Origin of the sequence: Rhodococcus sp. WS1 (assembly GCF_003797745.1) — a bacterium.
GTDB lineage: Bacteria > Actinomycetota > Actinomycetes > Mycobacteriales > Mycobacteriaceae > Rhodococcus_F > Rhodococcus_F erythropolis.
This window is the reverse complement of record NZ_RKLZ01000001.1, coordinates 2,530,920-2,586,935: the sequence shown is the minus strand read 5'-3', so window position 1 is coordinate 2,586,935 and position 56,016 is coordinate 2,530,920. Positions and strand designations below refer to the sequence as shown.

The following is a 56,016-nucleotide window of genomic DNA, read 5'->3' as shown; positions in this document are numbered from 1 at the left end:
AACATGGTCCGTTCGGACTCGCGCCCGTAGAAATGCGGTGCAGCGGACGAAGGCAGTGGACGAAAGCAACGGAAGTGGAGGGTCAGGTGCCCGGACAGACACGCGTCTCCGTGAGCGGCAGTGGCTCTGCACCACGAACGCGTCCGAAGAATCGGAAGGCCCAAATCGCGGCCGCTGCCGCGGAGGCATTCAGTGAACGTGGCTACCACGCGGTCGGCATCGACGAGATCGCCGCGAAGGTCGGAATCTCCGGGCCGGCCCTTTACCGCCATTTCCCCACGAAATACGCGCTGTTCGTCTACACCGTGAACAACCTGACCCAGGCGTTGCTGGATGCCAGCGATCCCGCGGTACACGGAAACGACGATCCACGCGAGCAGTTGAACTCCACCATGGTGGGGGTCATCCGCGCGACGATCGAGAATCGGCGTAGGGGAGGGCTCTACCGTTGGGAGGGCCGGTACCTGGTCGACGAGGATCGTGAGCAATTGCGGGCGGGAATGCGCACGCTCAATCTTCGGATTGCCGAGCCGTTGGCCGCAGTGCGCCCGGAACTGGACCCGGCCGATGTCGAGCTGATCGCACCGGCTGTGCTCAGCGTGATCGCCAGTATCACCGGTCATCGATCGGCGTTGTCCGCCAAGCAGATCGAATCGTTGATTCTCACAGCTTGTTGGTCGGTCATCGGCGTCGAGTTGCCCGTTGGTGCGAAGGGCGGCGGCAAGAAACAGGCGCCCGAACGCAAACCCGGCCTTGCCCGGACGTCGAAACGTGAAGTGCTGCTTCAGGAAGCCGTATTGCTGTTCTATCAGCGCGGCTATCACGACGTGAGTATCGAGGAGATCGGCGCCGCAGCGGGTATCAACGCGTCGAGCGTGTACCGGCACTTCGCGAGCAAGGCCGATCTACTCGCCGCGGCTTTCCACCGGGCGTCCGATCGCCTGACGATGACGTTGGGTTCGGCGTTGGCGGAGTCGGAGACACCACTCGCGGCCGTAGAGACATTGGCCAAGATGTACGTCGAGGTGTCGTTCGGCAGAAGCGAACTGTTGGCAGTCTATTTCGCCGAGATCGGCAGCTTGCCGGACCGGTCGCGGACCGAGTTGCGGAACATCCAGCGGCTCAACGTGGAGGAGTGGGCGCACTTGTGCGTCGAGGCGCGGCCGGAGTTGACGATCGTCCAAGCGCGGTTCCTCGTCCACGCGGCGCTTGGTCTGGTGTTCGACATCGGCAGGATCGTGCACTTTTCCTCGGAGAACTCCGCGCAGGCACGCGTCGAGAAATTGCTGACCGCGACTCTCCTGGGGTAGCGCAGTCCGAAACAGTAGGTGTGACTTCACGTATCGCGGGTAGGTTCGTGATCGCAAGGCGTTCACCGAATCATGTGAAGACGGAAGTAGGGACAGCAATGCCAACTCGTACCGCACGCACCGCCTGGAACGGCACCCTCGAAGCCGGGGCGGGACAGGTCGAACTCACCAGCTCGGGTGTCGCGACCTTCGATGTGTCGTTCCCCAAGCGCGCAGCTGAGGAAGCCGGCGGAACCACCAGCCCCGAAGAACTGATCGCCGCGGCACATTCGTCCTGCTACGCGATGCAGTTGTCGGCACTGATCGCCGAGGCCGGCGGAACCCCGCAGAGCCTCGACATCACCGCAGACGTGTCGCTGGGCCCCGACACGGTCGGCTTCAAGCTCACCGGAATCAAGCTCACCGTTCGCGCCGAGGTCGACGGCCTCGACGCCGACGGTTTTGCCAAGGTTGCCCAGGCGGCCAAGGAAACGTGCCCGATCAGCAAGGCACTGACCGGCGTCGACATCACGTTGGATGCGGCACTGGACTGATCACCTCGTGCTCGGGCGCCCCCTGCGGCGCCCGAGTGCGGTTGTGTGTGACGACCAGGTAGCTTGCGAACAATATCGGGAGCACCCACAGATCCGAGGGATCACGAAAGACCACGATCGGCAAGAGCTCGCCGCGGAATCCTCCTGCGGTCCAGCGGAAAAACCCGATCACCCACTCGTACGCGTCGCCGATCGGCGAGACCGTCTTCACCGCGGCGAAGCCGATGCCCGTGACCGCGATGGACCAGGCGATCGCTGCTCGCCCCGCCAGCTTTCGTCTGAGCACCTCGAGAACCGAGAGCAGAAGCAAGGGAAACAGGAACACGCCGGCGACGTCGGACAGCTTGCCCGTCATCGTGTTCCCGAATGCCCCTTTGAGTACGTGGTCGTTGACCAAGATGACGGACACCGAGACCAGCGCCCACGGACTCAGCAGCAGATCGCCCGGGCGGTTCACGACAGGTTGATGGTTGCCGAGCCGGACGAGAACAGGTCGCACTTGAACTGAAGGCGAAGACCGGTGGCGGCTTCGGGGACCTCGTACGCCAATTCGCCTCGCTTGGCTGCACCCGGCGCAAGCTCTCCGTCGACGCTCGACGTGCTGCTGTCGGTGAACGTGATGTTGTACGACTTGTTGGTCGAGTCCTGCAGTTCGAAGCACATCATCGATGACACGGTCGACGGCTTGTCGCTGTTGTTGGTGACCTCGGTGTCGACCACGACGTAGCGGTTTCCGGGATCCGCGGTGATGAACTGATTGGTCGAGACATAGGGATCGACAACGCCGTGTACCTGGACGCGCCAGTCGCCCAGTTCGACGACGTCACCGATGCCGAAGGCAGCCGCGGGTGCGGCGGAAGAACCGTTGTCGTCGACCTTCTTCGCTTCGTCGGTCTCGCCAGAGGCGATGGTTGCGAACAGGGCTGCGCCGACGGCGAGGAGGGCGAGGGGAGTACGGAGTGATCGCATGATGTGCGCCTTTCGAGAGTTGGTATGGCACAAGTCAACGATGTGGGGACCGCTCACCGCTTCGGTCGAAAGATCGGGGAGCCTCATCCTTTCGGTCGGAGCTTGACGATTCGTCCACCCGTTCGGCTGATTCGAGGCGTCGGTGGCGGTGGATACGCTTGCCCGGTGATCACCACCAAAGGAACCGTTGTGCGACGACGCGTATGGACTACCGCCGCCGTCGCGTTCAGCCTTTTCTGTTCCTTCATGACGGTGGGCATCGCAGGCGCGTCGGGAAATATGCCACCGGCATTGGTCGGGATCGGGTTCGTCCTGGGCGTGGCCGGTGGGATATCGCTTGTCTGGCGCCATCAACATCCCTGGGTGGTTCTGGCGATCACGCTGGTCGGCCCGCTGTTCTTCCCCACCGATGCGACGGCGGCGCTCATCGCGTTGTTCGCCGTTGCTCGGATCGCGCGTGGGCCTCGGCTTGCAGCAGCCGCGGCAGCTGTCTTCGTCGTGTGCGGAAATTCGTTGACCTACGACGCTTTTCGAAATCGTGAGTACTCCGTTCTCACGATGGGCACCGCGAAACCCAAAGACGGTTCGGTGGTTGTTCAATACGACGTCGCCATCTGGATCCCGTGGCTCGTCGCTGCCGTCATGGTCGGCATTGTCGTGGCGCTCTCGCTCCTGATTCGGACCAGAACCGAACTCGTCGAGGCAGAGCACGTACGGGATCTGGCCACCGAGAAAACCGACGTGATGCGCGACGAGATGATTCGCACCGAGGAACGAACGCGGATCGCTCGAGACATGCACGACACGATCGCGGCCAGTTTGAGCCGGATCTCGTTGTTCGCCGGCGGGTTGCAGGTCAGCGCGGCAGACAATCCCGAGAAGGTCGTCAACACCGCAGCGATGATCAGAACCACCGCGCACGAGGCTTTGGACGAATTGAAGGGAATCGTCGGAGTGCTCAGGGGAAGCGGTGATCGCCGCGAACACGGTGGGCACCAGGGGATCGACGCGATCGGTGACCTGGTCAACAGTGCACGCGCGGCAGGCATCCACTGCCGTCTCGAATCCGAGTTGCTCCCGGGTGACGTCGGAATGTTGGCGGGGCATGTCTGTTATCGCGTCGTTCAGGAATCGTTGACCAACGTCCAGAAGTACGCGAGCGACCAAATGCTCGTCATTTCCGTGACCGGGTCGCCGCACGACGGAATCCGCATCCTCGCACGCAACAAGCTGAGCGAGCTTGCACCCATGACGTCGATCGGTTCACGATCCGGCCTACGCGGGTTGGCCGAACAGGCGCGAGAGATCGGCGGCAAGGTGGAGGCAGGCGCGTTGGGGGACGATTTCCTCGTCAGTTGCTGGGTGCCCTGGTCGTCGTAGCCCTCCCACCCTCTAACTGTCGGGGACACTGGGTAATCTGAGCGCACTATGGACGCTGACTCGCGCATCACAGTTTTGATCGTCGACAACGACGCGTGGGTTCGGCGCGGGATGAAGGACATCCTGGAAGCAGCGCCGGACATCGTGGTGGTTGCCGAGGCCGAGGACGGCGATCAGGTCGCAGCCAAGGTCACTCGTTTTCGTCCCCACGTGGTGCTGATGGATCTGAAAATGGCACGGGTCGGCGGCTTGGAGGCCACGCGTGAATTGATGACCATGAGCAATCCACCGAAGGTCATTGCCATGACCGCCTTCGACGTCGACGACATGGTTGTGCAGGCAGTCGAGGCGGGCGCGCACAGTTTCCTGAGCAAGGACGCAGCTCCGCAGGCGTTCCAGCAGGCGGTGCGGGTAGTGGCGTCGGACCACTCGTTGTTCAGTTGCGATTCTCTGCGCGCCATCGTGGCCTCGTCGCCGCGTCGGCAAGCGCCCGATCAGACTCCGCTCGCTTCGCTCACCGAGCGCGAGCGCGAAGTGCTGACAATCCTGGCGACAGGCGCGGCCAACAGTGTCATCGCGGAGCGGCTGTACCTCGGTGAGACCACCGTCAAGACGCATATCTCTTCGCTGTTCGCCAAGCTGGGTGTGCCCAACCGCGTGAGTGCATCGTTGATCGCGTTCCGGTGTGGCCTGGTCACGTGACTCGGGACTAATCCCGACCCTGTTCGTTGTTGCACCTTCGGTGACTGATCAAATCGTGATTGACCAAGACGTGACCATCGAAGTGTGGTCGGACGTCGCTTGTCCGTGGTGCTACATCGGAAAGACCAGGTTCCTCTCGGCGCTGGATCGTTTCGAGAACAAGGACCGCGTCAACGTCATCTGGCGCTCGTACCAGCTCGCTCCGGAGACCCCGGTGGGAGAGGGCCGAACCGAACTCGACGCCTTGGTCGAGATGAAGGGGATGGCGCCTGATCAGGTACGTCAGATGTTCGCCCACGTCAGCGCGACGGCCGCCGAGGTCGGGTTGACCTTGGATTTCGAAACCGTGATCGCCGCCAATACCTTTGATGCGCACAGGTTGCTGCATCTCGCGGGTGAGCGGCAGAACGAACTCCTCGAAGCGCTGTTCAAAGCGCACTTCAGCGACGGCAAGGTGATCGACGACCGTGAGGTGCTGGTCGAGCTGGCCGTGAGCGTCGGCCTCGACGCCGATGTCGTGCGCGAGCAACTGGGCTCCGATGCCGCAGCGGAGGCTGTCCGCGAAGATCTCTCCATGGCCCGCCAACTGCAGGTCAGCGGCGTTCCGTTCTTTGTCGCGAACCGTGCGGTTGCCGTGTCCGGCGCTCAGCCCGAAGAGGTGTTTCTGCAGTTGCTCACTCAGGCCTCCGAACCGGCCTGAGTAAGGCGAGCGGCACGCACCGCCGGGGCGTTCGAAAACGGCAACAGATGTGCGCCGTTCACGGGGCAGGACAACGTCACGTGCGCTGCATCGACGAACCGGTACGGCTGCGCTGCAACAACTCCGGCGAGGTTCTTTCGCAGACGCGACATCTCGGCCCGCGCGGTCACCGTGCGGGCCGGGTCGCCGAACAGATCTTGCGCCAACCGCGATGCAGTCAGTCCCCGTCTCTCGGATCCGAGGAGGAACAGAATCTCCGCATGTCGTTGGGTGGGGGCGTATGCCCATTCGCCGAAACCCGACGTGACGGTCACCGACATGTTCTCGGAATCGCGCAGATCGATATGCACCGTGGGCGCGCTGATTCTCTCGCCGGTGGCGATCGGTCGAATTAGCCACCCGCCGGGAAGCGGATCCAGTTCGCACAGGCCCAGGGCCGGGAACCATGCCCTGCCGGGAGCCAAAGCTGCGGGGAGCAGCACGCGCGAGCGATGAGGTAACGCGTCGACCGCTGCGACCCATCCGTGGGTGTCGATCACCAATGCGGGTGATCCGCTTCGTGCAAGCATCGGCCCTGCAACAGAACGTAGTTGATCGAGATTGTCCCGATGCTTGTCGCGCAGGTGTGATTGAGCGAGGCGTGCGACGGCGTCGACCAGAGCGAGCGTCGTGGGATGGACGGTCTTGGCAGGACCACTGATGTCGACGACGCCGATGACACGGTCGTCCCGCGGATCGCGGATGGGCGCCCCCGCACACGTCCACGGATGATGGCTGCGCGCATAGTGTTCCGCCGAGAAGATCTGAACCGCCTGTCGTGACACCAATGCCGTTCCGATGGCATTGGTGCCGACGCTGTCCTCCGCCCAGTTCGCCCCTTCGACAAATCCCAGACGCGCAGCTTGGTCCAGTACGCGATGGGACCCGCTGCGCCACAGTACAGTTCCGCGAAGATCTGCGACGACCATGATGTTCTCACCGCTCGCGGTGACCGATTCGAGTCCGCGTGTCACGTCGTCGAGTACGTCGTACAGTCCGGACTCACGACGACGGAGATCGAGTTCGGCGACGTCCATCGACGGTTCGACCCGGCTGTGCTCGGGATCGATAGCGAGTTCGCGCAGGCGCTGCCACGATTGGCGCACCACGTCCCTTGGGCGGGCCGGTGCGCGGTCTCCGGCCATCGTCGCGTCGTACACCGCGGCGAGGGTCCTCGCGTAGTCGCGAGGATCCTCGCCGGGCGGCATCGCAGGCTCTGGCAACCGCTTTTTCAGTGAAGACACCGCTTTCGGCGAAGACGCCGCTTTCAGTGAAGACACCTCGGTCAGCGGTAGACGAGACCGCCGTCGATGAGACCGGCCTGCCCGGTCATGTAGTCGGAATCGGGCCCAGCGAGGTAAGAGACGAAACCGGCTACGTCGTCGGGGGTTTCAGCTCGACCCAGCGCAATTCCGCCGACGAACTTCTCGTAGGTGGCGCCCTCTGGCGCACCGGTCAACTCGGCGAACCTCTTGTCGATCGTCACCCACATGTCGGTGCCCACGACGCCGGGGCAGTACGCGTTGACGGTGATTCCGTCGGTCGCGTATTCCTTGGCCGCAGCCTGAGTGAGGGCCCTGACCGCGAATTTTGTTGCGCTGTAAACACCTAACATGGCGAACCCGTCATGACCGGCGATGGACGACGCGTTGATGATCTTTCCGCGCTGACCGAGCGCCTGGAACTTTGCCGCTGCGGCTTGAATTCCCCACAGGACACCGTCGACGTTGACGCTCCAGATCTTGGAGACCTCGTCCGGCGTCGCATCGGAGATCGGGCCGACGAGAGCGATTCCCGCGTTGTTGACGATGACGTCGAATCCGCTCAACTCACTGTGCGCGTGTTCGACTGCGGCGTGAACCTGCGCGCGATCGCTGACATCGGCGATAAACGTCGTCGCACGACGACCGATCTGTCTGATCTCGTCGGCAACCGCATCCAGCTTGGTCTGGTCGAGGTCGACCAACGCGATGTCGGCGCCGTCGTGGGCGAGGCGGAGAGCGATTCCGCGTCCGATTCCTTGGCCGGCGCCGGTGACCAGTACTACCTTGCCCGTGATGCTCATGCAGATCTCCTCGTAAGCAGTGAACCAGTCGGTTGTGAACCGGTGAGTGATTTGTATGTGACGGCGACCACAATGCGGAAGGGTTGCACCGTGTTGCAATTCCGGAAAATCGGACAGCAGTTGCAACCCTCGGCAACCCTCCCGGTACCCCGCGCGACGGTTCCATAGTTGCGCCACCACTTCGCGAATCATCTTGCGAGACAATCTGGGAGAGGGCACATGACCGCTACAGTCGACACACCCACGGAACCGGCCACGCCGAGCCGACAACCGTCACGCCGCTGGATCGGGTTCGGGATCGCGAACCTCGTGATCGTTCTCGTGCTGGCCGTGGCGAGTTGGTACCTTCTGGCCGATCCGACCACCAGTCCCTGGAGTTTCTATCCTCTGCCGTTCAACGCGGCGCTTTTCTGGGCAATCCTTTTTGTTGTGTTCATCGGCTTCAATTGCGAGTTCGCCGGCTTCGATCGACTCCCACAGCCGGCGAAAGGCTTGGCGATCATGGTCGCGACCGCGGCCTTCGCCGTCGTGGTGACGTGGCTCCTGGCAAACGGCTTGGGGAGTTTGTACCCGGATTTCGCGGCCGATCGTGAGGGCGGCCTCGGATATTTCGCGGGTGCGCTGTTCGTGCTCTTCGGCTTCGGGACCTGGGTGATGGTGGTCCTGAACTGGCAGCATTGGCCGTGGACTTCCCTAGGGATGAAGCAGCCGTTGGTGGGTTTGTGTGAGATCGCGTTTGTCGCCGTCGCGACGCTGGCGCTGTACTTCGTGTTCGGTCTGCCGTCCGTGTCGCTGTCCGCCACGGATCCGTTGATGACCGTCGACACCGTACTCGGGTGGTTCTACTGCGTCGTGGTGGTCGTGATCCTGACTGGCCAGACGCTCGACAACTGGCCGTGGCGACTGTTCGGCGGCGGGGGTAAGACGGCGCTCGCAGCCACGATCGGTAACTTCGCCGTCGGAACCGGCTTGTACTTCGTGGCGCTTCCAGTGGTGAAGGCACTTGTGGGAAGCGATGCCGTTGCCGAGTTGGGTGGTGTGGTCCATCAGTTCCCGGCGCAGCTCGGTGTGTGCTGGGCCTTCTGGATGATCTTCTGGGCCAACGCCTTCGGTAACAAGCCCACGGGCTTTTCGGACGGGGTCAATCTGGCGATCCGCGCGCTGCTCACGTTTGCGCTCGCGGTGGTCACATTCTTGTTCTATTACCGCTTTGCGGCAGAGCACATTCTTCACGAGCCGGCAGTTGTCGACGGATTGCACGGCAATGCACTGGGTTTCGTGGACTGGGCGGTGTTGTGGACGCTGTTCTACGTCGTGGGATTTCAGTCGCTGGGACTCGGCAAATTCAAGCCTGCTGAGGGGTGAGTCGGTTGCCCGCACATCGGTGCGGGTAACCGGTATCGGGCGGCGACACCGCGCCCGCTGATTGCAACAGACTGCAACGCTTGTGACCGGGGCCACTTATGGGATGTGCTGTGTGTCACATTCACAAACAAGGAGAAGTGATGACGCAAACCATCGATTCCGCAGTCACCCCCGAGGTGAAGTTGACGGCGGTGACACCTCAGGAACGCGTCGACGCCTGGCTGGCGGATTTCGAGTCGGCCCTCGCGGCTCGTGACATCGAGCGTGTGGCAGGCAAATTTGCACTCGACAGCTTCTGGCGCGACTTGGTGTCGTTCACCTGGAACATCAAGACCGTCGAAGGTCGCGAGCAGATTGCCGACATGCTCTCCGAGCGTCTCGACGACACCGATCCTTCGGGATTCCGGACCACCGAGACACCCGACGAAGCCGACGGCGTCACGTCGGCCTGGATCGAATTCGAGACTGCAACCGGTCGCGCGCACGGGCACCTTCGTTTGAAAGGAGATGAAGGTTGGACCCTGCTGACGTCGTTGCAGGAATTGAAGGGACACGAAGAAGGTAAGGGCACTCGCCGGCCTCGTGGAGCCAAGCACGGAGCAGACCCGAACCGCATCACGTGGGCCGAGCAGAAGGAGATCGAGGATCGCGAACTCGGTTACACCACACAGCCTTACGTCGTGATCGTCGGCGGCGGACAGGGAGGCATCGCCCTCGGTGCCCGGATGCGCCAACTCGGAGTTCCGGCCATCGTGATCGACAGCCACGAGCGGCCGGGTGATCAGTGGCGCGGACGCTACAAGTCCCTGTGCCTGCACGACCCGGTTTGGTACGACCACCTGCCATACATGCCGTTCCCCGACAACTGGCCGGTGTTCGCGCCCAAGGACAAGATCGGCGACTGGCTCGAGATGTACACCAAGGTCATGGAGGTTCCGTACTGGAGTTCCACGACCTGCACCTCTGCGTCGTTCGACGAGAAGACCCAGGAATGGACCGTCGAGGTCAACCGCAACGGCGAGAAGCTGACGTTGCGTCCCAAGCAGTTGGTGATGGCGACGGGTATGTCCGGCAAGGCCAACGTTCCGACGTTCCCCGGGCAGGACAAGTTCCTCGGCGATCAGCACCACTCGAGCAAGCACCCCGGCCCGGATCAGTACGTGGGCAAGAAGGTCGTCGTGATCGGGGCCAATAACTCCTCGCACGACATCTGCGGTGCACTGTGGGAGAACGGCATCGACGTCACGATGGTGCAGCGCAGCTCGACGCACATCGTGAAGTCGGATTCGCTGATGGATTTGGGCTTGGGTGATCTGTACTCGGAGCGTGCACTGGCCGCGGGCATGACGACACACAAGGCAGACCTCACGTTCGGTTCGCTGCCGTACCGGATCATGCACGAGTTCCAGATCCCGGTGTACGACGCAATCCGTGAGCGCGACAAGGATTTCTACGATCGCCTCGAGAAGGCGGGCTTCGAGCACGACTGGGGCGACGACGGTTCAGGTCTGTTCATGAAGTACCTACGACGCGGCTCGGGCTACTACATCGACGTCGGCGCGGCCGAACTGGTCGCGAACGGGGACATCAAGCTCGCGCACGGCAACATTCGTGAGCTGACCGAGAACAGCGTGATCCTCGAAGACGGTACGGAATTGCCTGCCGACGTGGTGGTCTACGCGACCGGCTACGGCTCGATGAACGGCTGGGTGGCGGATCTGATCGGTCAGGACACCGCCGACAAGGTCGGCAAGGTGTGGGGCCTGGGGTCGAACACCACCAAGGATCCGGGACCGTGGGAAGGCGAGCAGCGCAACATGTGGAAGCCGACGCAGCAGGAAGCGCTGTGGTTCCACGGAGGCAATCTGCACCAGTCGCGCCACTACTCGCTGTACTTGGCGTTGCAGTTGAAGGCGCGTTACGAGGGCATCCCGACGCCGGTGTACGGACTGCAGGAAGTGCATCATCTGAGCTGAAATAGAACTGCTGTGCGCCTTTATTAACCGCCCGCGGTTAATAAAGGCGCACAGCAGGTTCAGCGAAGGGCGTACTTTTTTGCTACTTCGGTGTTCTTGGTCGCGCGCTCGGTGAGGAAGGCGAATGCCAACCCGAGCACGAGCCAGAGCGTCGCCTGCGTAGCGAGCGAGGAAAGTCGGAACTCCCACAGCAGAGTTGCCGGGAAGTCCTCGCCCACCTCGTTGATGCCGGGAAGCGAGACGTAACCGATCGTGGCGATCACCAGGAACGCAGCCACCGGAGCAGCGATGCGCACGCTGAGGAACTCGTGCCCGGAAACTGCCTTTGCCGCCGCTGCTGCCGCGGTGACGGACAGTAGCCCGAGAATCACGGCGGCCAGCCACAGCAGTGTGCGCTGGTTGATGGTGTCGGGATCTCCGACGGCCGGCGGATTGGCCGGGTACTTGAAGAAGGGCACGGCCTCGATGGCCAGCCAACCACCGACGGCGATGGTGATCGCCAACAACGGCCCGGACATTCCGGTGAGTCGTCGAGCGTAATTGGCAACGACCGAGAAGATCGCCCCGAGTGCCAGTCCGGCCAGCGCTGTGGCCAGGAACAGCCCAGCGCGCTGCCCGTCGCGGCTCACCAGTGGTTCTTCTTCGTCACCGTGCGAATGCCCAGCGGCTTCGCCGGCAACCTCACCGGTGGCGCTGTTGGCTTCTTCGATCGCAATGGCGGCATTGACGTGCGGTTCACCCAGCACGAATGCAACTCCGCCGGCAAGGATGCCTGCGATCAAACCAGCCAACAAACCACGAATGAGAAGCTTCGTGAAATTGTCGACTAGTGGCACGGCAGGCCCATCAAGTGTCGACCGTCGTGCATCAATTCATGCATGTACATGCCGGTGCGAGAGATAGCGCCCTGGTCGAATCCGACCAGGTAGAGAGCGAGCATCGCGAACAGAACTACTGCAGCGGCGAGGAAAGCAAGACGAGTCGAATCGATCGACGTATCGGGAGAATAGGCGAGAGCCATCGAAGCCTCCTGGGATTTTCGCGTCCCCTAGGTCCATGCGATGGCCGAAGTGTCTGGCTGTCGAAATAGTCGTGCCGAAAAAGGCACTTCACCTCGAATTACAGTGGCGCGACCGCTCCGGGCTTTCACCGGATTCCTGTCGGACCATCGCGTTTACATGCGAACTTTTGCACTACTGCCCGCACCGTGTCAACGCGTAAGCCGAGATGACCGTCGATTGTGCCCGCCAAGGCGGGCACAATCGTTCGAGATCAGCTCTTTGCGGCGACGTCCAGGACAACTTCGAACTCGAGCAACGACGCACCCGAAGCGACGGGCTTCGCACGCTCGCCGGAATGGGCTTCGCGGGCAGGGCCGTCACGCCAATCGGCGAACGCCTGCTCGGACTCCCACTGCGTCACCACGAAGTAGCGGCTCTCACCTGCGGTGGGGCGGAGGAGTTGGAATCCGAGAAAGCCCGGGGAGTTCTCGACTGCATGAGCGCGTGCTGCGAAGCGCTTCTCCAGTTCGGGGCCGGCGCCCTCGGGGACCTCGATTGCATTGATCTTCACGACTGCCATGCAAGCGACATTACCCGCGCACCTTCACCGCGTACCGTGACACTCGTGTTGCATGACGAAGGTGGAACAGGACAACCGATTCTGTTGTTGCACGGCCTCATGGGCAGCTCGAGGACGTGGCGACGCCAGGTGCCGTGGATCCGCGAGTTCGGCCACGTCTACACGTTCGACGCCGCCGGTCACGGCCGGCCCGCGCCGTCAGAGCTGACCACCGAGGCATTCGTCGACGACCTGGCATCTGCCGTTGCGTCCATCGAGGAGCCGATGATCGTGATCGGCCATTCGATGGGGGCTCTGCACGCGTGGTGCTTCGCCGCATCGCATCCCGAAAAGGTTTGTGCACTGGTCCTCGAAGACATGGCTCCGGATTTTCGCGGACGCACCGCCGCGGATTGGGCTCAGATGATCTCGGCGTGGCCGCAGCCGTTTGCTTCCGAGGACGCGATGAAGGAATTCTTCGGGCCCGTCGCCGGCCAGTACTTTCTCGACTCTTTCGACCGCCGCGACGACGGGTGGTACCTGCACGGCGAGGTGTCGACCTTCCGCGACATCTCGGAGGAGTGGGGCACGAGGCATTTCTGGGATCAGTGGAAGGCGATCGACGTGCCGACCTTGCTGATCGAGGGAGAGTTCACCATCACCCCCGAGGGACAGATGCGAGAGATGGCCGAGAGGCCGGGAACTCGGTACGTACGTATTGCCGATGCAGGCCACCTGGTTCACGACGATCAACCGCAGCGCTATCGCGAAGTGGTGACGGAATTCCTTCAGACGGTGAGCTGACTGCGGATCGACGCGCCCACCTGCTCCAGTTCGACGGCTCGCCTGGCCAGGAGTCCGGCAGCGAACTTCGCCTTGTCGCCGCGATGGCGGGGGACGACGTGGAGGTGCGAGTGGAACACGGTTTGCCCCGCGGCACGCCCGTCGTTGACCAGAAAGTTGACTCCGTCAGCGGCGATGTCGCAGCGGCGTAGAGCTCCGGCGATGAGCGTGCCGACGCGGAACATCTCTGCGCCCTCGTGGCTTTCGAGAGCATCGAGGTTTTCTGCATGACGCTTGGGGACCACCAGGGTGTGTCCGCGAGTCACCGGTCGGGCGTCGAGAAATGCAAGAGTCGTCTCGCTCTCGTGGACGAGAATCGCCGGCTCGGTCAGCGCGACGATCTTGCAGAAGACACAGGTATCGGTGCTCATGCCTACAGAATGTAGTCCGAATCAGATCCGACCCGGGACTACAGGAGGTGCAGCTGACGTGCCTTCGTGATCGCTTCGTTTCGATTGTGTGCGTCGAGCTTCTTGTAGAGAGTGCGCAGTTGAGTCTTGACGGTGTTGACGGACACGTACAGTTTGTCGGCCATCGCGGCCGACCCCATGCCGAGCGCCAGGAGTGAGAGGACCTTCTGTTCGCGTTCGGTCAGCTCCACGATACGTACGGATCCCGGAAATGATTCCGCAGGAGCCCTTTTCGAGAACTCGGCGAGTGCACGCGATTTTGTTACTGCCATCGATTCGAGTTTCTCGACGTCCGCCGATCCGATGGTCGCGAACGGACGCAGAAGTCCGGTTTGGTCCGCGATACTGCACGCTCTGGACCACTCCTGAGAGGCGAGGCGTGGCTCACCCAGCTCGGAGTGTGCAACCGCTTGCACCAGAAGCGATTCCATCTGTGCCCGCGGATAGGATTCGCCAGACCAGTCGAACTGATGGCACAGCGCCACAGCGGCCTCGTTCTGGCCGATTCGCTGACGTAAACGCGCCACCGACGCGAGCGTCCACGGGTTGGCTGCAGGATCGGCAATTTCCTTGGCCAGAGCCGTCGCCTTGTTTCCCTCGCCGAGTGCGAGCAGGAGATCGATTTCTGCGGATTGCAGCAGAGGAAGCGCGAAAGACGTGGCCGTGTACTGCTTGGAATGCACTCCAATCGCGTTGTGGAGCAAGGACAGAGCGGAAGATGCACTGCTCTGAGTCAGGGCGAATTGGCTGTGCGCATAGACGACGAACGCCCATAGCTCCTCGGTGTCGGACGGAACGCCGAGGTCGGTCAGTGCGATACGTGCGTCACCGAAGTCGAGTGTGTCGAGAGCGGCGAGAGCCCGTGCCGTCAAGCCGGCGATCTTGACTACAGGTTCGAGCCAGCCCCCGGGGTCAGGATGCTTCTGTTCGAGTTCGAACCAGTGTCTGGCCTGCCGCGGCTCACCTGCCAAAGCCCAATTCAGGGCGGCACTACCCGCAGAGTTGCGAGCGATGAAGTCGACTCCGTGAGACAGGGCGCCGTTGTATGCCATTCGAGCCTTGATCGTGGATTCGGTGAACCTGCCGCTCAATTGAAAATTGATCGCCCATTGAAGTCGCATCAGGGGGAGTTGTGCGCTGACCGCTTCCGGATTGTTTTCCAGCGCACTGCGGCTGAGGTGAGACAGCCGCCTGGTGGTCTCTGCCGAGAGCCCGTATTCACCGGCCATCCTGAGCATGATCGATTGAACGCAGGCGATGCTCAAGGCGTCCTTCGCGCTGGGTTGGGCGCCGAGTTCCCACAGTTCGGCCGGCGATTCGGGTAGCAAGTCGACTACCGTGGATCGCTTGCTCGGATGCATCGTGAACAAGGCACGCCCGGCCTCAACGGCAGAGTGCTTGTCGGCAGCTTCCGCCGGAATCCGTTGGAGGGCGGAGCGAACCGAGTCCAGGTTATGCACGATCATCGTCACCCAATGTTGTTCGACGATGTCTACTGCCAGGGTCCAGTTCTGTGCCTCGACCGCGTAGTCCAGCGCCGACGCGTGATGACCGTTGTCGAGTCGATTGTGAGCGAGGAATGAAAGACGTTGCGACGGATCGATTCCCACGCGAGTGTGGTGCGCGAGTAGCGATCGTCGAATGGCGGGAGGCAATTCCCATGTTTCGTCGGCTTCGGCCTCGACGCGCGACAACAAGCCGGCTGTCTCCAGCGTCACCAGCCGCGAGCGGATCTCATGAACGGTTTCGGCAGTGTCAGGGCGCTGGGACTCGAACAGCATTGTGGCGACGCCGACGGTGATCGATCGACCAAAGGCGGTCGCGAGTAGGAACTCATGTTGCTTTAGGCGCTCAGTGGTGGCGAGAACGGAATCAGTCACGTAATCGTCTATCGCTTGCGCGGTGTTCGTTTTGATCTCTCGCTCACGGTTGCTGTTACGTGAGTCCCTGACGGCGGCGACTGCGGCGCGAACCAATGCGGGCAGCCCACCCGTCAGGGATGTGATTTGTTCTGCATCACCTTCAGCCGTGCGCACCCCCGCCTGTTCCAGCAATTGGGCGGTATCGGATGTCGTGAACAACAGCTCATCGGCGCCGATGACCTCGTGATCCGTGTCGAGAAGGTATGGCTCGGCGAACATGCCGAATCCCGAGAGCGTGACCACGAGGTCCAGGTTGTGGCAGAGGGTGAGGAGATCGATCAACTGATCGTCCAACTCTGGTTCCGATATCAGATCCGGCCTGATCAGCACGAGCAGCACGGGGCGGCTGAGGGCGTTCAGGGATTTGGCGGCAGCGGTGAAAGGATCGGCGAGATCGTCGACGTCGGGCAGTGCGATTCCGGCAGCGTGGATTCGATCGAGGACAACGGCCCAGAAATCTTCGAGTGTCGACGAGGGCTGTGGGGCCGAGACCCAGACGAGTATTCGTTCGGATGCCAGATGGGCGCGCAGCCACGATGCGATCAACGACGATTTCCCGTGGCCGTTCGGTGCACGGACGACGGTCAGAGCGGCGCGTCGATCCAGTTTCGCGAACAGTGCTTGCCGAGGAATCGACTCGGTGAGAGTGCGCCTTTCGGGAATAGCTGCCCAGTCGTGGCCGTCCCTCCCGAACATCAACGCGGACCCTTTCTGCTTTCACGCCCCACGCTAATTGGCGGATTTGGGCGGATTGTCTCGATCCATCTATCTACAGGGAGGAGCGTAGCTGGTGCGAATCCAGAGCGTGTCATCCCGGGCAATTCACCCGCGACTTCACCCCGGGTGAAAGAAGTTCACCCACATAATCATGCCGTCACCATTGGCTTTCGAGTCCCTCGAGCGACTTCTATTGAACGTAGCTCGGGATTCGCCAAATCTAGTCGAGAGTGCCCGACCGGGCCCCGAGGGTCGGCCATCGAAGGAGCGTCGTGAGAACTCGTCTGTCAGTGGTGTGGTCGAAGGCGGTTACGGTCCGACTCCGACCGAGAGCGTGCGCCCGAAGAGTGCGAGGCGTAGTCGTGGTGACAGGAGTGTTACTTGTCGGCGCAGCTGCGCTCGGTGTGCTACCGATGCAGTCGGATGTTCGATTGGCAGCCGAGGGAGAGTCCGCTTCTCCCTTCACAGTCGAGTTGACGGCGATTGACGGTGCGCCGCCGTTCGACCCCGGTGACGGTCCAGGGCTCGATACCGGGCCGTCCAACGGCATTGTCCGAGAGGGTGATCCGGTGACGTATGTCGTAGACATCGGCGTCCGGGGCAACCCGCTCTCGGACGTGGTCGTGCAGCTTCCGGTGCCTCGAGGTTTCGTTCTACCGTCCGTGCCTGACTACTGCGGAGACGGCTCGGGTGTCGACGAGTTCGGGTTACATTGCCTGATAGGCAATCTGGAAGCGGACCGGTACTTCACCCGGACAGCGACGATGACTGCGGGAAAGCGGGAAGACGCCGACGGTCTATCGATTGCTGCACTGGTCACCGCAGATCGAGGGGCGGCTCGCGTGCGGTCGGACGATGTCACCGTGCGGGTGGCGACCACCCCGGGAGTGTGTGATCCACAAGGGAATTCTGTTGGTGGTCGGAGAGACCAGGGGACAGCTGTCTCGGCAGATGGTCGGATCTCAGGTCTGGTGACGTCGGGCATCTCGGAGGCGGTGGTGATCAACGGCGTCGATCAATGCGGGCACGCGACAGCGCGGACGGTGAAACCGTTCGAGGGTCGCTTCTCGTTTGCCGGACTCCTGCCGGGGACGTATCGCGTCACGGTCGACGGCCGAGCGCCGGTGGACGTGGTGTTGGAACCAGGCGCAATGGCGGTCGGTGGCCTGACGTTCTGATACAGCTCCACAGTGATAGCAACACCTGAAACAGTTCAGAACCAGTTGGAAACAGTCAATGGAGGATCCAGTGCGTGAAAGCCTGGGCGTGGTATTCGAAAACAATTCCATTTCAACAGCTCTCGTAGATGCGGACACACCCCTTCTGGGCTCGATCGACGAGTTCCGTCATCCGTGGGGCGCGAACGGGACTGTTCCCTCTGCGCAAGCGTCGGCACGCGCGCTCGCCTCCGCTGCCGAGGTCGCCACCGGTCGGGCCCTGCGCTCGAACCTGTGCCCCACCGTCGTCGGAGTGATGTGCGAGCGCGCGGACGTGCGCGAATTTGTCCCGGATTCATTGTCCTCCAGCACTTTCGAGAACATCGAGTTGGTCAACGGTCTGGACGCTCGCCTTGCCTACTTGCGGACGGTCGACGCCCTGAATGGTGTTTCGCCGATTCTCGCATTCTGGCCGGACGGCGGTGAGACTGTGATCGCTGCCATCGATCCGAGCGCCGGCGTCGTGGACTCGGCGCACCGTTACGCAACCGCCGAGTTGCTTACAGACAGCTCGACATTTGCTGCGACATTGGACCTGCTCGTCGCTGAACGAAACCCCGTGCCCAAGATGCTCGTCGCCATGCTCGGCAAGGAAGAGTCACGGCAGTTGTCCGCCGAAGCCGCCGAATCGGTAGGGCTCGGCTTCCTGTATCTCGGCGAGCGCGCCCAACTGGCGATAGGCGCTGCGCTGGTGGCGGCCGATCGGGGGAGCGAGGTCAGGTCCGCTGGCGGCGCGGCTGTTCAGCCCGTCAACAGAATCCGGTGGGCGGCGGCGATAGTGCTGCCGCTCCTGCTCATGCTGACGGGATTGCTGATCGCTCTGTCGCCGGACGGGTCGCGAGCGGTGTCCACTGATCGCCCGAACGTCGGCGCCGAGCCGGCGAACCCGACGAGCGGGCCACCGTCCGGAGCGGCCCTACCGATCCTGACGCTCCCGCCTTGCGACCCGGTGGTACCCGTCGTTCCCGCTGCGTTTCGGCGTTCGGATCCTGAAGTTGCACCACCCCAGACCGTCGAACCAGCAGAAGCATGCGACCCGGTGCGAGTGGGCTAGGGCGTACCTTCTCCAGCCAGTGCAAACAGGCCGTCATCGGTCTGCTCGACCAGTCCGTCGACCAACAAGGAATGTAGTGCGCGGTCACGCTGACCAGGATCGGTCGGCCAGACGATGTCGAGTTGCGCGCGTTCGACCGGACGGTGGCTCTCGCGCAGAACGGCCATCAATTTTCCACGAACTTGGCGATCGGTGCCCGCGAACTTCTGCACCTTCTTGGGCGGTCCGGTGTGTGCCGGTTTGCCCGAAGCGACCCACGCGCAGTTCGGCAAAGGGCAGTTCGCGCAGTTCGGCGTCCGCGCAGTGCAGATCAGTGCACCGAGTTCCATGAGAGCGGCGCTGTAGGTGGCGGCGCGCGCTCGTGTCCGTGGCAGCAGCGCCGCGACGTCGGCGAGGTCTCGCGTGTTGGACGGATTGCCGGGTTCCGCATTGCCGTGGACGGCTCGCGCAACCACGCGTCGTACGTTGGTGTCCACCACCGGCACTCGCTGTCCGTAGGCGAAGCACGCCACGGCGCGGGCGGTGTACGAACCGATTCCCGGTAGGGAGAGCAGGGTGTCGACGTCTTCCGGCACCACGTCACCGTGCTCGGCGGCCAGGACGCCCGCGCATTCGTGTAACCGCAGCGCGCGTCGCGGGTAACCGAGTTTGCCCCACGCGCGAAGCACTTCTGCCTGACTCGACGCTGCCATCGCCGACGGTACCGGCCAGCGCTCCACCCACTCTTCCCAGATGGGCGCAACGCGCACCACCGGCGTCTGCTGGAGCATGATCTCGCTCATCAGGATCTGCCAGGCACTGACGCCCTCGCGTCGCCACGGCAGGTCACGAGCCGTCTCGGAGTACCACTTCAGCAGCACCGAAGATTCCACTGCCACTGCCACTGCCACTGCCACTGCTACCGACACACTCCTCGAACCTGTGCTCCTGGTCGACGAAGGACACGTCGACTTGTGGGGGCTACTTTATCGGCAGTCACCGACACGGCTGCCTGTGACGCCAGACCTTCGAGTCACAACAACTGCACGTTACTCAGTTTCCACTCGCCGTCCTCGCGGACCAGAGAAAGTTGCATGCGGTTACGGTCGATCCTCGGATCGGGGGAGTTGGTATTGGTGATCGTCTGATCGAGGAACACGAGCACCTCGGCGTTGTCGCGATCACTGCTCGCCAGCCCGGCTGAAATGATCTGAGCGGACGAGGTCGCCTGATACTGCACGATCATGTTCTGCAGGTTGGCTGCCACCTGGGCGTACTGACCGGCGAACTCACCGACAGAGTTGTCACGCACCACGGAAAGATTCTGATCGAGGTTCTGGAAGTTGTACGTCGCAAGATCAGTGGCGAATTGCCGTCCGCTGTCCAGTGCGCTGGTACGCGCGTCTTCGTCGGCCGATTTCTGCCAGGTCGCGAATGCGCCCCATCCGAGCGCCGCGACCACGACCAGGACGCCGGCAACGATCAGCAAGGTCTGCTTGCGAAGCCTCTTGGGCTTTTCGGCGATTGTGGGTGTCGGACTCTCGGGGGTCTGGGGTTGGGGTGTCTCGGTCATTGCGTTCCTTGTACTAGTAGTGCGGCAAACGAGTTGTCACCGAGAACGGTGTTCTGACCACCGTTGAGGCCCAGACGAATCGACGTTCCGTCACCGGTCGCAACTGTGCCGAGGGCAGGATCGTATTCGGCAACCCCGTCGATCGTTCCAGCTCCGGTGGGGACGTTCTGCGAACCGCGATTCTGGATCCGGCCCGACTGGTCCGCGCAGTGTTGGTTCTTGTCGAGCGTGGTCGGTGAGGTGTCCTGTACCGATCGCCGGGGCGTGTCGTAGATACAGACCGGTCCGAGTGCTGTGATCAGATCAAGCTGTGCCCGTCCGTCTTTGACGATACTTCCGAACTTCTCGAATCCTTTGGGCACCACCACCAACAAGGCATCGACGGCGGGCATCCGTGCAGTGACGATCTGAGTGGAGACGAGAGAATTGGCCAACAGCAGACTGAACGGCTCACGACTCTGTTCGATGAGAGGCAGTATCTGATTGTCGAGAACACTCGGGCTTCGATCGAGGAGTGTGCGCAGTTGCGGATCGGAGTTTCGTACCTGATCTGTCAATTGGCGAAGTGTGAGTGCAACTTCGGGAAGAGCGTCAACATTTTCCTCGTTCGCAGTGAACAGTGAGCGCGAGTTCTCGACGAGTGTGTTGACACGCGGTTGATTCGCTTGGACAGTGCGCGCGAGCACGTCGAAGTTGTCGACGAGCGCCTGCAGATCCGGACCCAATCCGTTCAATCCCTCACCGAGTTCGTGCGAGAGGGTACGCAGATCTGCCGGATCGACGGTGTCGGCAGCAGCGTTGAAATTCGCAATCACGGTTCCCAACGCGACCGGGATCGAAGTGCGCTCAGTCGGAACAACCGAACCTTCAACCAGATACGGGCCGCCGTCGGTCTGCGAGGACAACTGAACTTTCAATACCGGAACGGCGGTGTCCTGGCTGATGGCCACATGCGAATCGTTGGGGATCTGTTGGTCGGCGGCGATGCTCAACGTCATCACGACGAGGTCCTGGGCAGAGTCCACCTCCACCGACTCGACGTCGCCGACGGTGACTCCGCGATAGGCCACTTCCGAACCCGGAGCGATTCCGGCCGCGTTCTCCAAGTCGACGGTGACCGAGAATGTTCCGGTGAAGGGATCTCCGGCACCTACTTGTCGGAGCACATACGTCGTGCTGACCACCGCGATGAGGAGAAAGGCGACGATCTCGAAATAGACGGTTCGGTTCTTCATCGCGTTCCTCCTTGCAGGGGTGTCGTGATCGGCAGTTCCCGATCGGAGGCGGGCAGAGGTGGCAGTGGCGGTGCGGCGCCCGGAATTATCTCGTTGAGCACCCCGGTCACGGTGCCCTCGACATCGACGTCGAGGTCGATGTTCACGTAATCACCTGGGCTGGCGCGCTCGAGGAGCACTCTCGCGTTGTCCAGGTTGGACATGGTCTCACTCAGAGTCGGGCCCATTGCCGAGAACTGGTCGAGGATGGGTGACAGTCGTCCGGTGATCTCGGAAATCTGGTCGGCCGACTGGTCGAGCACGGAATTGGTTGCGGTACTGAGCCGATCGGTTTCGTCGAGAAGATCGAGGAGCGGTTGTCGTTGGTCGGCGATCACGCCCAATGCGGGTGTGAGTGTTCGCAAGCCTTCGTCGATGGTGGCGCTCTCGTCACCGATCAGAGCGCTGAGCCGGTTCAGGGAATTCAGTGCCGAATTGATCGATTCCTTTCGGTCGTCAAGTGTTCCGAGAAAAGTGTCAAGGCGCGCAAGCAGATCGCGGATCGTCTCTTCCCTGCCGTCGAGAATCTGATCAGCCTCACTGACGATGTTCTTGACCTGCGCCAACCCACTGCCGTTCAACAGAGTTCCGACGGCGCCGAGCAGTTGTGCGACATCGGGTCCGCGCACGGTCTCCGATCGCGCGATGGTGGAACCTGGTTCGAGCCTGGGGTCCGTTGGATCGACCGGAACTTCGAGGTTGACAAATGCGTCGCCGATCGGGGTGGACAGCTCGATCCGAGCGCGAGTGCCGACGGGTAGTTCGATGTCCGATTCAATTTCTGTATGTACTACGGCTGCAAATGTTTCCGCGCTCATCGACGTGACTCTGCCGACCACTGCCTGGCCGATCCGCACCTCGCCGCCGACGGGGAGTAATGACGCATCGACGAATTCCATGTTCAGCGGGTACGACTCTCCTGGCAGACTGCGCCCGAGGGGGAGGTGCTGGAAGTTGAGACTGCAGCCGGTCAACGGCGCCGCGATGACAAGTGCCACGACAACGCTCACCACGGACTTGTTCGACGCCATCAGTTGCCCCCACCGAGGATGCGTGCCAGGTCGGAGCTGCCTGCCGAAGGAAATTCGATGGGATTGACGATCCCAGGCCCGGTGCACAGCGGAATCGGCATCTTCTCGCACAGTTCTCGCGTCGTGTCGAACTGTGAGAGATCGGTGGCGACGTTCAATCGCGCTCTGGCTCGGCCTTCTTCGGTGACGAGGTTGGCGACGTTCTCGAATCCCGTTGGTGCCGTTTCGATGATCTCGCGCAGTTGGTCCTGTTTGGTCGCGACTGCACCGGCCAACTGTGCGAGCGCACCCAGATCGGCGGTGACCGCCTCGCCGTGTTCGGCGAGTAGCGCTGAGACCTGTCCGAGCAACGTGGTCAGGGAATCGAGCGCCCCGCTGATGTCTTCTCGCTGGGTACTGAACGCGCGGGCGGTGACTGTCACCGAATTCGACAGCGAGTCGACCTTGGTCTGGTTGTCCGCGATCAACTGCACGAGGGTGTTCAGGTTCTTCACGAGTTCGGAGATGTCGGGACTTGCACCCGCCAGTACCGAACTAGCCTGTGAGATGGACCGAACGGCATCGTTGAATGCTTGCCCGTTGCCGTCCAACGCGTGGGCGCCTTCTCCGATGAGGTCACCGATCCCACCGCCGTCCGCGCCAGGGCCGAGCGCCACCGTCAGTTCGTTCACCGATGCGGTGAGCTGGTCCCATGTGAGAGGGGAGTGAGTTCGTTCGAGAGGGATCACTGCGCCGTCCACGAGGAACTCACCGTCCTCGTAGCCGGGGCCGAGTTCGATCGTGCGGTCACTGATGACCGAAGGAGACAGGACCCAGGCCTGCGCGTCGGCCGGTATGCGTGTTCCGGATGGCAGGCTCATCGCCACTCGTACCCGGGACCCTTCCGGCGTGACGCTCTCGACCCTCCCGCCGGGAACTCCCAGAATAGTCACCGTGTTGCCGGTGAAGATGGCGTCGGTCGAGGTGAATTCGGCAGTGAGAGTGAGTTGGTGTTCGTCACGCGTGACGAACAGGACCGCACCGATCGCGCAGATCATTATCGCTGCCAGCACGGCGAGCTTCTTGACGGTCGTGGTCATCGACACCCCTGAACGAGCCCGACGACGCACAACCAGTTGTCCGGGATGAGGGTGGAGGGCGAGTTGAGGTCGAGCCAGTTGCCGTTACCGGTCGCATTGGTGACGTACCGAACGCTGGGGGCGAAGTTGTCGAGCAACGTGGTCAGTGATTGTTCGTTCTCGGAAAGAACTCCCGTCACCTCGTGGATGTCTCCCATGACCGAGTCGACCAATGCCTGGTTGTCACCCAGGAACTGGGCAAGTGTGGTGCTCAACTGATTGAGGTCTTGTACAAGCGCATTCAGCACATCTCGCCGGTCGGCGATCGTGGCCATCACCAGGTCCGCATTTCCCAGAAGGGTTTCCAGAGTGTCCTTCTGCTCGATCAGTGTTGCGGTCGTCTGCTGCGCTCCGGTGAGAAGGGAACGGAGCGCAACGTCGTTGTCGTTGACTACTCCGGAGAGTGCGTCGATTCCCTCGAGCGAGCGGCGAATGAGCTCGGGATCGTCCGGTGAGTTGTCGGACACCACGGTCAGCATGTTTCGCAGTTGTTGCAGATCAAGGTTTTCCGAAGTGGATTGTGCTCCTCGTCCGAGATCGTCGAGGGTGAACGGAACACTCGTGTTCTCGATGGGAATGGTCGAACCTCCGGGTAACGAGCGCGATCCGTTCGGAGTGATGTCGAGCGAGCGTCGGCCGAGCAGAGTCGAGATCTTGATGTCCGCGCGCGAGTTTTCGCCGAGAGTGACGCCGTCGTCGAGTCGGAAGGTGACTTCAACGGAGTTGCCGCTGACCGCCAACGAGGTGACCACCCCGCTCGGGACTCCCGCGACGTTGACCGGATCGTCCTGCGTCAATCCGGTGGCGTTGGCAAACACGGCGTTGTACTCGTTGGTCTTGACCTTCAAGATCAATTGAGGGACAACGAGTGCGGCCAGAACGACACAGACTCCGACGAGAATGCAGATCATTCCGTTGCGGACCGGGTTCTTGACGGTGAGCCAGTTCATCGGCACACCGCCGAACGCTCGGGGCCGCCGAGAGTCACCGATTGGTCCAGCGCGCTGAGCCGGAAGTTACAGATGTAGATGTTCGCCCAACTGCCGTAGCTCATTGCGATTCCCAATTGGGTGAACAGTTGATCGAAAGCGGTGATACCGGTCGCCAGCGACTCACGATTGTCGACGACGACGCTGGCCGACTGATCGATCGAAGTCAGCGCGCCAGCCAAGTCCGGTTCCACGCGCGTCACCAAGTCCTGAAGGGAAGAAGTCATGGCACCTGCGGAATCAACTGCGGCCGAGATCTGTTGGCGATCCTGTGCCAAACCGCCTACCAGCGTGTCGAGCGTGTTGATCATCTCGACGAAGTTGGGTCGATTCGTCGTCGTGACGGTGAGTACCCGGTCGAGGTTGGTCAGTAGTTGGTCCAAGATCGCGTCTCGGGACGTCAAGTTCTCGGTGACGGCAACTGTGCGCTCCAGCAGGCTTTCGATGGTGGAACCTTGTCCTTGGAATACCTGGACGACTTGTGCGGCAAGCTTGTTGACTTCTGCGGGGTCAAGTGCGTCGAACAGGGGACGGAAACCGCCGAGGATGTCGGTGAGGTCGATCGCCGGCTGAGTCTGTTCCACGGGAATTGTGGCTCCGGGGGAGAGGTAGTTGCCGGCTACGAGTTCGCCCTGTCCGGGTTCGATCGAGATCGTCCGTGCCCCCAGCAGATCTGCATACCTCACCACAGCCCGACCGTCGGTCGGAATACGTTGTGTAGATTCGAGTTCGAAGCCGACGACGGCTTGGTTGTTCACCAACTCGACGCTGTCGACGCGCCCTACTCGCACCCCGGCGATCTGAACATCGCTGCCGGTGACCAGGCCGGAGGCATTGACGAAGACGGCCCGGTACTGCGAACTAGACCCGGAGACTGGGTTGATCAGAGTGCTCACCACGACCACGGTGGCGAGAATCGACAGCGCGGCAAACAGTCCGAACCTGATCAGCGATTTCTTCACGCTCATCCGCCCACCACCGTCGTGCCGCGAAATACCGGCCCCGCCACGAGAGTGTCCAAAGCTGTACCGCCCTGGGTGATAGCTGAGATCAGGGATTGTTCGGCAGGGCTGCCGACCGGGCCGACGGTTCCGCCGAACGCGGTCGCGGCGGCAGGGCAGTTGGGGCCGCGGGTCCCGTCGTATTGTGGGCAGTCGGTCTTTCCGTACGGATACAGATCTGTGACAGACAGACGCAAGTCAGTGCTGAGCCAGGGACCGTGCGCCAATGCGGGCGGGAGTTTGATCGTGAGATTGCGCAGGCCGTTGTAGAAGGTGGTGATGTGGTCCGGCCGCGAAGTGATTGCACCGGTGAGGGAATCGGCGTCGTCGACCAAGGTGATCAGGCGGTCGCGATTGTCGCCGATCAGACTCGTGGCAGCAGATCCAGTGCTGGTGCCTGCTCGCAGAAGCCCCGCCAATCCGTCGGATTTCTCGACGACGGTCTTGGATGTGGTGATGGAGTTCTCGAATGCGGCGAGCATGTCGGGCGCACTCGTCGAGAGACTGTCGGCGAGCGTGGCTATGTCGTCGAGGTCGTCACCGAGTCCGTCGATGACGGGCTGCGCACCGACCAACGCTTGGTGGACTGAATCGAGAGACTCACCGATCTGGTTTCCCTTGCCGCTCATCGCATCCGAGACTGCCGTGAGTGCCACGTTGATGTCGGCGGGGTCGAGGGAAGAAACGAGCGAGTAGATCCGTGAGATCGATTGGTAGAGCTGGACCGCGACTTCGGACTGATCTGATGCCAACTCGGTACCCGGCGCGAGAGCAGGACCGCGCGAGAGACCGTCAGGTTGAATCAGGTCCACGAAGAAGTCGCCGAAGATGTTGAGGGGCATCAGCCGCACCTGACTTGTCGACGGTATGTCTTCGAATGCACCCTCGTCGATTGCGAGTGAGATGGTGGAAGCGGTGGTGCCAGGCTCGATGTCGGCGACCGAACCGACGACGACGCCGCGGTACTGAACCGAGGATCCGACTCGCAGCGCACCGGCGCTGGCAGGGACGACAGCACTGACCTGCGGTGTGGAACTGAACGTGTCCGTGCCCCTGCTGAACAAGAAGACGTAGGCGACGATCAGCAGGACTATCGCAAGTAAACCACGCAGTGCCAGTGCAATTCGACTGGTACCCGTGACGATCATCCGGTCAACCCGGGCACCTGAGGTTTGAGTCCCCAGAGCGCGATGGTCATGGCGACGTCGGTGAAGGCCAGGAAGACGATGCTGGTGCGCAGCGCTCGCCCGGCTGCTCGCCCGACGCCTTCAGGTCCGCCCGTCGCGGTATAACCGTAGTAGCAGTGCACGAGGGTCACGACGACCGCGAACACCATGACTTTTATCAAGGACAACCAGATGTCGTTGGGAGAGAGGAAAAGACTGAAGTAGTAGCCGTATGTTCCCTCCGACTGGCCTTTGACCCGGATCACCGCAAGCGCCGTTGCCATGTACGAAGCAAACAGGCCGACCAGGTACAGCGGGACCACCGCGATGAGCGCCGCGATCATTCGGGTGGTGACCAGGTATCGCAGCGAGGGAATCGCCATGACTTCGAGTGCGTCGATTTCCTCGGAGATCCGCATGGCTCCGAGCTGCGCGGTGAATCCAGTTCCGACCTTGGCAGTCAAGGTGATTGCGGCAACGAGTGGTGCGACCTCACGAGTATTCGCGATGGCGGACATCACGCCGGACAGCGGTGCGAGGCCGACGAGGTTGAGTCCGCGGTAGCCCTCGAGTCCGATCTGGGAACCTGCGAAGAACGAGATCGCGAAGATCACGACGACGCTGCCGCCGCCGGCGAGCAGGGTGCCCGAACCGAATGCCACCTGGGCGACGAGACGGGCGACTTCACGCCAATATCGCTTGAGGGTTGCCGGAATCGAGGTGATGACACGCGCGTGGAACGTGAACTGATCGCCGAGTCGACTCAGACCGTCGACGGTGCGCGAACTGGCCCGCTTGGCACGAATTGCGATGGGCAGGTGCATCAGTAGGCACCCTTCACCGAGACGAACAGCGGGTAGAACTGGGTAATTGCGAGGTTGGCGACAAACACGAGGACAAACGAGAGCACGACGGTCTCGTTGACTGCGTCGCCGACGCCTTGAGCTCCGCGCTTAACGGTCAGGCCCTTGTAGCAGGCCACGATTCCCGAGATGAGAGCAAAGGCAACGGCTTTGATACCAGAGACGACGAAGTCGCTCGGTTGACTGAATTGAACAAGATTGCGCAGGAAGCTCTGTGCGTTGCCGTCGAGTATCAGGACGTGAACGAAGAGGCTTGCGCCCAAACCGATCACGAGAACTATCGAATTCAGCAGGAGGCAGACGACGGCAATTGCGATCATCCGCGGCACGACCAGGCGTTCCAACACCGGCAGGCCCAGTACTTCGAGCGCATCGATCTCTTCGCGGATCGTGCGCGCTCCCAAATCTGCGCAGATTGCGGAACCGCCGACGCCGGCGATGATCAGGGCGCAGACCAGCGGTCCGGCCTGTCCGATGATGAGGAACGCGACGACTGCACCGCTGTATGAACCCGCGCCGATTTGGTCTGCGAGCGAACCGATCTGGAGAGCTACGCCCACGCCGAGGGGAATCATCACCAGTGCCGAAGCGACCGAGGTGACGTGGGCGAGAAACCACATCTGGTCGAGCGCTTCACGCCAGGCGAGGCGCTTGTGTCGCAGAGTTGTGAAAGCGGCGACGCATACGCGAACGGTGAAGGTGAACAGCAGTCCGATCTCGGACAGCAGGTTCGAGAACATGTTCGTCTTGGCGGGGGAGGCAGGCGTTGCGTCCCCGGTTGTTCCAACTTCAGTGCTCACGCCATCCCCCTTTCCGGCCGAATCGTTCTGGTCGGGTTTCTTCGATCACACTCGGAAGGTCGAAGTGCTCCAGGTCACGTTCGGAGACGGTATCAGGAAACTGACTCTGAAGTAAGTTCCAATTCGGGCACGCCATCACAAGGCGTGAATGTGGACGCGGAGCTTCCGTTTGCGTCTACGCAACCTTCCCGGCGAGAGTCCGAAATGCGACGGGTGCACAATGAGTGAATGCCACGATCAAGCCCCATTTCCGCTTGGAAGTCCCTTCGCGAAGGCAACGAGCGATTTGTCAACGACGCGTCCATTCACCCCAGCCAGGGAATCGCCGATCGCGCGAAGCTCGTCGATGGGCAGCACCCCACCGCGGTGCTGTTCGGTTGCGGTGATTCGCGCGTTGCCGCCGAGATCATCTTCGATCAGGGCCTCGGCGACATGTTCGTCGTGCGTACGGCAGGTCACGTGCTCGACGATTCGGTGCTCGGTTCGATCGAGTACGCCGTTCACGTGCTCAACGTGCCGCTCATCGTCGTCCTCGGTCACGACGGTTGCGGTGCGGTGAAGGCAACGCTCGACGCCCTGGACAAGGGTGCGGTTCCCGACGGCTTCATTCGCAGCGTGGTCGAGCGCGTTGCTCCCTCCATCCTGATGGGTCGCAACGAAGGCTTGTCCACCGTCGACGAACTCGAAGGTCGACACGTAGTGGAGACCGGCTCGTTGATCATGCAGAGGTCGCGGATCATCGCAGACAAGGTGGACAACGGTGCGTGCGCGATCGTCGGCGTCACGTACACATTGTCCGACGGTCACATGCGAGTTCAGGGCGCGGTCGGCGACATCGGCGAGAGCGTCGAGACCGTCGAGGGTTAGATCTTTCGGGGCAGTGATACCCGGTAGCAGACAATGGGTACCGACACGCCGCCTCAGCTGACGGTTAGTGGACCCTGCGCCAACTACCGTTGAGTCCGTGTTGGAACCGAATGGACCACTGCCCCCCGAGATCTACTGGCGTCGCCGGGCGCTGGCCATTGGTGCCGCCGTCATTGCACTGGCGTTGATCATCTGGGCGGCGTCCGCCCTCTTCGGCGGTGGAAGCGATACTCCTGAGGCCAATTCGGCCGCTGCGAGTTCCTCGCTGACGACGGACGTCTCCTTCACCCCCAACCCTTCCGGCTCCAACGCGCCGGACGGTAACGGTGGTTCGGGTGGCGGTGCTGCGGGTGGATCAGGTGGCTCGGGCACGCAGGCTTCGGGATCGTCGACGTCGGCATCGTCCTCGTCGACCACCGGCGCTCCGGTCCCGGCTGGTCAGTGCGCGGACTCGTCGCTGGCAGTCAAGGCGACCGCAGACAAGGCGACCTTCGCTCCTGGTGAAGAGCCGTCCTTCACGATCGTCATCACCAACATCGGTTCGGCACCCTGTGATCGAGATCTGGCGGGCGGCCTTCAGCAGGTGCTCGTCTACAGCATCGACGGCAAGACCCGTTTGTGGTCCAACGTCGACTGCTACCCGCAGCCCGCCGCTGACGTGCGCAATCTCGCTCCCGGCGAGCAAGCTGCGTTCAAGGTCGCCTGGTCGGCCACGACGTCGACCCCCGAGTGCGCGACCGCGCAGAACCCCGAGCGCAATCCGGTGGGCGCAGGCGCGTACACGGTTGTCGGTCAGCTCGGCGCACTGCGAAGCTCCCCGGAGCCGTTCAACATCGCGTGAGAGCGGGCAAGCCCGAACAGGCCCGCTAGTTGAACGATCCGGTGATCGACGTCTCCGCGAGCCGGGAAAGTCCCTCACGTATGTGACGGGCCCACAGCCCGCCGATGCCCTCGACCGACTGCAGATCGGCAGCCGTAGCGGCCAGCAGCGACTGGAGAGTGCCGAATGATCCGACCAACCGGTGGATCTGATGGAACTGCAATCGAGGTACACGCATCAGTACGCGATATCCGCGAGGAGTCATCGGAGTGTCGAGGGCTTCGATCGTGCCCGGATAACCGAGAACACGCGCAAGAGTCGTGAGATCGAGTAGGTCGGCGTCGGTGACGCGATCGAGTGCGACGAGGACGTTGTCCATCGCCGCGGTGCCGATGGGTTCGGGGCCGGCAAGGTAATCCCGAACGATCAGTTGACGTGCAATGTCGTTGTCGCCGACCAGTTCTTCGAGCTGCAATGCCAGCTGGCGACCGTCGGTGCCGAGCTCGAGGACATCCTGCTCGATTTCGATCGACACACGGCGAACCATTTCGAGTCGCTGTACGACGGTCAACGCGTCGCGCAGAGTCACGAAATCCTCGATCTCGACCACCGACAGTTGCCGTGTCACTTCGTCGAGTCGCGCTTTGTATCGTTCGAGCGTCGCGACGGCCTGGTTGGCGCGCGAAAGTATGGTGGCCGAGCCGTCGATGACGTGCCGGATACCACCGACGTACACACTGACGATCGACATCGACTGACTGACCGAGACCACGGGATAGCCGGTTTGAATTGCCGTGCGCTCGGCGGCACGGTGCCTGGTGCCGGATTCGACGGTGGGAATCTTGTGATCGGGAACCAGTTGGACATTGGCGCGCACGATGCGTGTGCCGTCCGTCGAGAGGACTACCGCGCCGTCCATCTTCGAGAGCTCGCGCAATCGGGTCGGTGCGAACTCCACGTCGAGGTTGAATCCGCCGTCACACAGCGCTTCCATCTCCTCGTCGTATCCGAGGACGATCAGCGCGCCGGTACGGCCGCGCAGAATTCGTTCGAGCCCGTCTCGCAAAGCGGTACCCGGCGCCAACCTGGCGATGGTCTCTCGCAATGCCGACGACGACTGTGTGTCCGCCATCGCACTGATCATTGAGAAACTCCCTGCTGAGGTCGATGTCACTTCGGTCGGGTCCGATGCCTGCGCCGGACTGATCCCCGTTTAGATTACCTATCCATGAGTAGTACCTGGACCCTGCCTGATGACCTGACTGTCCCGGAGCCGGTCGAATTCTTTCCGGCCGCCGGCGAGAAGTTGCCTCAGCACTGGTCGAAATGCTTCGGCTGCGGCGACGACCAGCCTGCGGGAATGGCGATGAGTTTCAGGGCTGGTGACGGGTTGGAAGTGACGGGCCGTCTGGAGGTCGCCAAGAAGTATCAGGGCGGTCCGGGGGTCATTCACGGCGGTATTTTGTCGACGGCTTTCGACGAGGCGCAAGGCATGGCATGCATGGCTCTCGGCTCGCCGGTGGTGACCGGGCACCTCGAGATCGACTTCGCCCGGCCCATCCCGTTGGGATCGGTGCTCGAATTTCGGGCTCGCATCGACGGCGTTGTGCGCCGCAAGGTCTACACCAGCGCGGAAGCGGTGATCGTCGAAGGTCCGACAGCGGATCCGGACACGGTGGTGGGAACGTCCCGCGGACTGTTCCTGACCATCACGTCGGAACACTTCGCCAAGACCAAGGAGTTCGTGGACGGCGAACCGACTTCCCCGTTCGGCACCTCGTCGGTCTGACGCGGCAGTCGGCCGCAGGCCGGTCACTTCACCGGAGTGAGCTTTGGGCGAGACGGGGCTTGTTTGCCGCCCATCAATCCGGCATAGGCGAGTGCCTCGGCCAGGTTCGCTACTTCGTTGACGCGCATGCCGGGAATGTTCGGGCCGGAATCGACCGGCACGATGGCGCTGGTGAATCCCAATCTGGCAGCTTCGATCAGCCGTCGGTTCACACCGGCAACTCGTCGAACCTCTCCGGCGAGTCCGACCTCGCCGAGGATGACGAGCCCCTTGGGGACAGGTTTGGCTTTCACAGCGGAAGCGACCGCTATGGCAAGAGCCAGATCGGCACCCGGCTCGGTCATCCGCATACCGCCGACGGTCGCGGCGTAGACGTCGGCCTTCGAGATCGACACCCCGACGCGGCGCTCCAACACGGCCAGAACCATGGCCACACGGGCGGTGTCGAGCCCACTGACGGCTCGACGAGGTGTCGGTAGAGGCGTGGCGGCGACGAGGGCCTGAACTTCACCGAGTAGCGGTCGCTTACCGTCCATCATCACGGTGACGGCCGTGCCTTCCACAGCTTCTTCGCGGTGATGCAGGAACAGGCCGGACGGATCGCTGATCTCGTTGATGCCCTGCTCGCTCAGCTCGAAGCATCCCACCTCGTCGGCCGCACCGAATCTGTTCTTGACGCCGCGGACCATGCGCAGCGTGGAGTGCTTGTCACCCTCGAAGTGCAGAACCACGTCCACGAGATGCTCGAGCGAGCGCGGTCCGGCGACGGCGCCGTCCTTGGTGACGTGGCCGATCAGAAGCACCGGGATTCCACTGGCCTTCGCCAGGGAGGTCAAGGCGCTGGTGACAGCCTTGACCTGAGTCACGCCGCCGACGACTCCGTCGACGTCGGCAGCAAGCATGGTCTGCACCGAGTCGACGATGACCAGGGTCGGCTTGACCTGCTCGATGTGGCCGAGGATGGTCGCGAGATCGGATTCGGCCGCCAGATACATCCGTTCGTGGACAGAGTTGGTGCGATCTGCCCGAAGTCGAACCTGACCGGCGGACTCCTCGCCCGTGACGTACAACGCTCGATCATCCGCGCTGCGCATCGCCCAGCGGTAGACGACCTCGAGAAGTAGCGTCGATTTTCCGACTCCGGGCTCGCCCGCGAGCAGCACCACCGAACCAGGTACGACGCCACCGCCGAGGACGCGGTCCAACTCGCCGATCCCGGTGGGCTTGGCCTGCGTCGAGGTGCTGTCGATCTGTGTCAGCGGCGTGGCCGGCGTCGTAGGGAGTACGGCGCTCGATCCTGCTTTGGCGAGTGAGGCGCCGGCGCGACTGGCGACGGGTGCCACTACCGCGACCTCGGTCATCGAGCCCCACGAATCGCAGTCCGGACATCTACCGACCCACTTGGGCACTACCGACTGGCATTCGGAGCATCGGTAGTTCGATTTCACTTTGGCCACCGGGACAGACTAGAGGCGGGGTCCGACATGGACCCCGCCTCTAGTGTGATTCTGAAGTTGTTCTGCGAAGCGCAGTGTGCGCCTTGGTGATTCGGGGCTCAGTGCCCGGCTTCTGCAACGTCGGGCGACTTGTCCGACTCGTTGCGCTCGAGCTGCGGGCCTGCGTCGACCGGCACGTCGACGGTGACCGAGCCGGCCTTCTCGAACTTGAAGGTGATCGGGACGGTCAAGCCGGGGCGAACGCCTGCCTTGATGTCCTGCAGAACGACGAGAGTGAGCGCAGCGGGTGCGTCGTCGTTCTCTTCGTTGTTCTTGATCTGGGTCTCTGCCTCGGTCGCGGCACCTTCGCCTGCGGGCAACTGGCCGGCCTGCAGCGACGTCTGCGGCTTGATCGTCAAGCCACCTACCTCTTCACCCGCGATGACGCGTGCTGCGTAATCGGTGGTGATGCTGACGAGCTTGTCCGTGGTCTCGGCGCTGTCGTTCACGACGGTGAACGCGAGCACGGCGTTGCCGCCCGGCTCGATGCTGTATTCCTCGGACGAGGGGTAGGCGATGTGCACGTTGCGCAGTGCGATCTCACCGAGGTTGGCGCTGTTGCCGTTCACGGCGGCCTGCTGGACGGCGGTCTGGCTCACCTGACCGGAACCGCAAGCGGACAGCGCGATGGCTGCGCCTGCAGCCAGTGCAATGGCGGTAGCGACTCGACGAGTCGGCTTACGGATAGCAGTCACGATTTGTCCTCCACGGCGTCAGGTTCGCACTCCACTAGGCAGAGTAGTAGATAAGGTCCCGCGGGCTGGCCGTCGGGTCGCCACAACGGTTGTCTGCGTGGGCTTTCAGTCGGTTATGCAGGGGTGCTCCAGACCAGTTGAATGCACGTACAACAAGCCCTGTCAACCCCTACGCTCGAGCAAGGATGCCCCTGACCTGCACAGTTGATGAGTGGTCGGTTCTTTCACGTGTTAAACTAGTGGAATCGAAAGGGGCACGGGACACATGATTTTCAAGGTCGGAGACACCGTCGTATACCCCCATCACGGTGCGGCGCTGATCGAAGCTATCGAAACCCGCACCATCAAGGGTGAGCAGAAGGAGTACCTGGTTCTGAAGGTCGCTCAAGGCGATCTCACAGTACGGGTTCCTGCAGACAACGCAGAGTACGTCGGAGTTCGTGACGTGGTCGGCCAAGAAGGCCTCGACAAGGTTTTCCAGGTTCTGCGAGCACCGCACACCGAGGAGCCCACCAACTGGTCTCGTCGGTACAAGGCAAATCTCGAGAAGCTTGCCTCAGGTGACGTGAACAAGGTTGCGGAAGTTGTTCGTGACCTGTGGCGTCGTGAGCAGGACCGCGGGCTTTCCGCTGGTGAGAAGCGCATGCTCGCCAAGGCTCGTCAGATTCTCGTCGGAGAACTCGCGCTCGCCGAGGGCACTGACACCGAGAAGGCAGAGACCATTCTCGACGAGGTCCTCGCGGCCGCGTCCTGACTGCAACACAACAAAGCTGACAGTGGCAGTAGTAGCCCTGGTACCTGCCGCAGGTCGGGGAGTGCGATTGGGCGAGAAATTGCCCAAGGCATTTGTCGAACTCGGTGGGTGCACCATGCTTGCACGCGCGGTCGATGGACTCCGGAAATCCGGAGCGATCGACCGCGTTGTTGTCATTGTGCCGCCTGAACTGGTCGAATCCGTCGTGGCCGACCTCGGTCGTGCATCGGACGTCGACGTCGTCGGTGGTGGTGCCGAAAGAACCGATTCGGTTCGAGCCGGTCTCAGTGCTGCCGGCGACGCAGATTTTGTACTCGTGCACGACGCCGCGCGGGCATTGACGCCGCCGGCGTTGATCGCGCGCGTCGTCGACGCTCTCCGAGCCGGCAGCTCCGCTGTCATCCCGGTACTCCCGGTTACCGACACGATCAAGTCGGTCGACGTACTCGGCGCAGTCACCGGAACGCCTCTGCGTTCGGAGTTGCGTGCGGTTCAAACTCCTCAAGGCTTCTCCACCGACGTCCTGCACAGTGCGTACGACGCCGGTGACGTCGCCGCGACCGACGACGCCGCTCTGGTGGAGCGTCTCGGTGTTTCGGTGCAGACGATTCCCGGCGACGCTCTCGCCTTCAAGATCACCACTCCGCTCGACCTCGTCCTTGCACGGGCGCTCCTGATCTCGGAGACAGAGTTGAGCGCGGACTCACAGGACGGAAAATAGATGCGCGTCGGTCTCGGCACGGATGTTCATCCCATCGAGGTCGGCCGACCTTGCTGGATGGCCGGGTTGCTGTTCGAGGAAGCAGACGGGTGCTCGGGGCATTCGGACGGCGACGTCGCCGTCCACGCGCTCTGTGACGCGTTGCTCTCCGCCGCAGGTCTTGGCGACCTCGGTTCGGTTTTCGGCACCGGCAGGCCCGAATGGGACGGCGTGAGCGGCGCTCGAATGCTTGCCGAGGTTCGTCGACTGCTCGAAGAGAACCAGTTCACCGTCGGCAACGCCGCGGTGCAGGTCATCGGCAACCGACCGAAGATCGGGCCGCGACGCGACGAGGCGCAGAAGGTGCTCTCGGACATTCTCGGCGCGCCTGTTTCGGTGTCCGCGACCACCACGGACGGCCTCGGCTTGACCGGCCGCGGCGAGGGGATCGCCGCCATGGCCACCGCGTTGGTCATGACAACCGAACACGACAGGTAAGATCGCTGGTCGTGACCCTGCGCCTATACGACACCGGTACGCGGGCCCTTCGGGATTTTGTTCCGTTGGCCCCCGGACATGCATCGGTGTACCTGTGTGGGGCGACAGTTCAGGGCGATCCTCACATCGGACACGTTCGTAGCGGCGTCGCTTTCGACGTGCTGCGACGCTGGCTGTTGGCGCACGGCAACGACGTTGCCTTCGTGCGCAACGTGACGGACATCGACGACAAGATTCTCAACAAGGCCGCCGGCGCCGGTCGACCTTGGTGGGAGTGGGCGGCGACGTTCGAGCGGTCGTTCACGTGGGCCTACGACCAACTGGGTGTGCTGCCGCCGTCCATCGAGCCGCGGGCCACCGGTCACGTGACGCAGATGGTCGAGATGATGGAACGCCTGATCGAGAACGGCCACGCGTACGCGGCGGGCGGCGACGTCTACTTCGACGTGCAGAGCTACCCCGAGTACGGCGCACTGTCCGGCCACAAACTCGACGACGTTCATCAGGGCGAGAGTGCGGCCGAGGGCAAGCGCGATCCTCGCGACTTCACCCTCTGGAAGGCCGTCAAGCCCGGCGAGCCCTCGTGGCCGACGCCGTGGGGACCTGGCCGTCCGGGCTGGCACCTCGAGTGCTCGGCCATGGCGGAGTTCTACCTCGGGGCCGCATTCGACATCCATTGTGGTGGACGCGATCTCGTCTTCCCACACCACGAGAACGAAATTGCGCAGGCCAAGTGCGCCGGCGACGATTTCGCTCAGTACTGGTTGCACAACGGCTGGGTCACGATGAGTGGCGAGAAGATGTCCAAGTCGTTGGGCAACGTTCTCTCGGTGCCGAACGTGCTCAAGAAGGTTCGTCCGCAAGAACTTCGGTACTACCTCGGTAGTGCGCACTACCGGTCCAATCTCGAGTACTCGGACGAGGCGTTGGACGAAAGCGCGAAGTCCTACCAGGGGCTCGAGTCGTTCGTCCTGCGCACACACAAGCGTGCGGGTGGCGTCGAACTCGGTACGTGGACCGAAGGTTTCGCGGCGGCTCTCGACAACGACTTGTCGGTGCCGATCGCGTTGGCCGAGATTCACGGCAAGGCGAGCGAGGGTAATTCCGCGCTCGCTGCCGGTGATCTCGACGCGGCTCGGGTGGCTGCCGGTCAGGTGCGGGCCATGCTCGCGATCCTGGGCGTCGACCCACTCGACGAGCATTGGACGCAGTCCGGTGGCGACACCGAGACGGCAATGGAAGCTTTGGACGTGTTGGTGCGGGCCGATCTCGATCGTCGGCAGCAGGCACGTACGGAAAAGAACTGGGCGGTGGCGGACGAGGTCCGCGATCGCCTCATCAAGGCGGGTATCGAAGTAACCGATACTCCCGACGGACCCGAATGGTCCCTTAAGGCAGGGCAGTAACAATGGCTGGAAACTCGAGCAGGCGCGGCGCAGTCCGTAAGGGCGGCACCAAGAAGGGCCAGGTTGCCGGTTCCGGTGGCCAGCACAAGCGTGGTCTCGCCGGCCGCGGTGCTACGCCTCCCGCCGAGGCACGCACCAAGCACCCAGCGGCAAAGCGTGCAGCGCGCGCCGCCCGGGCCGACGAGAAGCAGAACCAGGGCCGCGGTGGCCGTCCGGGGCCGGGCCGCAAGGTTCTCGACGGTCCCGAGACCGTGCTCGGTCGCAACCCGGTGGTGGAGTGTCTGCGCGCGGGTGTTCCGGCGACGGCGCTGTGGGTGGCTGTCGGTACCGAGAGCGACGACCGGTTGAAGGAATCCGTTCAGCGGGCTGCCGACGCCGGTATCTCCATCCTCGAGGTGCCGCGCTCGGATCTGGATCGCCTCAGCGCCAACGGCCTTCACCAGGGCATCGCCCTGCAGGTTCCGCCGTACCGCTACGCGCACCCGGACGATCTTCTGTCCGAGGCACGTAAGCACGCCGAGCCGCCACTGCTCGTCGCGCTGGACAACATCACCGATCCCCGCAACCTGGGTGCCGTTGTGCGCTCGGTCGCAGCTTTCGGTGGACACGGCGTCGTGATTCCGGAGCGTCGTAGCGCGAGCGTGAGTGCTGTCGCTTGGCGTACCAGCGCCGGTGCTGCCGCTCGTCTGCCGATTGCTCGGGCAACCAACCTCACCCGCACGCTCAAGGACTGGGCGTCGAAGGGTGTTCAGGTCGTCGGTCTCGACGCCGAAGGTGACACCACTCTCGACGATTTCGACGGCAGCGGTCCCGTGGTGATCGTGGTCGGTTCCGAGGGCAAGGGCCTTTCGCGCCTCGTCCGCGAGAACTGCGACGCGATCCTGTCGATTCCGATGGCGGGTCCGGTCGAGTCGCTCAACGCCTCGGTTGCCGCCGGAGTCGTCCTGGCGGACATCGCCCGCAGGCGTCGTAGCAGCTGAGTTGTAACGGCTTTCAGGTGAGCCTGGCGGGGTTCTAGCTCCGTACCGACCAGGCTTCCCACAGTGCAGCGTAGGAACCGTCCGCGCCGATCAGTTCGTCATGTGTCCCGCTCTCGACCACGCGGCCACCGCTCATGACGAGTATGCGATCGGCGCGGACTGCTTGGCTCAGGCGGTGTGCGATCACCACGGCAGTCCTGCCGGTGACTGCAAGCTCGGCTGCCTGATCGAGTAGACCTGCTGCAGTGGTTCCGGCTTCGGCAGTCGCCTCGTCGAGGATGACGACGGGCGGGTCGAGCAGAGCCAGCCGGACGAGGGCTATGTGCTGTGCCTGTGCCGCCGTCAACTGGTACCCGCCCGCCCCGACCCTGGTCTCGAGCCCGTCCGGAAGCTCATGGATCCATTGAGCTTTCATCGTTTCGACGGCTTCGGTGATCTTCGCATCGTCCGAATCTGGTGCGCACAACCGGAGATCGTCGGCGATCGTCCCGACGAACACGTGAACTTCCTGGCTGACCAGGACGACTTTGTGCCGAAGTTCGGCATCACTCAGGTCGTCAATCGGTGTGCCGTCGACGGTGATTCGCCCGTCCCCGACGGGAATGATGCCGGCAATCAGTTTGGCGAGTGTGGTCTTTCCGGCACCACTGCTGCCGACGACGGCGATTCGTTCCCCCGGTGCGATCGAGATCGAGATCGAATCGATCACCGGGGTGGAGTTGTCGTACGAGTAAGAAACCCGCTTCACGTCGACTCCGATGGGTGCGGACCGAGCCGAGGCAGGAATGCTCGCGGGACGCCCGGGCATCGCGGTGACACCGATCAGGCGAGCCAGGCTGGCACCCGCATCCTGCAATTCGTCGATGTTCGAGAGAAATACCGCGATGGGGCTGAACAGACTGTGGAAGTAGAGCGCAGCGGCGGTAGCGGCCCCGATGGACACCGATCCCGTGGTCACGAGCCAGTAGCCGACGCTCAGGACCGCGGCCAGTCCGAGCAGTTCGGCGCCGTTGAGTTGAGCGAAGAAGTTGGTGCGCAGTCGAACTGCCTGCATGTCGAAGCTGATGGCATGCTCGGAGGTCTCGGCGATTCGGCCGATGTGCTCGTCGGTTCGACGCAGGGCAGTGACAGTACCTGCACCACCCAGGGTTTCGATGAGCTGCTGTCCCCGCCTGGCCTGCGCAGCGCGAGAGCGTCGGTAGACGGGTCCGGAGCGTCGGAGGAAATGGCGAAGAGCGAAATAGTGAATTGGTGCAACGGCAACGATTGCCACGGTGAATCGCCAATCGATCACTCCCACACCGACAAGCGTCAGTGAAATCATGAACAGGGCGGACACCGTTGCGGGCAGCACCCGTGCGATAACGGTGTTGACCGCTTCGACGTCACCCGAGACCCGGGAAATCAGATCACCGGTTCCGGCATCCTCGACCAGTGACGACGGCTGCGCGAGCGTGGCGGCGAACACGTCCTCACGAAGATCGGCCAGCACGTTCTGCGCGACATTCGCGAGAAGCTGTGTGCTCCACCAGGTCAGCGCAACTCCTGCTGCCGCTGCACCGAGCATGAATGCGGTGATACGCAGAAGTGAGACAAACGGTTTGCCCTCCGTAACCGCATCGACCATGAGCCCGAGCAGCGCCGGGGTGGACAGGCCGCAGGCCGTAGCGGAGAGAAGTACGACGGTCGTGAGTGCGAGCGCTCGCCCCCGTGGCCGAAGCAGTGCGATCAATGCGTGGACCGTCTGTGTGGTCGACGCGATCGGCAAGGCAGATGCAGCCGGAACAGCAGATGTATCCGGAAGGGTGTCGGTCACAGCGAGTCTCCGTCCCGAGCGGCGTGGTCGATCGTGACGACACGGTCACACGAATGGAGCAAGGTCGGACTCGAGGTGATCACCACAATGGCCTTGTCGGGAAAGTTTCTCAGTGAGTGTGCAATTCGATGCTCGGTGACAGAGTCCACGGAAGTGGTGGGTTCGTGGAGGACCAGGATCGGCTGGGGTTGATGCAAAGCGCGGGCGAGCAGAAGTCGTTGGCGCTGACCTCCGGAGAGTTTCTTTCCTTGCTCACCTACCTCGGAGAGGTGGCCGTCGGGCAGATGCGTCAACACGTCGTCGAGCGCAGATGACGTCATTGCCGACGAGTCGACGTTCGGTGCAGCCAGATTGTCGAAGACGGTGCCGGTGAACACGGTCCCTTCATGAGTGGAGACGAACACCTGATCGCGAACTCCGTCCGGACCGAGTTCGGTTGCATCGGTGCCGAATACGAAGTAGCAGTCGGGGTCCAGCGGAGTCTGAAAGGCGAGTTGGCGTGCCAGTCGGTGAGCGGAATCGTCCGCGCGCACGCCCACCACCTCGCCGCGGCGAGCTGAGACGACAGTTCCGTTGTCCGTCGAAATCAGCAGGGCGTCTTCACTTCTGACAGCGCTGATCGGGGCGGTGGAAGGCGGCAGTTCGATCAGGTGCGGCTCGGCCAGGAGTTCGGACAGTCTGCGTGCGGAGCCTCGCTTGGCAGCGAGTTCTGCACCGAAGAACCCCAGAGTTTCCATCGGACCGGCAATGACCCTGCTCAAGCCGACAACGGTGACGAAGTTGCCCACGGTGATCGTGCCTTGATGCGCCATCCACGCGGCTCCAAGCGCGACCGAAGCCAGCACCAACGCGGAGACCCCGGAATTGAGCGCGGTCAGGCTGGACATTGCTCTGACCGTCCGGATCGCTGCCTTCATCGACTCCCGGCTCGCGTTGACGTATCGCGACAGGGCCGTGGGCTCAGCCCCGAAACCCTTCAGTACCCGCAGACCCAGCGTGAAATCAGTTGCAAGCATGCCTGCCTCGGCTGCCTTCTTCTGCTCTGCATACACACGCTCGTCCAGTGGACCGCTGATCTTGTGGATGAATACGAGCTGCGCAGCAGTGATGAGTACGACGATCAGTGCGAGCGGCCACGAGACGAAGGCAAGCGAAATCACTGCCGCGGCGAGCCCCGCAAAAGCTGAGCCCTGTTCGGCGACAACCCAGGAGAAGCCCGAGACGTGTGAGGCGTCCGAGGTGGAGATGGTGAGAACTTCACCCGTCGAGCGCTGAGCTTGCATGCCTCTGGCATCGAGGACCCGTCTGGCAGCGTTCAATCGTAGGTCGTGTTCGCCGTAGACGAAGACCTGCGTGTTCAGGCGAACCGCGATGCGCCACGACAGAGCAAGTCCCACGAACAGAGCACACAACACAGCAAGCCACACGAGAAGTGCTGTGCTGTCGGACTTTCCGATTGCACGGTCGACGACGGTACCGATCAGCACCGGAATGAGGGCTTGAGCTACCTGATACGACGCCTGGCCGGTGACGGCTGCAACCAGTCGCGGGCCGCGTCCGGAGGAGAACGATCCGACTCTGATCATCTCCATCGGACCGGAACGAGTTTCGGGCAGCGCTGACACTCGTGAAACTCCTCGCCCAGATCTGAACACTCGTTGTGCAGTTCTACGGTAGAGCCGGAGCGGGTGCGGAAAGTGCTCGCAGATGCCAAGGGCTACGCGGCAGCGGACAGATGGAGTATCGACACCCCATTACCGGGATCAGGTCTCGATATACCTGCCTGGTCGAAACAAGTACGTTTGCGAAGAGAGCTGACAGAAGATGAAAAGCACTACCCGAATAGTGGCTGCGTTGGCCGCGATTGCCCTGCTCGCAGGCTGCCAGAGCAGCACCGAGTCAACAGCGTCGGAGGACACGACGCAGTTGGCCGAGACCGGTGCGCTGCCGGTCACCGTAGATCACGCGTACGGCTCGACCACCATCGAGACCGAACCTCAGCGGATCGTGACCATCGGCTGGAACAGCCAGGATTCGGTCCTGGCACTGGGCAAGACGCCCGTCGCCATGGAGTCGTTCAGCGGGGCAGGCTTGGAGAACGGAATCCTGCCGTGGGACGAAGAATTGTTGGGCGACGTCGAACCCACGTTGCTCGACAGCACTTCCGGTGTGCCTTTCGAGCAGATCCTGGCGTTGGAGCCGGACGTGATCATCGCGGTGGTCTCGGGAATCACCGAAGACGACTATGCACGTCTTTCTCAGATCGCACCCACGATTCCGTTCAAGGAGACCGCATGGGCGACTACGTGGCAAGAGCAGATGTCGACCATCGGTTCAGTACTCGGACAACCGAAGCGGGCGGCTGAGCTGATCGAGGAAACTGACGATTCCATAGCCGACCTGGCTGCTGGGTCCCCGAATCTGAACGGGAAAACCTTGACCTTCCTCTCGGGAAACATCGACGGCCTCACCAATTACTGCGCCGACGACGGCAGAGTCATCCTGATGTCCCAGCTCGGACTGAAGCAGTCGGCCGGAAGCGCAGAGCTGTGCGGGGACACCCAGGGGTCGGTGACTGCATCGCGCGAACAGTACAACGAACTGGACGCGGACGTGATCGTGCTCAACGACGCGAGTGGTCAGGGGCTCCCCGGATTGATGGGGGACAAGTTGTTTGCCGACCTGCCTGCAGTCAAGGACGGCAGGCTGATTCAGCAGCTCGGTCTGGCCCGAGTCATGGCACTGGCTTCGCCCACGTCGCTGAGCGTCAAATATGCCTTCGCCGAACTGGTCTCGAAGATGAACGGCTTCTGACCAGCTAGGCTGACAATTCGCACGCGTCCGAGTAATAGTTCTTCGGTGTTCGTCCGGTGACCTTGCGGAACACGCTGGTGAAGGCGCTGGGGGTTTCGTATCCGACGCGACGGCTAACCGTCGAAACAGGAACGCCCGCAGCGAGATAGGACATCGCGGCGCGGACGCGAACTTGAATCCTCCACTCGGTGAAGGACATCCCCGTTCCCTGAGAGAACACGCGGCTCAGGGTACGGGGGCTTCCACCGACCACATAGGCCCAATCGGCAAGCCCGCGTTGATCGGCGGGGTCGGCGATCAAGCGGCGTGCAACGGCGAGGGCCCGGGGATCGGCGGGCATCGGCACTGCGACATCAGCCGCCTCGATGGGCGCGAGCGTGTCGAAGACTACGGATTCCGCCCGCAAGCGAGCCTCGGTAGGCATGTTTCGCTGGTGCAGATGGATGAGCATCGTCTTGACCACGTCGTCGATGCCGATGATCGCGGGTTTTGTCCACGGGTGGGGGAACGACTCGGGCCGGAAATAGGTGAAGCGAGCCTCGGTGGATGCGCCGAGCGTGATGCGCCGTGGAGTTCCAGCCGGAATCCACATGCCGACCGTCGGTGGGATCTGCCAACGAACGTCGTCGATGTACGCGCTCATCTCGCCGGAAGCGCCCCACAGGAGTTCGTGCTCGGGATGGCGGATCTCACGCCACGCGCGCTTCTGATCGCGCCCGATGGTGGACGTAGTCATGGCGAAGGGGAGCGGAACGTACCGGCCTGCCGGCACAGCCCAGTACGGAAATCCTGTGGAACTCATCGGTGGATCATACCGCGAATGACTTAGGTAATGCTTTCCTATTTGGTTCTTTGATCCAGGGCACGGGGGAGTGCGGTCGCGACAAAAGACCGAGGGTGGCACCGAGTCCGAAAACTCGATGCCACCCTCGATCACATTCCCCGACGGAGTGTTTACAGGTGGAGCAGGTGAATCAGCTGCCGTTGGCCAGGACACCGCTGATGATGTCGGAGATGAAGCCGGCCGGGTTGTCGAGGATGGACGAACCGGCCGAACCGGTTCCGCCCTCGCCGTCAGAAGAGCCGAAGCCCAGATCTGCCGAGCCCGATGCGGCAGCCTCACCGGGGTTCTTGGCGCGGATCTTGGCGTAGACATCGCCGATGTTCTGATCACTGCCCCACAGCGAGATGCCGATGGAACTGGGGAGCTCGACGTAAGTTCCCGGCTGTGCGTTGGTCGGAACCAAGTAGCTCACTTCGAAAGTGACTGTCTTGCTGCCGGTGATCGAGACATTCCAACCCGCATCGGGAATTGTGACGGTGCGCGCCGCATTGTCGACGGTGGGGGAGACCTTCTCGGTTTTCTGAGTCAGTCCGAGAAAGTGCCATGAATCGATCGAGGCGCTGTCCTTGATGTAGGTGTATCCGGCCGGGAAACGGTCGACGAACTTGTTGACGAAGAAGTCCGGATGGCCGTTGGCCGAAACCGTGGTGCGGACGGTCAATTTTCCGCCGGGCGCCACTTCTCCGTCGCCTACGACGCTCTTGGTGATCGTGACTTGGTTCGAAGTCACGGTGTTGGTCTTCGGGTGCGCGGCATCTGCGTGCGCAGCTCCGGTGCCGATGAGAAGTCCGCTGGTTGCAAGCGCAGCGATTGCTACTCCGGTGAGTGTTTTGCGCATTGAGAAACGTGACATGAAATTCTCCGTTCGAGGGGTTCACGCTGACGGCGATGGGGATGACTCTTCAAAGGTTGCGCCGTGGTAACCATTGAAACCTATCGGACGCTTGCCTATGTGTCAGTTCGGCAGAATTTACGGAAAAGTCCGAATTAAGAGGACTTTTTCGACCTCGATTGCCTGTTGTTAACTGATTGGCGACCAAGTCGGCGAAAAGCTGGGCGAATGTCCAGGTCGACTGTATCGTACTTCGAGAGTCGGGTTGCAACAAGTTTCAGTAATCAACGAATTCGGTTGTCCTGGAACCTCACAGAGTGGAGATTGTTCATGGCAAAGTTTGGATCCAGGAATCGAAGACTGTCCACCGTTGGAGCTGGTTTGGGGGCGATCGCTCTCGCTGTGGGTGCAAGCGCGCTGGGTGCGGGAGTCGCGACTGCCGAGACGGCAACTTCTGGTGCCTACACATTTACTCGCACCGTGGACAATGCGTCCCCGAAGATCGGTGACACGATCACCTACACGACAGTGTCGAAGAAGAGCGGAATCGACGGATATATCAGCAGGTTCACCGAGACGCATGCCGCCTGCTTGACCTTTGTCCCGGGCTCGGCGAAGGTCACGAAGTTTCACGTTGGCGGGACGATGACCGAAACCACTGAAACGCCGGAACTGACAGCCACGACGCTCGAGGTGACCAGTGCCGGCTGGATCAACAACGGCAGCAAACCGGTGACCATGAAGACCAGCTACACGGTCACTGCTTCGTGTGCGCCGGGAACCGTGTACGGAAGTGGATTGGCGGTTGGTGCCACGGTGATGGGCAACGGATTCCAGTCGAGTGCGAATTTCGCCAACTTGGGCCCGTCCATCACTGTCCGCGCCGCGGATGTGGTCGATCCCGTTGACCCGGTTGATCCCGTTGATCCGGTTGATCCCACTGGCCCCGGAACCGGTGGCGGAACCGGATCGCTCGGCTTGTTGAGTGGTGGCCTCGGTTCCCTCAGCGGCCTGTTCGGCTCCAGCTAGGCGAGAGTTGTGAAACGGCGGGCCGAGACTGTCGTAGTCTCGGCCCGCCGCGGTTGTTCGGTGATCAAGCGCTCAAATCATGAGGTGCTCAGCCGAATTCGATCGAGGTGTTGATTTCCTCCACCTGGTTGGAGGTCTGCATGTTCGTCGTGTCGGTGAACTGATTCGCAAAGCTGACCAGGTAGACCGGCGAGTTGTCGTCGGCTTGGTAAGCGACGACTGTCATGACGGCGTAGAGCGGAACGTCCAGGTTTGGGGCGGTCCAGGTTCCGGAGAGGCGGAACCCCTGTTGTCCGTCGACGTCGATCTCGGTGTACTTCACTTCTGTCCACCCGTCGAGGGTGGCGATCGTTTCACGCGCAGCGGCAAGAACCTCGTCTTTTGTTGCGGTGCCTTGGTTTTCGACCGTCACGGTGGTGTTCGGCATGAAACCGCTGGGTTCCTGGCTGTTGCTGGACAACGCATCCGTAACGCCGGCAGGGATGTTCTCGCCGTGAGTCCAGCTCGGCGGGAGGCTGACGCTGATGCTCGGCGCTTCGGGGTCGTCGCCGGTTTCGATCGTCGTCCGCTCACCGATGAACGGTGTTCCGTCCCTCAAGGTCGGCGTCGCGGCAGCGGCAGACGACGAGGATGCAGAACTTTCGGAAGCAGTGGTCTCACTGGTGCTGGTATCACTGGAGACAGCGTCGCCGCTTTCCGAACTGCTGCATCCGGACAGGACGAGTGCAGCAGTGATCAGTGACGCTATTCCGAGAGCAAGTGTGCTGCTCTTAGGGCTCATAGTGTGAAAGTCCTTCAGGTTCTGGCGACGGCCGAGCGCCGCCGGCAGCATTGCTGGCGCGGCTGAGACTATCAGCGCTAGGACGGCCTGGTAGTGGCCTTCAAGGTAATGGTGCTGCCGGGCCGCAGCTGTGCCAGCGATGCAATCCCTGCGTCGGAAACGACGGCGATGACCGGGTATCCGCCGGTCACGGGATGGTCTGCCAGAAACACGACGGGCTGGCCGCCTGGCGGCACTTGGATGGATCCCATCACGACGCCTTCGCTCGGCAATTCCTCGGTGCGTGAGCGATGTAAAGGCCCTTGGCCCTGTAACCGGACCCCGACTCGGTTGGTGTGTTCGGTGACTTTCCACGTGGCGTGAAGGAGCGCGTGAACGGATGCGGCGGTGAACCAGGAATTTCGGGGGCCGAGCGTGATCTCGATCGGAACCGCGCCGAGTGCAGGTGCGGGCGGTGGAATCAACTCTTCGGTGGGCCACGTCCCTTCCTCTGCCCCGAGGAGGAGTAGATCGCCGGCGGCGAGCGGCGGCGGCCCGAGCCCGGAGAGTGTGTCGGCGGATCTGCTGCCGAGTACCTGTGGGACGTCGACGCCACCGCGTGCAGAGATATACGTTCTCAACCCGGTTGTGCTGTAACCCAATTCGATAATGCTGCCACCGCCCAGGTGGATGCTCGCGTAGTCAGGTGCCGGCCGTCCGTCGATGGCCAGCGGCACCCGCGCGCCTGTCACTGCCACCGTCATCGAACCGACGGCCCGCATCGCAAAACCCCCAGTGGTGACTTCGATGGTTGCTGCTCGAAAAGTGTTGCCTACGAGTCTGTTCGCGCTGTCGTGCGAGATCATGTCGACGGCGCCGGATCTGCCGACCCCGAGAGCGCCGTAGCCTCTCCGCCCGCGGTCCTGAACTGTGGCGAGCGGGCCGGTACGCACTACCTCGAGCCAGGCCATGAATCCATTGTCCCGCAACAACGCGGTGAAGACACCAAAATCATCCTTGCACCGAAATCATGCACGGACAAAGGTGACTGTGGTGCCGGGTAGAAGCAGCGCCGGCGGGCGGCGCTCGGCATCCCACACCGACAGTTCCGTCGTTCCGATCAACTGCCAGCCGCCCGGGGAGATACGCGGGTAGACGCCCGAGAACGGTCCGGCCAACCCGACTGCACCGGCCGGGACCTGCCTGCGCGGGTCCGATCGACGTGGAACTTCGAGCTTTCTCTCGTTGCTGGTCAGATACGCGAAGCCGGGGGCGAAACCGATGAACGCGACGGTCCACGACGCAGACGTGTGAGCCTCGATGACACCGTCGACCCCGAGTCCGGTCAGCTTGCCCACTTCGACGAGATCGTCGCCGTCGTAGCGGACCGGAATCTCGACAGCAGGCCCGCTCTCATCTGCTGTGAGTTCGATGGGTACGGCCCCACGTACCCATTTCTCCACGAGTTTGCGTCCGGTAATCGTGTTGTCGTACTCGATCAGGATGGTTCGCGCCGCGGGAATCAGATCGATCACTCCGGGGATCCGACTGGCGTCGAGAGCCCTGAAGTTGCCCAGCACGCTCGGCAGTTCGTCGTATTCGACGAGGACTGCGGATTCACCGGCGGGCAGGATCGTGATCATGTGAACGGTGTGATCTCGACGTCGGAGGATTCGAGGAGATCGCGGATCGCTGCGGCCATGTCGACGGCTGCCGGACTGTCACCGTGTACGCACACCGACTCCGCGGTGATTTTGAGGGTGCTCCCGTCGACCGCATCCAACTCGCCGTCGACGACCATTCGCCGAACCCGTTCTGCAACAAGCGCCGGGTCGTGCAGAACGGCGCCCGACTCGGTGCGGGGGACCAGGGTGCCTTCTGCCGTGTACGCGCGATCGGCAAAAGCCTCGGCGACCACGTCGAGACCGGCTTCGCGCGCCTCTTCCAGAAACATCGAACCAGGTAGTCCGAGAACAGGTAGCGAACTGTCGTAGGCAACGACGGCGGCGACCACGGCCCGCGCCTGCCGTCGGTGATGGACTATTGCGTTGTAAAGCGCGCCGTGGGGTTTGACGTACGTGACCCGCGATCCGGCGACACGAGCCAAACCGTCGAGTGCCCCTATTTGATAAATGACGTCGGCGGTGAGGTCTTTCGGGGACATGTCGATGAAGCGTCGGCCGAAACCGGCGAGGTCTCGGTAACCCACCTGCGCGCCGATCCGCACGCCGCGGGTGGCTGCGGATTCGCAAGTCGCCAACAGCGTTGTCGGGTCACCGGCATGGAATCCGCAGGCGATGTTCGCACTGGTGACAAGTTCGAGCATGGCGTCGTCGTCGCCCAGGGTCCAGGCTCCGAAGCCCTCGCCGAGGTCGCTGTTCAGATCAACGCTGTAGCCCATCCCTCGATTCTAGGTAGGTATGGGCTCTCGGTGTTCAGGCGTGCGCCGGAATCCGTCCCGCATTCTTGCGGCGTGCGGATCCGAAGAGTCGGCATATCAGGTAGATCACGAACGAGACCGAGGTGACGAAACTCGAGACGGGAACGCCGGGGGCCAGCGAGAGAAGGATGCCGCCGACGGCTGCGAGTTCGGCGAAGACGACGGAGAGAATTGTCGCCTTGAGTGGGCTTGCCGTGACGTACGCGGCGGCCGCTGCGGGAGTGATCAGCAGCGACATCACCAGCAGCGCGCCGACGATCTGCACGCCGAGTGCTGCGGTGATGCCGACCAACACGGCGAACACGATCGACAGTGCCCGAACCGGAACACCGCGAGCTGCAGCAACTTCGGGGTCGGTGCTTGCGAACAGCAAAGGGCGGTAGATGAATCCGAGTGTGCCGATCACGATGACCGCGCACAGCAGCAGAAGTTCGAGACCGCTGTTTCCCGGCGCCACGATCTGTCCGACCAACAGTGAGAAGCTGGTTCCCGTGCGACCGTCGTACGCCCAGAGGAACAACACCGACAGGCCGAGACCGAAAGCCATGATCACGCCGATCACCGAATCTCGGTCGCGCGCTTTGGCTCCGAGCAGCCCGAACAGCACAGCTGCGACCACGGATCCGACGATGGCGCCGAAGCCGACGCCCACACCGACGAGAAGTGCGGCGGATGCACCCGTCAGTGACAGCTCGCTCGTTCCGTGCACCGAGAACGACATCTGACGACTCACGATCAGCGGCCCGATGATGCCTGCCAACAATCCGAGGATGGCACCGGCAATCAACGCCTGTTGGACGAAGTCGTACTGCAGTAGGTCGACGGTGGCGGACACGTCGAACATTCGCGACATCGCGTCGGTGAACTTGTTACTCACTGGTGGTGATCCTCATCAGAATGGTGAACGCCTTCTCCCGGGCGTAGTCCGCCTGCGCTGCCGAGTGCGTCGATGGCGTCTCCGGTGCCGATCACGACGAGGCGGCCACGAACCTGCAACACTTCGACGTCGGTGTTGTACAGATCCGAGAGAACCTCGGACGTCATCACTTCGGCCGGCGTCCCGATCCGGAATTTGCCGTCCACCAGATAGAGCACTCGATCGACCAACGGCAGGATCGGATTGATCTCGTGCGTCACGAACAGCACTGCGGTGTCATGGCTGCGCCGACGCTTGTCGATCAGCGTCGAGACCAGGTGCTGGTTGGCGAGGTCGAGGCTGAGCAGCGGCTCGTCGCACAGCAGGATCCGCGGGTCGCCGACCAAAGCCTGTGCGATCCGCAGTCGCTGCTGCTCACCGCCGGACATGGAACCGATGGGAGCGTCGGCAAACGACTGGGCGCTGACCTGTGCGATGGCGTCGTCGACGATCTTGCGGCGACGCCCCCGGCGCAGTAGGCCTGTACCCCACTGGTGACCGTCGACGCCGAGGCCTACCAGGTCGCGGCCGCGGAGCGGGAGGCCGTCGTCGATGGATTTCTGCTGCGGGATGTACCCGACGTGTGAGTTCCCGGCCCGTGCCGGCGTGCCGACGATCTGTGCACTACCACCGCTGAGTTGTAGTTGGCCCAGCAGAATCTTCAGGAGCGAGGTCTTGCCCGACCCGTTCGGTCCGAGTACGGCGATGAACTCACCTGGCTGTACCTCGAGATCGAGCCCGTCCCACAATGTGCGGGCGCCGAAGGACAATCGAGCGTCCTTCAGCGTCACAGCGGGCACGGAGGCCTTTGAAGGCACGGTGTTATCAGAAGGCACGGTGTTACCAGGGGGCACAGGAGTATTCGCGGAAGTTTCTGTCACAAGCCGATCGGTTCTTCTCGGAAATGGTGGGGCAAATAATTACTGGGCAGAGAGGGCGTTTGCGAGCGACTCCGCGGTCTGCGTCTGCCACTGAATGTAGTCCAGGCCCTCGGGGAGAGTCTCCGTAACCTCGACGACAGGCACTCCGGCGGTTTCGGCTGTGGTGCGCATGTCCTGGGTCACTTTGTCCTGCGTCTGGATGTTGTAGACCAGTGCGCGGGCCTGCTTCTCCGAGAGGAGCTGGCGCGTTGCGGCGATTGCGGCCGGTGAAGGATCGTTGCCGTCTTCGATGGCACTGGTGAACTCTTCGGGAGTTGCGTCCTTCAGTTCAGCTGCGACCAGGAGGTAGTGCGCGATCGGCTCGGTCTGCGCCACCGGTGCGCCCGCGTGGGCAGCGGCGATGGAATCGGTGATCGCTGTGACGCCGGCGAGCTTCTGGCTGTATGCCTTCGCGTTGTCCTCGTAGGTCGCCGCGTTGTCCGGATCGAGAGCGCTCAGCTGATCGGCAACCGAATGTGCGACGGCGTCGACGGTCGGAATGTCGAACCAGACGTGTTCGTTGACTGCGCCGTGGGTGTGACCGTCATGCGATTCGCCCGCGGTTTCGCCGGCGTGGATGCCACCGTCGAGCAGGTTGTAGGCGTTGACCGTCTTCTGCTCACCCTTGCCCGCGTCGAGGACGTCGGTGATGAACTGGTCGTAGCCGCCACCGTTGTAGACGACAAGCGATGCGTCGGTGATCTTGGCGGCATCGGCTGGAGTCGCCTCGAACGAGTGCGGGTCCGCGGACGGCTCGTTGATGATCGACGTCACGGTCAGCTTGTCGCCGGCGACGGCCTGCGCGACGTCGCCCCACACGTTCGTCGATGCGACGACGGTGATGCCTTCGTCTTTCGACGAGCTGGAGCTGCACGCGGTGAGCGCGAATGCTGCGGCGACCGAGACGGCCGCGAGGGCGGTGGCGGTGCGGAATTTCGACGACGAACGCACGTGCTTTTCTCCTGAACAAAGGCTGGGCTAAATGCTATTGGAAACCGTTACCGTTACACATTAGCGCATAGTCGCTGGTAGTTCACCTTCGGTTCAGCCCCAACGCGCCGTCTGCGGGCACTACGGCTAACGTCCGTTTATGCCCCGGTCCCGTCAGCCACGCCGTCAAGCCACTTTGGCGTCGCTTGCCGCCGAGCTCAATGTGTCGAGAACTACAGTCTCGAACGCGTACAACCGACCCGATCAGCTCTCCGTCGAGCTGCGGGATCGAGTGCTCCAAGCGGCCAAGCGACGCGGATATCCCGGACCCGATCCGGTCGCCCGCTCCTTGCGAACTCGCAAAGCCGGTGCCGTCGGTCTCCTGCTCACCGAAGCACTCAGTTATTCGTTCCGCGACCCGGCCGCCATGAGCTTCCTCGCCGGTCTCTCGGAATCGTGTGAGGACGCCGGCCAGGGCTTGCTGCTCATCCCGGCCGGGCCCGGGCGCGACGAGGTGGATGCTGCAGCCGTGGTCCAGCAGGCGGGCGTCGACGGCTTTGTCGTCTACTCCGTGGCCGACGACGATCCGTATCTCGCTGCCGTGCTCGAGCGTCATATTCCGATCGTCGTGTGCGACCAGCCTCGCGAGATCCCCGGTGCGTCTCTCGTGGGCATCGACGACCGCGCTGCCATGCGCAAGGTCGCCGATTACCTCATCGGGCTGGGCCACCGCGACATCGGCGTGCTCTGCATGAGGCTGGGGCGCGACCGGATGGACGGCGTTGTCAGCCAGGAACGACTCAAGTCCCCGCACTTCCACGTCCAGCGTGAGCGCATCGAAGGAGTGCGCGACGCGATGGTGGCGTCCGACATGGACCCACTCTCACTCACGGTGATCGAGCGGTACGTCCACACATCGCAGTCCGGGCACTCGGCGGCGGCGGAAGCTCTCGCGACCAACCCGGAGATCACCGCACTGGTCTGCACCACCGACGTGCTGGCTCTCGGCGCCTTGGACTGGGCGCGCTGGCAGGGCATCGATGTACCTGGCCAACTGTCGATCACCGGATTCGACGGCGTCGACGAGGCGCTGCGCGAATCACTGACAACGGTGCGCCAGCCCCAGGAAGAGAAGGGCCGGCGCGCCGGTGCGCTCCTGATGTCGCCGTCTGGATCCGGCGTTCCGATAGTCGAGATGCTCGACACCGAACTACTGGCAGGGCGAACATCAGGTCGGATCAAGGGGTAGCGCTCACGCCAGGAGTTGCGCGCACCGCAACAATCCCAGATGGCTGTACGCCTGGGGATGGTTGCCCAGCGAGCGTTCCGCGATGGGGTCGTACTCCTCCGCGAGTAGTCCGGTGGGACCCGCTGCCGCGACCAACTGATCGAACAGTGCCTCTGCTTGCAGGCGTTGTCCGATCAGTAGGTAGGCCTCGACGAGCCAGGCGGCGCAGAGGTGGAACCCACCTTCGATGCCGGGCAAACCGTCGTCGTGATGGTATCGGTATACCGTTGAGCCGCTGCGTAGTTCAGCTTCGGTGGCTACGACGGTCGCTGCAAAGCGTGGATCCGTCGGATCGATCAGTCCCGACAGTCCGATGTGCAGAGTAGCGGCGTCGAGATCGGTACCGTCGTAGGCCGCGGTGTACGACTGGACGTCGTCCTTCCAGCCTTTGTGTCGCACTTCGTCGGCGATCTGGTCACGCAGTTCCGCCCACTCGGGCAGAGCCTCGCGAGAAAAGCGGGTAGCAAGATCGACGGCGCGGTCGACGGTGACCCAACCCATCACCTTGGAATAGACGTGGTGGCGCGGGTTGTCGCGAATTTCCCAGATTCCGTGGTCCGGTTCGAACCAGCGCCGCTGCACTGCTTCGACCATGGCGCACACCAGTTCCCAGTCGCGGTCACTCAAAGGATCGGGGGCACCGGCCTTTTCGCGTGCATTCGCCAGTTCGACGATCAGCTCGACGATCGGGCCGAACACGTCCAGTTGAACCTGCTGATTCGCGGCGTTTCCGACGCGGACCGGCCTGGAGCCGGCGTATCCGGGAAGTGAATCGATGACGGCCTCTGGCGGTAGCGAAGTCCCGTAGAGCGTGTAGAGGGGGTGCAGGCGCTCGGGTCCCGGCAGCGTTTCGAGCACGCGGTGGACCCAGTCGAGGTAGTTCTCGGCTTCATCGGTGGATCCGACGCTCACGAGAGCTGTTGCGGTGAGGGCGGCGTCGCGTAACCAGCAGTAGCGGTAGTCCCAGTTGCGGACTCCGCCGATCTCTTCCGGCAGGGATGTTGTGGCGGCGGCCATGATGGAACCGGAATCGGCATGAACCAGCCCGCGCAAGGTCAGCGCCGAGCGTTTCATCAAGTCCGGCTTCAGCTTCGGCAGTTCGAGCGTCTTGGCCCAATCGGACCAGTATGCCTCCGAGGTCGCTCGACGCTCGAGTTCCGGAACTTCGGAAGGGCCGAGTTCTTCTGTTCCACAGCGCAATTCGAGTACGACGTCACCCTTGGACGGCTCGACGATGGCGTGGGCAGTCTGCTGGTTTCCGTCGGTGGCGATGTTCCACATAACGCCGGGGGAGCGGAGCACGTACGGCTCGTTGGTGCCGAGGACCCGAATGCCCTCGTCGACGACCTCGAGCGTGACCTGACCCTGGCCGAACTCGGGACGGGGTGCAAACGAGACGATCGCGTCGGCCTGACCGGAAATGATGCGGGTCAGGTCGGTTCGTCCCTGCGGGACGTCGTGCGGGAGGTAGTCGGTGACGGACAGGCTCGCCCAGCGGGTCTGAACGGTCATCGTGCTGTCGATGTACTTCTGGCTCAGTGGCAACGCTGTGCGGCGAGGCCCGACCGAGAAGTGGCCGGCCCCGGTTCCGCCGAGAAGGTGCGCGAAGACCGCCGCGGAATCCGGTTCCGGGTGACACAACCAGGTCAGCGTCGCATCCGGGGTCACCAAAGCGACGGTCCGCGGACTGGCGAGCATCGAGAGTCGCTCGATGGGCGGAGCGTCGGCACCGGAAAGCCACGTACGGCGCTCGTCGAGCAGGAACGCCAGAGCAGCAGCGACATCCTCGGTGCTGTCGACGCGATGGTCGGCGACGGTGTCCCCGCTGCCGACCTTGATTCCGATGTCCGGCCCCTGCAGCCTGCTGAACGCCTTTTCGTCGGTCACGTCGTCCCCGATGAAGACGGCAGCGGTAGCGCCGTCCTGATGGCGGATCAAGTCGAGTGCGTGGCCCTTGTCGGTGGCGATGACCGCCAACTCGACCACCGACTTACCCTCGGTGACCTGAACACCCGGCCAGAGGGCCGATTCGGTGCGAACGGCGATGAGCGCCTTCTCGGCGTCGTCGGCGCTCGTGTTGCGTACGTGCAAGGCGACGCTGGCGGGCTTCTTCTCCACAGTTGCGCCGGGGGTATCGGCGGCAATTCGGCCTAACTCGGTGACGATCTCGTCGAGCAGTTTCCTGGCGTCGGCGTCGATCGCGTGAACGAATCCGATGTCGAACTCGGAGCCGTGGCTGCCGACCAATTGCACTTCGGCGGGAAGCCGGGACAGCGCCGCCAGATCCTTGAGGGCGCGGCCCGAGATCACGGCAGCAGTCGTCGACGCCAGGCTGGCGAGGGAGCGGAGCGCACGCACCGTTTCCGCGCGGGGATACGCCTTGTCCGGGTTGGCGACGATGGGTGCCATCGTCCCGTCGTAGTCGGAGGCTACGAGCAGACGCGGCGTGCGTGCCACGCCCGACAGCGCTCGGCGGAGTTCGATGGACAGATCTTGTGCGCTCACCTCTTCAAATCTAGGTGATGCAGCGACTCCTGGCTCGATACGTTTCTGCCAGATCAGTGCAAAAATGACAGATGCGACAAAGGATGTCTATTCGGGTTTCCGTGTTCCATCACCGAGCAGCAGTTCAACCGTCAATTCCAGTCGATTGGCGACATCGGTAGCCGAAGAACGTCGCGTGAGCCAGGCCACCAAATTGGACAGCCACACATCGGAGATCACGCGCGCGATTGCCAACTGCTCTTCGGTCGGCTCCTCTTCGGTCATCGCTCGTGCGAAGAGGCGGTCCATCAACTGGCCCACCTGATCGACCTCTGCCGCTGCGGAGGCATCGGCGAACATGAACGCGCGAGTCATGGCTTCG

General features: G+C 62.6%; 56 protein-coding genes and 1 riboswitch (1 of these 57 cut by a window edge). Of the genes, 21 read left to right on the top strand and 35 right to left on the bottom strand.

Annotation, left to right across the window (positions count from 1 at the left end; genetic code table 11):
* Positions 1–32 precede the first annotated feature (32 nt).
* Positions 33–1,310 (top strand): TetR/AcrR family transcriptional regulator, encoded by a 1,278-nt coding sequence (locus EEB12_RS11905; protein ID WP_181447635.1) that lies wholly within the window; start codon positions 33–35, stop codon positions 1,308–1,310.
* Positions 1,311–1,408: 98 nt separating this feature from the next.
* Positions 1,409–1,843, top strand: a complete 435-nt coding sequence (locus EEB12_RS11900; protein WP_141487815.1) for an OsmC family peroxiredoxin — start codon at positions 1,409–1,411, stop codon at positions 1,841–1,843.
* Here EEB12_RS11900 and EEB12_RS11895 read toward each other — a convergent pair.
* Positions 1,818–2,300 carry a hypothetical protein gene (locus EEB12_RS11895; protein ID WP_019746806.1) on the bottom strand — a complete coding sequence of 161 codons (483 nt, stop codon included), beginning with the start codon at positions 2,298–2,300 and terminating at the stop codon, positions 1,818–1,820. The two genes, EEB12_RS11900 and EEB12_RS11895, sit on opposite strands and share 26 nt — an antisense overlap.
* Positions 2,297–2,812 (bottom strand): DUF4352 domain-containing protein, encoded by a 516-nt coding sequence (locus EEB12_RS11890; protein ID WP_019746807.1) that lies wholly within the window; start codon positions 2,810–2,812, stop codon positions 2,297–2,299. The genes EEB12_RS11895 and EEB12_RS11890 overlap by 4 nt, the downstream gene beginning before the upstream one ends.
* Positions 2,813–2,836: 24 nt before the next feature.
* Here EEB12_RS11890 and EEB12_RS11885 point away from each other — a divergent pair, with 24 nt between their 5' ends.
* Genes EEB12_RS11885 through EEB12_RS11875 form a run of 3 tightly spaced genes read left to right on the top strand, consistent with a single transcriptional unit; the run spans position 2,837 to position 5,594 of the window.
* A complete protein-coding gene (locus tag EEB12_RS11885) occupies positions 2,837–4,192 on the top strand; it encodes a sensor histidine kinase (protein ID WP_141487814.1) in 1,356 nt (451 codons plus the stop codon).
* A gap of 48 nt (positions 4,193–4,240) precedes the next feature.
* Positions 4,241–4,894 carry a response regulator gene (locus EEB12_RS11880; RefSeq protein WP_019746809.1) on the top strand — a complete coding sequence of 218 codons (654 nt, stop codon included), beginning with the start codon at positions 4,241–4,243 and terminating at the stop codon, positions 4,892–4,894.
* A 55-nt stretch (positions 4,895–4,949) separates the two neighbouring features.
* Entirely contained in the window at positions 4,950–5,594 is a 645-nt protein-coding gene (locus EEB12_RS11875) for a DsbA family protein (RefSeq protein WP_232816808.1), read from the top strand.
* Here the strand turns inward: EEB12_RS11875 and EEB12_RS11870 are convergent.
* The gene (locus tag EEB12_RS11870; protein WP_141487893.1) at positions 5,573–6,841 is read right to left on the bottom strand and encodes a GAF domain-containing protein; all 1,269 of its coding nucleotides are present in this window, start codon (positions 6,839–6,841) and stop codon (positions 5,573–5,575) included. The two genes, EEB12_RS11875 and EEB12_RS11870, sit on opposite strands and share 22 nt — an antisense overlap.
* Before the next feature lie 77 nt (positions 6,842–6,918).
* On the bottom strand, positions 6,919–7,698 hold the full coding sequence (locus EEB12_RS11865; RefSeq protein WP_029254419.1) for an acetoin reductase: 780 nt from the start codon (positions 7,696–7,698) through the stop codon (positions 6,919–6,921).
* 219 nt (positions 7,699–7,917) lie between these two features.
* On the opposite strand from EEB12_RS11865, the gene EEB12_RS11860 reads away from it, so the two are divergent.
* The gene (locus EEB12_RS11860) at positions 7,918–9,063 is read left to right on the top strand and encodes a hypothetical protein (protein ID WP_141487813.1); all 1,146 of its coding nucleotides are present in this window, start codon (positions 7,918–7,920) and stop codon (positions 9,061–9,063) included.
* A gap of 140 nt (positions 9,064–9,203) precedes the next feature.
* Entirely contained in the window at positions 9,204–11,039 is a 1,836-nt protein-coding gene (locus EEB12_RS11855; protein ID WP_020968370.1) for a flavin-containing monooxygenase, read from the top strand.
* Between the two features lie 59 nt (positions 11,040–11,098).
* Here the strand turns inward: EEB12_RS11855 and EEB12_RS11850 are convergent, their stop codons facing one another.
* From EEB12_RS11850 to mhuD, 3 genes are all read right to left on the bottom strand, one after another.
* On the bottom strand, positions 11,099–11,875 hold the full coding sequence (locus tag EEB12_RS11850; RefSeq protein WP_019746815.1) for a CbtA family protein: 777 nt from the start codon (positions 11,873–11,875) through the stop codon (positions 11,099–11,101).
* Positions 11,866–12,060 carry a CbtB domain-containing protein gene (locus EEB12_RS11845; protein ID WP_003945915.1) on the bottom strand — a complete coding sequence of 65 codons (195 nt, stop codon included), beginning with the start codon at positions 12,058–12,060 and terminating at the stop codon, positions 11,866–11,868. Before EEB12_RS11845 ends, EEB12_RS11850 begins: the two co-directional genes overlap by 10 nt.
* A 24-nt stretch (positions 12,061–12,084) precedes the next feature.
* Positions 12,085–12,224: riboswitch (cobalamin riboswitch) on the bottom strand.
* An 87-nt stretch (positions 12,225–12,311) separates the two neighbouring features.
* The gene (gene mhuD, locus EEB12_RS11840) at positions 12,312–12,620 is read right to left on the bottom strand and encodes a mycobilin-forming heme oxygenase MhuD (protein WP_007726927.1); all 309 of its coding nucleotides are present in this window, start codon (positions 12,618–12,620) and stop codon (positions 12,312–12,314) included.
* Between the two features lie 45 nt (positions 12,621–12,665).
* Here mhuD and EEB12_RS11835 point away from each other — a divergent pair, with 45 nt between their 5' ends.
* Positions 12,666–13,403 (top strand): alpha/beta fold hydrolase, encoded by a 738-nt coding sequence (locus EEB12_RS11835; RefSeq protein ID WP_029254422.1) that lies wholly within the window; start codon positions 12,666–12,668, stop codon positions 13,401–13,403.
* Here EEB12_RS11835 and EEB12_RS11830 read toward each other — a convergent pair.
* Positions 13,388–13,813, bottom strand: a complete 426-nt coding sequence (locus EEB12_RS11830) for an HIT family protein (RefSeq protein ID WP_133727737.1) — start codon at positions 13,811–13,813, stop codon at positions 13,388–13,390. The genes EEB12_RS11835 and EEB12_RS11830 overlap by 16 nt on opposite strands.
* Before the next feature lie 38 nt (positions 13,814–13,851).
* Positions 13,852–16,470 carry a helix-turn-helix transcriptional regulator gene (locus EEB12_RS11825; protein WP_141487812.1) on the bottom strand — a complete coding sequence of 873 codons (2,619 nt, stop codon included), beginning with the start codon at positions 16,468–16,470 and terminating at the stop codon, positions 13,852–13,854.
* Between the two features lie 383 nt (positions 16,471–16,853).
* Between EEB12_RS11825 and EEB12_RS11820 the strand changes: the two genes are divergently transcribed.
* Both EEB12_RS11820 and EEB12_RS11815 read left to right on the top strand, forming a co-directional pair.
* A complete protein-coding gene (locus tag EEB12_RS11820) occupies positions 16,854–17,669 on the top strand; it encodes a hypothetical protein (RefSeq protein WP_258537501.1) in 816 nt (271 codons plus the stop codon).
* Between the two features lie 70 nt (positions 17,670–17,739).
* Positions 17,740–18,762 (top strand): hypothetical protein, encoded by a 1,023-nt coding sequence (locus EEB12_RS11815; RefSeq protein ID WP_258537502.1) that lies wholly within the window; start codon positions 17,740–17,742, stop codon positions 18,760–18,762.
* On the opposite strand, the gene EEB12_RS11810 is transcribed toward EEB12_RS11815, so the two are convergent.
* From EEB12_RS11810 to EEB12_RS11765, 10 genes are all read right to left on the bottom strand, one after another.
* Positions 18,759–19,640, bottom strand: a complete 882-nt coding sequence (locus EEB12_RS11810) for an A/G-specific adenine glycosylase (protein ID WP_021342801.1) — start codon at positions 19,638–19,640, stop codon at positions 18,759–18,761. The genes EEB12_RS11815 and EEB12_RS11810 overlap by 4 nt on opposite strands.
* 134 nt (positions 19,641–19,774) lie before the next feature.
* Entirely contained in the window at positions 19,775–20,314 is a 540-nt protein-coding gene (locus EEB12_RS11805; RefSeq protein ID WP_141487809.1) for a hypothetical protein, read from the bottom strand.
* Positions 20,311–21,549 carry an MlaD family protein gene (locus EEB12_RS11800; protein ID WP_141487808.1) on the bottom strand — a complete coding sequence of 413 codons (1,239 nt, stop codon included), beginning with the start codon at positions 21,547–21,549 and terminating at the stop codon, positions 20,311–20,313. The genes EEB12_RS11805 and EEB12_RS11800 overlap by 4 nt, the downstream gene beginning before the upstream one ends.
* Positions 21,546–22,619: an MCE family protein gene (locus EEB12_RS11795; protein ID WP_141487807.1), complete on the bottom strand. Its 1,074-nt coding sequence runs from the start codon at positions 22,617–22,619 to the stop codon at positions 21,546–21,548. Before EEB12_RS11795 ends, EEB12_RS11800 begins: the two co-directional genes overlap by 4 nt.
* Complete coding sequence (locus EEB12_RS11790; protein WP_141487806.1) at positions 22,619–23,698, bottom strand: MCE family protein; 1,080 nt, start codon at positions 23,696–23,698, stop codon at positions 22,619–22,621. Before EEB12_RS11790 ends, EEB12_RS11795 begins: the two co-directional genes overlap by 1 nt.
* Positions 23,695–24,687, bottom strand: a complete 993-nt coding sequence (locus tag EEB12_RS11785; protein WP_020906101.1) for an MCE family protein — start codon at positions 24,685–24,687, stop codon at positions 23,695–23,697. The genes EEB12_RS11790 and EEB12_RS11785 overlap by 4 nt, the downstream gene beginning before the upstream one ends.
* Complete coding sequence (locus EEB12_RS11780) at positions 24,684–25,694, bottom strand: MCE family protein (protein ID WP_141487805.1); 1,011 nt, start codon at positions 25,692–25,694, stop codon at positions 24,684–24,686. The genes EEB12_RS11785 and EEB12_RS11780 overlap by 4 nt, the downstream gene beginning before the upstream one ends.
* Positions 25,691–26,875, bottom strand: a complete 1,185-nt coding sequence (locus EEB12_RS11775) for an MCE family protein (RefSeq protein ID WP_141487804.1) — start codon at positions 26,873–26,875, stop codon at positions 25,691–25,693. The genes EEB12_RS11780 and EEB12_RS11775 overlap by 4 nt, the downstream gene beginning before the upstream one ends.
* Positions 26,872–27,717 carry an MlaE family ABC transporter permease gene (locus EEB12_RS11770; RefSeq protein WP_141487803.1) on the bottom strand — a complete coding sequence of 282 codons (846 nt, stop codon included), beginning with the start codon at positions 27,715–27,717 and terminating at the stop codon, positions 26,872–26,874. Before EEB12_RS11770 ends, EEB12_RS11775 begins: the two co-directional genes overlap by 4 nt.
* Positions 27,717–28,556: an MlaE family ABC transporter permease gene (locus EEB12_RS11765; RefSeq protein ID WP_020968384.1), complete on the bottom strand. Its 840-nt coding sequence runs from the start codon at positions 28,554–28,556 to the stop codon at positions 27,717–27,719. The genes EEB12_RS11770 and EEB12_RS11765 overlap by 1 nt, the downstream gene beginning before the upstream one ends.
* A gap of 228 nt (positions 28,557–28,784) precedes the next feature.
* Between EEB12_RS11765 and EEB12_RS11760 the strand changes: the two genes are divergently transcribed.
* Positions 28,785–29,423 carry a carbonic anhydrase gene (locus EEB12_RS11760; protein WP_019746832.1) on the top strand — a complete coding sequence of 213 codons (639 nt, stop codon included), beginning with the start codon at positions 28,785–28,787 and terminating at the stop codon, positions 29,421–29,423.
* Between the two features lie 97 nt (positions 29,424–29,520).
* Entirely contained in the window at positions 29,521–30,264 is a 744-nt protein-coding gene (locus EEB12_RS11755; protein ID WP_019746833.1) for a DUF4232 domain-containing protein, read from the top strand.
* 25 nt (positions 30,265–30,289) lie between these two features.
* Here EEB12_RS11755 and disA read toward each other — a convergent pair whose 3' ends face one another.
* Positions 30,290–31,375 carry a DNA integrity scanning diadenylate cyclase DisA gene (gene disA, locus EEB12_RS11750; RefSeq protein WP_024487741.1) on the bottom strand — a complete coding sequence of 362 codons (1,086 nt, stop codon included), beginning with the start codon at positions 31,373–31,375 and terminating at the stop codon, positions 30,290–30,292.
* A 96-nt stretch (positions 31,376–31,471) separates the two neighbouring features.
* On the opposite strand from disA, the gene EEB12_RS11745 reads away from it, so the two are divergent.
* A complete protein-coding gene (locus EEB12_RS11745; RefSeq protein ID WP_019746834.1) occupies positions 31,472–32,032 on the top strand; it encodes a PaaI family thioesterase in 561 nt (186 codons plus the stop codon).
* 23 nt (positions 32,033–32,055) lie between these two features.
* On the opposite strand, the gene radA is transcribed toward EEB12_RS11745, so the two are convergent.
* Positions 32,056–33,489 carry a DNA repair protein RadA gene (radA, locus tag EEB12_RS11740; protein ID WP_003945739.1) on the bottom strand — a complete coding sequence of 478 codons (1,434 nt, stop codon included), beginning with the start codon at positions 33,487–33,489 and terminating at the stop codon, positions 32,056–32,058.
* A gap of 98 nt (positions 33,490–33,587) precedes the next feature.
* Positions 33,588–34,223 carry a copper chaperone PCu(A)C gene (locus EEB12_RS11735; protein WP_021342814.1) on the bottom strand — a complete coding sequence of 212 codons (636 nt, stop codon included), beginning with the start codon at positions 34,221–34,223 and terminating at the stop codon, positions 33,588–33,590.
* Between the two features lie 265 nt (positions 34,224–34,488).
* Here EEB12_RS11735 and carD point away from each other — a divergent pair, with 265 nt between their 5' ends.
* The 5 genes from carD to rlmB are packed head-to-tail and all read left to right on the top strand — an operon-like array spanning position 34,489 to position 38,561.
* Complete coding sequence (gene carD, locus EEB12_RS11730) at positions 34,489–34,977, top strand: RNA polymerase-binding transcription factor CarD (RefSeq protein WP_003945666.1); 489 nt, start codon at positions 34,489–34,491, stop codon at positions 34,975–34,977.
* 22 nt (positions 34,978–34,999) lie between these two features.
* The gene (gene ispD / locus EEB12_RS11725) at positions 35,000–35,698 is read left to right on the top strand and encodes a 2-C-methyl-D-erythritol 4-phosphate cytidylyltransferase (RefSeq protein ID WP_080908898.1); all 699 of its coding nucleotides are present in this window, start codon (positions 35,000–35,002) and stop codon (positions 35,696–35,698) included.
* Positions 35,699–36,175, top strand: coding sequence for a 2-C-methyl-D-erythritol 2,4-cyclodiphosphate synthase (ispF, locus tag EEB12_RS11720; RefSeq protein ID WP_020968387.1), 477 nt, complete (start codon positions 35,699–35,701; stop codon positions 36,173–36,175).
* 11 nt (positions 36,176–36,186) lie between these two features.
* Positions 36,187–37,581, top strand: a complete 1,395-nt coding sequence (gene cysS / locus EEB12_RS11715) for a cysteine--tRNA ligase (protein WP_003945830.1) — start codon at positions 36,187–36,189, stop codon at positions 37,579–37,581.
* 2 nt (positions 37,582–37,583) lie between these two features.
* Positions 37,584–38,561 (top strand): 23S rRNA (guanosine(2251)-2'-O)-methyltransferase RlmB, encoded by a 978-nt coding sequence (rlmB, locus tag EEB12_RS11710; RefSeq protein ID WP_020906105.1) that lies wholly within the window; start codon positions 37,584–37,586, stop codon positions 38,559–38,561.
* Positions 38,562–38,595: 34 nt separating this feature from the next.
* Here the strand turns inward: rlmB and EEB12_RS11705 are convergent, their stop codons facing one another.
* Together EEB12_RS11705 and EEB12_RS11700 are read right to left on the bottom strand one after the other, a co-directional pair.
* Positions 38,596–40,377, bottom strand: a complete 1,782-nt coding sequence (locus EEB12_RS11705) for an ABC transporter ATP-binding protein (protein ID WP_141487802.1) — start codon at positions 40,375–40,377, stop codon at positions 38,596–38,598.
* The gene (locus tag EEB12_RS11700; RefSeq protein ID WP_020968390.1) at positions 40,374–42,002 is read right to left on the bottom strand and encodes an ABC transporter transmembrane domain-containing protein; all 1,629 of its coding nucleotides are present in this window, start codon (positions 42,000–42,002) and stop codon (positions 40,374–40,376) included. Before EEB12_RS11700 ends, EEB12_RS11705 begins: the two co-directional genes overlap by 4 nt.
* Before the next feature lie 199 nt (positions 42,003–42,201).
* Between EEB12_RS11700 and EEB12_RS11695 the strand changes: the two genes are divergently transcribed.
* Complete coding sequence (locus tag EEB12_RS11695; protein ID WP_029537512.1) at positions 42,202–43,191, top strand: iron-siderophore ABC transporter substrate-binding protein; 990 nt, start codon at positions 42,202–42,204, stop codon at positions 43,189–43,191.
* Between the two features lie 4 nt (positions 43,192–43,195).
* Here the strand turns inward: EEB12_RS11695 and EEB12_RS11690 are convergent, their stop codons facing one another.
* The gene (locus EEB12_RS11690) at positions 43,196–43,993 is read right to left on the bottom strand and encodes a helix-turn-helix domain-containing protein (RefSeq protein WP_019746842.1); all 798 of its coding nucleotides are present in this window, start codon (positions 43,991–43,993) and stop codon (positions 43,196–43,198) included.
* 172 nt (positions 43,994–44,165) lie between these two features.
* On the bottom strand, positions 44,166–44,888 hold the full coding sequence (locus tag EEB12_RS11685; protein WP_225320267.1) for a hypothetical protein: 723 nt from the start codon (positions 44,886–44,888) through the stop codon (positions 44,166–44,168).
* A 309-nt stretch (positions 44,889–45,197) separates the two neighbouring features.
* Between EEB12_RS11685 and EEB12_RS11680 the strand changes: the two genes are divergently transcribed.
* Positions 45,198–45,896, top strand: coding sequence for a hypothetical protein (locus EEB12_RS11680; RefSeq protein WP_141487801.1), 699 nt, complete (start codon positions 45,198–45,200; stop codon positions 45,894–45,896).
* Positions 45,897–45,984: 88 nt separating this feature from the next.
* Here EEB12_RS11680 and EEB12_RS11675 read toward each other — a convergent pair whose 3' ends face one another.
* The 7 genes from EEB12_RS11675 to EEB12_RS11645 all read right to left on the bottom strand — a co-directional run bounded on the left by EEB12_RS11675 (position 45,985) and on the right by EEB12_RS11645 (position 51,883).
* Positions 45,985–46,677 carry an LpqN/LpqT family lipoprotein gene (locus EEB12_RS11675; RefSeq protein ID WP_020723635.1) on the bottom strand — a complete coding sequence of 231 codons (693 nt, stop codon included), beginning with the start codon at positions 46,675–46,677 and terminating at the stop codon, positions 45,985–45,987.
* A gap of 77 nt (positions 46,678–46,754) precedes the next feature.
* Entirely contained in the window at positions 46,755–47,627 is an 873-nt protein-coding gene (locus EEB12_RS11670; protein ID WP_141487800.1) for a biotin-dependent carboxyltransferase family protein, read from the bottom strand.
* Between the two features lie 57 nt (positions 47,628–47,684).
* On the bottom strand, positions 47,685–48,299 hold the full coding sequence (gene pxpB, locus EEB12_RS11665) for a 5-oxoprolinase subunit PxpB (RefSeq protein WP_081098415.1): 615 nt from the start codon (positions 48,297–48,299) through the stop codon (positions 47,685–47,687).
* Complete coding sequence (locus tag EEB12_RS11660) at positions 48,296–49,057, bottom strand: LamB/YcsF family protein (RefSeq protein ID WP_141487799.1); 762 nt, start codon at positions 49,055–49,057, stop codon at positions 48,296–48,298. Before EEB12_RS11660 ends, pxpB begins: the two co-directional genes overlap by 4 nt.
* Positions 49,058–49,091: 34 nt before the next feature.
* Positions 49,092–49,973, bottom strand: a complete 882-nt coding sequence (locus EEB12_RS11655) for a metal ABC transporter permease (RefSeq protein ID WP_003945811.1) — start codon at positions 49,971–49,973, stop codon at positions 49,092–49,094.
* Positions 49,970–50,830, bottom strand: coding sequence for a metal ABC transporter ATP-binding protein (locus tag EEB12_RS11650; protein WP_029254441.1), 861 nt, complete (start codon positions 50,828–50,830; stop codon positions 49,970–49,972). Before EEB12_RS11650 ends, EEB12_RS11655 begins: the two co-directional genes overlap by 4 nt.
* 102 nt (positions 50,831–50,932) lie before the next feature.
* A complete protein-coding gene (locus tag EEB12_RS11645) occupies positions 50,933–51,883 on the bottom strand; it encodes a metal ABC transporter solute-binding protein, Zn/Mn family (RefSeq protein WP_019746850.1) in 951 nt (316 codons plus the stop codon).
* A gap of 139 nt (positions 51,884–52,022) precedes the next feature.
* On the opposite strand from EEB12_RS11645, the gene EEB12_RS11640 reads away from it, so the two are divergent.
* The gene (locus EEB12_RS11640; RefSeq protein ID WP_007733995.1) at positions 52,023–53,111 is read left to right on the top strand and encodes a LacI family DNA-binding transcriptional regulator; all 1,089 of its coding nucleotides are present in this window, start codon (positions 52,023–52,025) and stop codon (positions 53,109–53,111) included.
* A gap of 3 nt (positions 53,112–53,114) precedes the next feature.
* Here EEB12_RS11640 and otsB read toward each other — a convergent pair whose 3' ends face one another.
* Positions 53,115–55,655, bottom strand: coding sequence for a trehalose-phosphatase (gene otsB, locus EEB12_RS11635; RefSeq protein WP_141487798.1), 2,541 nt, complete (start codon positions 55,653–55,655; stop codon positions 53,115–53,117).
* A gap of 87 nt (positions 55,656–55,742) precedes the next feature.
* Positions 55,743–56,016: the end of a cholesterol catabolism transcriptional regulator KstR gene (kstR, locus tag EEB12_RS11630; protein ID WP_003945752.1), read on the bottom strand. Its footprint extends 365 nt past the window's final position; 274 of the gene's 639 nt are visible here — the last part of the coding sequence; its start codon lies off the right edge, out of view; the stop codon is at positions 55,743–55,745.

Bases quoted from the DNA above. Each gene is read 5' to 3' on its own strand.
- EEB12_RS11905 (WP_181447635.1), top strand. From the start codon at position 33: ATGCGGTGCAGCGGACGAAGGCAGTGGACGAAAGCAACGGAAGTGGAG.
- EEB12_RS11865 (WP_029254419.1), bottom strand. From the start codon at position 7,698: ATGAGCATCACGGGCAAGGTAGTACTGGTCACCGGCGCCGGCCAAGGA.
- EEB12_RS11685 (WP_225320267.1), bottom strand. From the start codon at position 44,888: ATGTCACGTTTCTCAATGCGCAAAACACTCACCGGAGTAGCAATCGCT.
- EEB12_RS11880 (WP_019746809.1), top strand. From the start codon at position 4,241: ATGGACGCTGACTCGCGCATCACAGTTTTGATCGTCGACAACGACGCG.
- EEB12_RS11805 (WP_141487809.1), bottom strand. From the start codon at position 20,314: ATGACCGAGACACCCCAACCCCAGACCCCCGAGAGTCCGACACCCACA.
- EEB12_RS11770 (WP_141487803.1), bottom strand. From the start codon at position 27,717: ATGCACCTGCCCATCGCAATTCGTGCCAAGCGGGCCAGTTCGCGCACC.
- EEB12_RS11690 (WP_019746842.1), bottom strand. From the start codon at position 43,993: ATGAGTTCCACAGGATTTCCGTACTGGGCTGTGCCGGCAGGCCGGTAC.
- EEB12_RS11790 (WP_141487806.1), bottom strand. From the start codon at position 23,698: ATGACCACGACCGTCAAGAAGCTCGCCGTGCTGGCAGCGATAATGATC.
- rlmB (WP_020906105.1), top strand. From the start codon at position 37,584: ATGGCTGGAAACTCGAGCAGGCGCGGCGCAGTCCGTAAGGGCGGCACC.
- ispF (WP_020968387.1), top strand. From the start codon at position 35,699: ATGCGCGTCGGTCTCGGCACGGATGTTCATCCCATCGAGGTCGGCCGA.
- carD (WP_003945666.1), top strand. From the start codon at position 34,489: ATGATTTTCAAGGTCGGAGACACCGTCGTATACCCCCATCACGGTGCG.
- EEB12_RS11890 (WP_019746807.1), bottom strand. From the start codon at position 2,812: ATGCGATCACTCCGTACTCCCCTCGCCCTCCTCGCCGTCGGCGCAGCC.
- EEB12_RS11660 (WP_141487799.1), bottom strand. From the start codon at position 49,057: ATGGGCTACAGCGTTGATCTGAACAGCGACCTCGGCGAGGGCTTCGGA.
- EEB12_RS11670 (WP_141487800.1), bottom strand. From the start codon at position 47,627: ATGGCCTGGCTCGAGGTAGTGCGTACCGGCCCGCTCGCCACAGTTCAG.
- EEB12_RS11745 (WP_019746834.1), top strand. From the start codon at position 31,472: ATGAGTAGTACCTGGACCCTGCCTGATGACCTGACTGTCCCGGAGCCG.
- EEB12_RS11845 (WP_003945915.1), bottom strand. From the start codon at position 12,060: ATGGCTCTCGCCTATTCTCCCGATACGTCGATCGATTCGACTCGTCTT.
- EEB12_RS11785 (WP_020906101.1), bottom strand. From the start codon at position 24,687: ATGAACTGGCTCACCGTCAAGAACCCGGTCCGCAACGGAATGATCTGC.
- EEB12_RS11795 (WP_141487807.1), bottom strand. From the start codon at position 22,619: ATGGCGTCGAACAAGTCCGTGGTGAGCGTTGTCGTGGCACTTGTCATC.
- EEB12_RS11675 (WP_020723635.1), bottom strand. From the start codon at position 46,677: ATGAGCCCTAAGAGCAGCACACTTGCTCTCGGAATAGCGTCACTGATC.
- EEB12_RS11830 (WP_133727737.1), bottom strand. From the start codon at position 13,813: ATGAGCACCGATACCTGTGTCTTCTGCAAGATCGTCGCGCTGACCGAG.
- EEB12_RS11870 (WP_141487893.1), bottom strand. From the start codon at position 6,841: ATGCCGCCCGGCGAGGATCCTCGCGACTACGCGAGGACCCTCGCCGCG.
- EEB12_RS11640 (WP_007733995.1), top strand. From the start codon at position 52,023: ATGCCCCGGTCCCGTCAGCCACGCCGTCAAGCCACTTTGGCGTCGCTT.
- EEB12_RS11900 (WP_141487815.1), top strand. From the start codon at position 1,409: ATGCCAACTCGTACCGCACGCACCGCCTGGAACGGCACCCTCGAAGCC.
- pxpB (WP_081098415.1), bottom strand. From the start codon at position 48,299: ATGATCACGATCCTGCCCGCCGGTGAATCCGCAGTCCTCGTCGAATAC.
- disA (WP_024487741.1), bottom strand. From the start codon at position 31,375: ATGGCGGACACACAGTCGTCGTCGGCATTGCGAGAGACCATCGCCAGG.
- EEB12_RS11780 (WP_141487805.1), bottom strand. From the start codon at position 25,694: ATGAGCGTGAAGAAATCGCTGATCAGGTTCGGACTGTTTGCCGCGCTG.
- EEB12_RS11695 (WP_029537512.1), top strand. From the start codon at position 42,202: ATGAAAAGCACTACCCGAATAGTGGCTGCGTTGGCCGCGATTGCCCTG.
- EEB12_RS11800 (WP_141487808.1), bottom strand. From the start codon at position 21,549: ATGAAGAACCGAACCGTCTATTTCGAGATCGTCGCCTTTCTCCTCATC.
- EEB12_RS11825 (WP_141487812.1), bottom strand. From the start codon at position 16,470: ATGTTCGGGAGGGACGGCCACGACTGGGCAGCTATTCCCGAAAGGCGC.
- EEB12_RS11885 (WP_141487814.1), top strand. From the start codon at position 2,837: ATGGCACAAGTCAACGATGTGGGGACCGCTCACCGCTTCGGTCGAAAG.
- EEB12_RS11860 (WP_141487813.1), top strand. From the start codon at position 7,918: ATGACCGCTACAGTCGACACACCCACGGAACCGGCCACGCCGAGCCGA.
- EEB12_RS11775 (WP_141487804.1), bottom strand. From the start codon at position 26,875: ATGATCGTCACGGGTACCAGTCGAATTGCACTGGCACTGCGTGGTTTA.
- mhuD (WP_007726927.1), bottom strand. From the start codon at position 12,620: ATGGCAGTCGTGAAGATCAATGCAATCGAGGTCCCCGAGGGCGCCGGC.
- EEB12_RS11855 (WP_020968370.1), top strand. From the start codon at position 9,204: ATGACGCAAACCATCGATTCCGCAGTCACCCCCGAGGTGAAGTTGACG.
- EEB12_RS11760 (WP_019746832.1), top strand. From the start codon at position 28,785: ATGCCACGATCAAGCCCCATTTCCGCTTGGAAGTCCCTTCGCGAAGGC.
- EEB12_RS11680 (WP_141487801.1), top strand. From the start codon at position 45,198: ATGGCAAAGTTTGGATCCAGGAATCGAAGACTGTCCACCGTTGGAGCT.